The organism is Streptomyces olivochromogenes (assembly GCF_021538895.1).
Taxonomy (GTDB): Bacteria; Actinomycetota; Actinomycetes; order Streptomycetales; family Streptomycetaceae; genus Streptomyces; species Streptomyces olivochromogenes_A.
Map to the genome: position 1 here is coordinate 1 of NZ_JADDRL010000070.1, position 52,557 is coordinate 52,557.

Here is a 52,557-nt window from a genome sequence, read left to right on the forward strand (position 1 = left end):
GGTCAGCTCTACCTCGTACCGTTCCGTGCCGTGAACGCTGGCGGTGATCCATCCGTCACCGACCTCGACTCCGGACACCGCGTCCAGGTATCCGAGCGCGCGCTCGAAAGAACGGGCACCAGCCCACTTCTTGAGGTTGGCCTCGGTGAGACTGCCCATGGTTTCCGCCTACTCCACGTTACGCACTTGACAACCCGCCAGCCTAGGGCTGCCGGGATGTGCAGACCCACAAGTTCGGCCGCTCGACCGTCAATGCCGCCACCCCGCGAGACCCGGGTTCATTGCCGAGGCCCCCCGCGCGAGCCTCTTTCACGAGGTGTCGATGGACCGAGGCCTCTGATTCGCCGACGACGGGATCACGGCGTATCTGCGACCCGTAGGGGTCTGGTGTCGGGAACCGACTCAGGGCTCGAATACGTGATCGCCCTCTGGAATGAGCGGCGGCGGTCGTGCACCGTGAATCGGCTGCACGGTCCGCTTCACCTGATGGAGCAGGGAGGCACAGCGGGCACGGTCCTCGTGCTCCTTCTGGAGTGACGCTGAACGATTGACGCCCGGGACTGGACCGAGACCCGGTGGACTGGTTCGCCTCAGACAGCTCGGAAGCCGAGCTGTTCCGGGGTGACTCGCTTCTCTACACGGACATCAACCCGCACAACCTGCCCGTAGCGGGACGGCGCGCGTGGGCCGTGGATTGGGCATGGCCCACCAGAGGGGCCGGCTTCATCGATCCTGCACTTCTGGTCGTCCAACTCATCGCCGCCGGTCACACCCCGGCCGGCGCGGAGAAGTGGGCATCCCAGCTGCCCGCATGGCACAAGGCCACGCCGGGGGCGATCAACGCCTTCACCGCCGCCAACATGCGCATGTACAGCACGTTCGCCCAGCGGAAAAGGACGCGGACTGGCTGAAGGCCATGGTTGAGGCGTGCCAGTCATGGACCGGCCACAGAGGCATCGCCGCAGCGTAGACGCCGGATGCACAACAACGCCCCTTGTACGGCTATAGGTGGCCGTACAAGGGGCGTTCTTCACGCGCGGACGGCGTACTGCCACACAGCAAGTACGAGGCCGATCACGCCGACCAGGACGGCGACCGACGGCAAAGGCCATCGGGCCCGTTCGAGGGCGTCGAGGCGCACGCTCGCTGGACCGGCGTGACCATTCCCGGCGACGTGCCCTTCAACATGCTCCTGCTGTGGCTGGCGAACAATGTCGGTGACGGGTTCGCCCGCCTCGCCGTCGACGCCGACCTCGACACCGCCCTCCCCCACCACTCCGGCGGCTGGAACACCGCTGCCCTGACCCGCGACGACTCCCTCGCCCACCTCCTCACCCGCACGCTCTCCGCCAATGGCTCGGGCCCCCGCCTCTCGGAGTTCGGCATCCATGCCTACGGCCCGCACGCCGAGGCCCTCACCGACGCGATGGCCGACGTGGTCACCGCATGGGACCTCGACGCCCGCAACAGCAGCCCCCGCCTGCAGGTGCACCCCGCGGAGAGCCCCACCCAGGAGCTGCCTCACGGCCACACCCTGGACAAGCCGCACAGCCGACTCGTCTTCACATGGTCGTCCAGGACGCGCTGACCCGGACCGCGGTGCGGCAGGCACGTTCCTCACCAGCCGCCCGGCGATCGCCGGGCGGCAGAAGTGGCGCATCGGACCTACGGTGAATCTGAGAGGGGGCAAGCCGAACCGCGTACTACGAAGGAAGCCGCAATGCAGGAGCACTACGTCTGGGTGACGACGCGCCGCCTTCAGCAGGGCACGCTGGAGGAGTTCGAGCGGGCCTGGCGCCCGGCCCCCGTCCCGGAGGGGCTTCTCCGCGCTTTCGCGTACTGGTCCGCGGACGGACAAGAGATCACCGGGGTGTCGTTCTGGGAGTCCCAGGAGGCATGCGATTCATGGCGGACCTCGGATTCGGAGGCCCAGCGACGGGCAGCCATGGCCCCCTACGTCGTCGAGGAGAACGAGGGCTTCTACCGCGGCCGTGAACTCACCCTCCCCGGCGCCGGACGCGGGTGAACGCGCTGCGCAGCGGCTCAGCCGCGAAGCGTCTGGCGTGAACACATGAGCGAAATCGTCGTCGTGTACGAGCTCGACAAGCCGGTGCCGGCGCATACGTCCGCGGTCGGCTCGGCTGATGCGGAACGGCTCCCCCGCCGAGTGCACGCCGCGCCGGCCGCCCCTGGCAGGCCCGATACCGCCGGACCGCGGACACTCTGCGGCAAGGACACCTTCGCCATGGAGAAGGCCCGTGGGAAGCCGTCCGAGCAGCCTGGGGCTCCCTGGTACCCCACCGAGTCCGCGTCCATCGTCTGCCCCGACTGCGATGCCGTCATGGAGATCTGAACATTCGTGTGTCGTCAGCGCGTCGTGCGGTCCGCGTACGCCCGGTATTCATAGCCGGACCCGCTGCCCTCCGCGGCCACCGCCTTCTCCACGAGGTCGTGGTCCGGGGATAGGCCGCATGCCGGGTCGGTGCGGGTGGCCGCGCCGGTGAGTGCGAAAGCCTGGCAGCGGCAGCCGCCGAAGTCCTCGTCACGGCGCGGGCAGCTGCGGCGCGGTTCATGCATCCAGTCCGTGCCGCGGTACTGGTTGAAGGCACTGGAGTGCTCCCAGATCCACGCGAGCGGCCGGTCCGCGACATTGGGCGGATCGAGGCAGGGCAGGGTCGCCGCGGCCGGACAGGGCAGCACGGTGCCGTCCGGAGTGACCGTGAGCGACACCGCTCCCCAGCCGCCCATGCACGGTTTCGCGACTCCGTCGACGTAGTTCGGCACCACCCAGACGAGTTCGGCGCGACCGGCCAGCCGCTCCCGCCACCGTTCCACCGTCTCCGACGCACGGCGCAGCTGCTCGCGGCTCGGCATGAGTGCGTTCCGGTTGCGCAAGGCCCAGCCGTAGATTCATCAGCCGCCGGGCTCTGACCTCGCCTCGCCGGTCCCCTTCGGGTCGGCCGCTAGGGCCTCCCAGAACGCGACGTAGCTCTGCTCGTGTGCGATGCCGAGCGTGAGCAGCCGGGTTCGAGCCGCAGTGTCCGGGGCCTGCGGATCGAGCCGGGTGCGAAGGTCCTGATATGTGTCGCGCCACCGCCGGTGCTGCGCCGCTTGGGTTGCGGCCAGCTCGGCGACCTGTCCGGGGGCGCCCAGGTCCGCGAACGTCAGCTTGAGCAGGGCCGGGTTCCGGGTTTCCGGCTCCAGTGTCGTGGGGTCGGCGAGCCAGTCCCTCAGGGCCTTGTGTCCGGCTCCGGTTAGGTGGAAGACCCGGCGTCGGCGGCCGTGTTCCTCGGCTTCCTCGCGCAGCAGGCCCAGTTCGGCCAGGCGCGGCGGGTCGCGGTAGAGCTGGGCGTGCGGGATCGGCCAGTAGCGGCCGACGGAGGCCTCGACCTTGGCCTTGAGGTCATAGGGCGTCATTGGACCGTGCCGGGCGATGAGGCCGAGGACCACCAGTTGGGGCGGCGTCAGATCCTTCGCCATGGTCCCGTTCCCCTTCCTCTCACATAATTTCTTTGACACCGTATCACTAGGACCGTTAGCGTCTCCCGCGCTACCACGGTATCACTGAGACTATGGAGTCGGCGATGCACCTGCACCCCGAGATAGCCCACGCCCTGGACCGCATCCCGCCGTTCGACCCGCTGGCCGACCCAGCAGCGACCCGGGCATACGTACGCTGCCTGCTGGCCGCCGCCTCCCCGGCCGACGACCCGCAGATCGCCGTCAGCCTCACCACGATCCCCGGGCCGGCCGGTGATCTCACCGTCCGGATCTACCGGCCGACCCGCCAGGACTCCACCCCGCGCCCGGGCGTGCTGTACTTCCATGGCGGCGCCTTCGTCTCCGGCGACCTCGACACCGGCGACGGCAACTGCCGCGACATCTGCCTGGCCGCCGGGGCGGTGATCATCTCCGTCGACTACCGGCTCGCCCCCGAGCACCCGTATCCGGCCGCCTTCGACGACTGCTACGCCGCCCTGCGCTGGACCGCCGAGAACGCCGACGCCCTCAACGTGGACCCCACCCGCCTGGCCGTCGCCGGACGCTCGGCCGGTGGCGCGCTCGCCGCAGCCGTCGCCCTGGCGGCCCGGGACCGCAGCGGACCCGACCTCGTGTTCCAGCTTCTGCTCGTCCCTGCCCTCGACGACCGCTGCAAGCTGCCCTCGATCGGCGAGTGCATCGACGACCGGATCGTCGACGGCCGGGTCGCTCGCGGCATGTGGAAGCTGTACCTGGGCTCCGCCGGCGCAGACCAGTACGCCGCCCCGGCACGCGCGCAGGACCTTGCCGGCCTGCCCCCGGCATACCTCGAGATCTGCCAGGCCGACGCCCTGCGCGACGAGGCACTGGAGTACGGGCGGCGGCTCATGACCGCCGGCGTCCATACCGAGCTGCACGTGGTACCAGGAGCGTTCCACCTGTTCGAGGGCTACGCCCCCGACAGCCAACTGGCACGCCGCGCCACCGCGAGCTGGACGTCGGCCATCACCTCAGCCCTGGTCTGAGCCGACCAGCACCGATCCCAGTCCAGGCGAACCGTCAGCTAACTCTATGATCCACCTGATGAGTTGATCTCTACAGGGGGAGACGGACCGTGGCAGGAACAAACCAGACGTCACGACGGCTCACGTTGTCGGCGGCCGTCTTGACCGGCTTGCTGTGCGCCACAGTTACAGCGTGTAGTGGCGGGGATACCGACGATTCTGGGCAAGGCGGCGGGCACGCCGGTGCGACCGGCAGCCCAGCGCCGGAGCGGTCGTCCGCCGTACCAGACTCCAGCACGGTGTTGAGTCAGAAGGCCCAGGTCAAGAACGCGCTTCCGGACCTTGGAGCGATGGGTGGCCTTGAGGGCGTGAGTGGTGACGTCGGCACCGCGGACGGGCATCTCAACTGTCCGAGTCTGCAGGAGTGCAAGGGCAAGTGGTTTGGCCACGACAAGTTCGCTCTGTCCGGCGGCACGCACTACGTCAATTTCGAAATCACCACCTACACCAGCAAGCAGGACGCCAAGGACGGCCTGAAGTTCGAGGTTGGTAGGAATCCCCCTCTTTCAAAGCCTACCTTCGGGAACGAGAGCCAGGCCTACACCAAGGAAGGCGGAGGGCTGACGGGCGAGTACATCACCATGCGCGTCGGTACGGTGGTCGCCACTACCTGCGTAGAGGGCGGTGTGAGCGAGCCGATGCTGACACAGGGTGCAACGATGTTCGCGGAGCGGATCGCACAGATCCAGGCAGGCAAGAGGGCCACGGCAACGCTGCCTCAGTTCTGAACCGATCTGGCGATTCTGAGCGCACGTACTGCTGCAGTACGGCAGTGAGTTACCGGGACTCTTGCAGAAAGCCCCGGCGTTCACGCCGGGGATGAATGCGTCTCAAGGCTGCTCTGACGTGCGCCTTGGGGCGGACGTTGTTGCTGTTCGATGTGCTGGTGGACGATCGCCGACGGTGCTCCGCCGCACGATGCGGAGAAATACGAGGGGACCAAAGGTGCCCGGGCGTGATGGCGTGGTTGATCCGCCCGGTGAACTCCTGCCGTATCCGGCGAGCGGAGTCGCCCTTGAGGCTGTTGACCAGCTTCGAGACGGCCATCTTGGGCGGGTGGTGGCCTGTAGTCGTTCTGCTAATCCATGAGACCAATTTTAGTTAGGATCTCGGGTGTGCAGCTGCGCTACAACTTCCGGGCCTATCCGGACGCTGCCCAGTGCCGTGAGCTGGCGAGTGCGTTCGGGTGTGCCCGGGGGGTGTGGAACGACTGCCTGCGCGACCGCAAGGAGGCGCACGCGGCCGGGCTGCCGTATGTGAAGTCGGCCGAGCTGTCCCGGCTGCGCATTACCCAGGCCAAGCACACCGAGGAACGCGCCTGGCTCGCCGACGTGTCGGCGGTCGTCCTGCAACAGTCCCTGTGGGACCTGGACACCGCCTACAAGAACTTCTTCGACAGCCTCCAGGGCACGCGGCAGGGCCGGAAGGTCGGCCCTCCCCGCTACAAGTCGAAGAAGGACACCCGGCAGTCGATCCGCCTCAACACCAACGCCTTCTCCCTGAAGGACGACGGCAGGGTGTAATTGGCCAAGGTCGGCGGCCTCAAGGTCAAGTGGTCGCGCCGGCTTCCGGCAGCGCCCACGTATGACCGTCACCAAGGACAGCTGCGGCCGGTACTTCCTCAGCTTCGTCGTGGGCACCGAGCCGGACATCCTCCCGCAGGTGGCAGCGGAGTCCGGCATCGACCTGGGCCTGTCCGCGTTCGCGGTCCTGTCCGACGGGACGAAGATCAGTGCCCCGCGCTTTCTGCGCCGGGCGGAGAAGAAACTCAGGCGCCTTCAGCGGGAGCTGTCCCGCAAGGCCAAGGGCAGCAAGAACCGGGCCAAGACCCGCATCGAGGTCGCACGCCAGCACGCCAAGGTGGCCAACCGGCGCCGGGACTTCCACCACAAGGCATCCACGCAGATCATTCGCGACAACCAAGCGGTGTACGTGGAAGACCTCGCGGTGTCCGGTCTCGGCCGCACCCGGCTCGCCAAGTCCGTGTATGACGCGGGATGGGCCGCGTTCGTCAACGGTTGTTCATACAGTCTTGGCTTCCTGTGGTCAGAAAGGCACACCAGCTCGCTTGGCCAGGCGGGTCAGCCGCGGGTTGCTGCGCCGGTGCAGTGAGGTCAGCACTCGCATCAGTTCTTGGCTTGTCGGGTGGACCCGGGCCATCTCGGGAGCGACGTTCCAGGCTTCTTCGAGGGCTTCGAGGGCGGAGTCCCGGTCTCCCAGGGCCAGATGAGACCGGCCCAGATTCATGTGCAGCGGTCCGATGCGGGTGGCAGGCAGTGATGTGCCTTCCCGGATCAGATCATCGGCGGTGTCCAGTGCTCGGCGGTGCTGGTCCATGTCGGTGTACGTCGAGATGACGTGCGTGGCGGTCTGGTCCGGCCCGAAGTGGATGCCGTGCTCGTCGGCGTCCGCGCCGTACTCCTCGGCCGTACGCCATGCCGCCCGGATGTGCTTGTGCGGAGACCGCCACACCGCACCCCTGCTCAATGCTCCCGACATGAACCAGGTCCACCCCCACATCACCCGCCGGCACCACCCCGAGAGCGGCACCGTCCCCCTCCCCCAGCCCGCCCTCGTCCGCCAACTGCGCCACCTCACCTCCGCACTGTAAAGGCCGCCCGGCCGACACCCCTTGGGGGCGCCATCTGGCCTGTACGCCAACCGGAGCAGATAAGTTGTCACTCCAAGGCTGGGAACACACCGCATCCGAGGGACGGTGCCGCGGATGAGCGCGTGGGGCCGTGTGAGCACGGAATCCGCGTTTGCTGCGGCATCTCGTGGCACTCTTTCCGCCCCTGCTCAATGCAGCCAGCAGAGTGGACCTGCCTGCAGAGAAACGATCCACTACCGCGGTTTCAAGCGTCATCGGCTAAGACCTTCCACGTGGTCAGGAACTGCCCAGCGCGCATGGACCCTCGCACTCAAGGCTGCACCGCTGCCGTACGCCCCACTCCGGGATCCGGCCTATGCCGGAAATGAGATTGCTGCGCGAGTTCCAGGTAATCGGGCGCGACAGGGAGAGGAGGCGTCGTGGCACCTCTGACTCGGATTCCGCTGGAGGGTGGCGGCTGGGTTCTGGTCGAGGCAGCGGCTGCCGTGGAAGGGCCGGTGAAGGCCGGGCGCATCGGCGATGCGATTCGCGACGTACCGGGGACTTTGCAGGAGGCTCTGGAACCGGTGACGGAGGCGGCCCGTGCGGCACTGGACCAGCTGCGCAAGGCCCGGCCTGACGAGGTCATGGTCGAGTTCGGGGTCGACCTCGCCTTCGAGGCCGGGGCCGTGATCACCAGGAGCCAGGCCGGCTGCCACTTGAAGGTGACCGTGTCCTGGCAGAGCCCGGGCTGATCCGATGAGCGGCGCGGAGGAGAGTTCGTACGACGGCATGGCGCCGGATCTGCTCGCCGCCGTGGCAAAGATCCTCGGGCGGGACGGGCGAGCGGCCGGTGCCGGTTTCCTGGTGGCCGAGGGCGTGGTGGTCACCTGTGCGCACGTCGTCCAGGCGGCAGGGGCTGGGCCCGGCCAGCGGATGCGGCTGGCGTTCCCCCATGTGGAGGGTGCCGACGGGCTGGAGGGGCTCGTCGTGGAGAGGCTGTGGTGCGCCCCGGAGAACGAGGACGTCGCGTTCATCCGGCTGAGCCGGACGACGGCGGGCATGCGGACGCTGCCGCTGGGCACGGCGGAGGGGTGCCGGGGTCATCAGGTGCGCTCGTTCGGGTTTCCCGCCCAGGCCCCGACGGAGGGGCACTACGGCTTCGGCGTGGCAGGTGAGCTGCTGCCGGCCTCCGCGGGCAGGGGTGCGCATTTGCAGCTGACGGCCGCCAACGATCTCACGACCGGGTTCAGCGGCGGGCCGGTGCTGGATGAGGTGACCGCTCTGGTTATCGGCATGCTGACCGAGATCACCGCACCCGACGCGTTCGAGCGCGGGCAGGGCGTCGCCTACGTCACGCCGACGCAGGCCCTGCGGCAGATCATGCCGGAGCTCACCGAGCGGGAGCTGTGTCCCTACCGGGGGTTGGAGCCGTTCACCGCGGAACACGCCCGGTGGTTCCAGAGCCGGACGGACGCGGTTCGGCAGATCGTGGCGAACCTGGCCCAGCAGCGGCGGTTGACGCTGCTGCTCGGGCCGTCCGGGTCGGGCAAGTCGTCCCTGATCCAGGCCGGTGTGCTGCGTGCATTGGCAGAGGGGGAGCTGCCCGGCAGTGACCAGTGGCTGCTCGTCCTCGCCAGGCCGAGGCAGGATCTGCTGGCGGAGATCGAGCGCGCTGGCCTGGCCGGGGCGGTCAGTGAAGGGATCGCGGCGGCGGTCGACCGCAGGCTCGCGGCCGAGCCCCACTATCAGCGTGTCCTGCTGGTCGTCGACCAGTTCGAAGAGCTCTTCTCCCAGACCGCCAACGGCCAAGAGCACCACCGCACAGCCGTTGCAGACCAGATCGCCACAACAGCCGACTCACACGCCGCCCTCAGCCTGATCCTGGTCATGCGCGACGACTTCTACCCCCACCTGGCTTCACAGGCGCCCCATTTGCTGGAAGCCGCAATGCCGGGGCTCCTAAACGTGCCAGGCACCTTGAGCCAGCAGGACCTGCACGACATCATCGTCCTACCCGCCCAGGACGTTGGACTGCGGTTCCAGCCGGGGCTGCCGGCGCAGATCATCGCGGACGTCCTGGCCACTACTCCTGAGGAAGCGACGGCCCGGAGGGCACCCGCGACCGTGCTGCCCCTACTGGAAATGACGCTCAGCCAGCTATGGCTCCGGCGGGAAGACGGCTACCTCACCCACGAGGCCTACCGGCGCATCGGAGCGGTCAGCGGAAGCCTGACCACCTGGTGCAACAGCGCCCTCAATGACCTTTCCCCCGAGCAACAGCTCATCGCCCGCCGGGTCCTGACGTCCCTGGTGCACCCCGCTGAACCCGGTCGAAACATTGCCGCCGTGCGTGCGCAGGTCCCACTCTGCGAACTACGTGACCTGGCCGCTGACCCCGGTGACGGACCAGACAGCGGCCGAGCCATCGACGAGGTCATCGCCACTCTCACGGGCCACCGCATCATCACCACTCAGACGCACCGCCCCTCTCAAGGTTGTGCCGACGCTCCTCCGGGGGACCCAGTGGCCGAACTCGTTCACGACGCCCTCATCCGTGACTGGGGCGCACTGCACGAGTGGGTCCGCCAGGACCATCGTTTCCAGGGCTGGCTGGACAACACCCGTGAACGGCGGGCCCGCTGGGCTGCGACATCCGATCCGGGCGACCTACTCGGCGGAACTGCACTCGCGGAGGGCTTGGAATGGTCACGGCAGCGTCGGCTGCCGGGCGACATGGCAACCTTTCTCATTGCCAGCAAGCAGCGCCAACAGGCTGCTATCCGGCGTAGTAGGCGCCTCAACACTGTCCTTGCTTCCCTGCTGGTAGTCGCGCTCGTCGCCGCAGGAGGCGCCCTGTGGCAATGGCGGACGGCCGAAGCCGAACGACGAGCCGGCCTGTCCCGGCAGCTCGCCGCAGAATCAAACGCGCTCTTTGACAAAAACCCGGACCTGGCATCGCTGCTGGCTATCCACGCATACCGCACAAGTCATACTCCGGAAGCCGTTGCGAGTCTGCAAGACGCCGCAGCTCTTCCGACGCACCGGCGTCTGGTCGGTCACGTGCGTCAGGTGTATTCGGTGGCCTTCAGCCCTGACGGCCGCACGCTCGCCACTGGCAGCACTGACCACACAGCCCGGCTGTGGGACGTAGCCACCGGCAAAACCCGCACCACACTCAAGGGCCATGGAGCTGTGTGGTCAGTGGCGTTCAGCCCGGACGGACGCACGCTGGCCACCGCCAGCGAAGACAGAACGGTGCGACTGTGGGATGTGGCCACCGGCAAACCCCGCACCGTCCTCACCGGCCACACCGACTGGGTGAGCTGGGTAACGTTCAGCCCCGACGGACACACCCTCGCCACCGCCAGCAAGGACCACACGGCCCGATTGTGGGACGTAGCCACCGGCAAAACCCGCACCGTCCTCACCGGCCACACAGATGCGGTCTGGGCCGTAAAGTTCAGCCCTGACGGACGCACCCTCGCCACCGGCAGCTCTGATCAGACAGCCCGGCTGTGGAACCTGGCCACCGGCAAGACCATCACACTCACGGGCCACACGGGGCAAGCCTTGGCGGTGGCGTTCAGCCCAGACGGCCACACCCTCGCCACCGCCAGCGACGACGAGACCGTCCGAATGTGGGACGTAGCCACCGGCAAAACCCGCACCACACTCACAGGCCACACGGGCGCCGTAGAAGCGGTGGTGTTCAGTCCGGACGGACGCAGCCTCGCCACCGCCAGCGACGACAGAACCGTGCGGCTGTGGGACCTGACCACAGTCAACTCTAGGACCCCAACCACCCTAGCTGGCCACACAGATCGGGTCGAGTCGGTGGCGTTCAGCCCGGACGGACGCACCCTCGCCACCGCCAGCGACGACAGAACCGCCCGATTGTGGGACATAGCCGCAGGCAAGACCCGCACCACACTCACAGGCCACACAGATGGGGTCTGGGCCGTAAGGTTCAGCCCAGACGGACGCACCCTCGCCACTGGCAGCGCCGACCGCACGGTGCGGCTGTGGGGCGTGGCCACCGGCAAGACCCGCGCCATCCTCAAAGGCCACACAGACGCAGTGACATCCTTGGCATTCAGCCCCGACGGGCACACCCTCGCCACGAGTGGCAATGACGAGACGGTACGGCTATGGGACGTCGCCACCGGTCGCCTCCGCACCACCCTCGGTGTCAACCAAGAGGCGGGCTTCTCGGCGACCTCGGTGGCGTTCAGCCCCGACGGGCGCACCCTCGCCATCGGCATGATCGACAACACTGTCCAACTGTGGGACGTGATCACAAGCAAGACCCGCACCACACTCACAGGCCACACAGACGCAGTGAACTCCGTGGCGTTCAGCCCCGACGGACACACCCTCGCCACCGGCAGCACTGACCAGACGGCCCGGCTGTGGGACGTAGCCACCGGCAAAACCCGCACTACCCTCACAACCAATTCAGTGCAGTCGGTGGCGTTCAGCCCGGACGGAAACGCCGTGGCCACCGGAAGCTCCGACGGCACCGCACAACTATGGGACGTAGCCACAGGCAAGACCCTCACCACCTTCACCGGCCACACCGACTGGGTCCTGTCGGTCGCGTTCAGCCCCAACGGACGCATCCTCGCCACCGGAAGTTCCGACAAGACCGTACGGCTATGGGACTCGGCCCTGCCCAAGCCCGACGCAGCAATCCGCACCATCTGTCGAAACGTGAACCGGAATCTCACTTCGGACGAACGGGCCGCTTTCCTGCCAGACCAATCCGTAGGTCCCGCATGCCACGCAACCTGACCTGAATGCCGCCCTCGCCCTGCCGACCCGGTCGACGGGGCCTGTCAAATGAACGGATCTGGCGCAATGCCAGTGGTCGCTGAGCGTGATCTCATCCGAGGAGGATGCGGTGTCGCAGCGACAGGTCGTCGAACTCGGCCGCCTATCGGTGCCGCCTGGCCGAGTGCGGTAATCGCGACCGACCAGGCCGGGGCCGTCGAGCGGTACAACCCGCCGCACCTCGGGACACCGCTCCACACTCGATCGTCGCCGCCGGACGGGTGGAGACGCCAAACGCCTGTGGAGTGCCGGTAAGACGGGCACACGTGCCCGCACAGCGCGTTGAAGCAGGAAGCCACCGGAAGGGCCAGACGATCGGGGCCGGAATCCCTGGACTTCAGGCCAGGGAGCACGTCAAGATCCGAGCCTCACGTCAGAACACGCGGCGACCGCTGTGCGGTGAGGTCGCCGGGAAGTGGTCGGCTTGCTGTCGCAGGAGTCGTCCGCCTGAGTCCAGCCCGTCCACGGGGTGTGGTCGGCGTGGTCGGTGGTGGTGAGGGTGAACGGGCCGCTGACAGTGGATGCGTTCACGGTGTCACCGGAGGCGGTGTAGATGCCGATTCGCCGAGCGTCGTCCGACCGGACTGGTACGTTTGCACGAATCGGTGCTATCGACGGCTGGAGCCTGGGGGAACGTGTGACAAAAACCGGGCTGCCGCAGCACGTTCCGGCAATCCGCGAGCTGGCCGAGCGCTGGCAGACTCAGGTTGCCGGTGACCCGGTGGTGGGGGCCGGGGACGGGGATTTCGTGTGCTCACCGGCAGGGTTGTGGCTCGCCCTGTCAGCTGCTGCGGCGGGCGCCCGTGCGGGGACGGCCAAGGAGCTGCGGTCGTTGCTGGGGATGGCCGGGCCGGACGCCGGCGCGACGGCCACCTCCGTGACAAGTGAGCTGGCGGGGACAGGCGGCCTGACGGTCGCCACCGGGATGTGGGCTCGGACTCCCCTGTACCGGGACTACCGCGAATCGCTGCCTCACATCAGCTTCGGGCACCTGGACCCGAACAGCCTGGATGCCCTGGCGGCTGTGGACGCCTGGGTACGCAAGGCGACGCGCGGGCTGATCGGCACGCTGCCGCTCGCGGTGAACCAGGAAGTACTGCTCGTCCTGGTCAACGCGCTTTCCCTGAAGGCGGACTGGGTGTCCCCCTTCCGGCCGCAGGACACAACGGACCTGCCCTTCACCGACGGGCGCGGGATTGAGCACCAGGTGCCGACCATGTTCCAGACGCTGCCCCGGGCGACCCACGCGTGGACAGCTCCCGCAAGGTCCGGGAGCCCGGTGGATGTGGTGGCGCTGCGCTGTCAGGCGAGGCAGGGCCAGGAGCCCGTGCAGGTGCGCTTCGTTCTCGGTGAGCCCGGCCTGCCCGCTGCCGACGTATTGCCCGCCGCTTGGGCGCCGCACGAGCTGCGGCGGCCCGTGGAGGCGGACGCGGTCACTCTCGCACTCCCACGGCTGCGCCTGCGTACGGGACTTGATGTGACACGACACCTTGCGGAGCTCGGGGTGAGGCAGGCCGTCTCGGAACTCGCGGACTTCTCCGGCATGTCGCCCGAATCTCTGATGATCAGCCAGATAGCGCAGGAGTGCTTGCTGAAGGTGAACGAGCGGGGGTTGGAAGCGGCAGCGGCGACGGGCTACAGCCACGTGCTCAGCGTCTCCGACCGTCCTCCCGTGATCCGGCACATCGCCTTTGACCGACCGTTCGGCGTCGTGGTCTTCGACGGCGGCGGGATACCCCTGTTCACCGCATGGCAATCGACCGCGCCCAGGGGCGCCGATCGGGGAGGCGCGTGATGCTGGTTCTGGAACTGCTGGGCCTGCTCGGCATGCCGGTGGTCTCCTATTTCGCTGTGACGCAGCAGTGGCGGGGGCGGGTCCTGTTGCCCGTGCTGTTCGTCCTCCTGGGTGTCCTGCTCTACGCCGGCGGCGACATGCACGGCTGGCGACTGGTGTGGTACGTGGCCGACTGGCTCCTGGTCCTGTCGATTCTGCAGGCTGCGCACAGCCCCGCGCTCGCCCCGTATTACGAGGCCAAGCTCTGGGACCGGATACCACGCGTCGAAGCCGACCCAAACGGGATCGGGCAGGACCTGCTCGGGTGGCTGCGCGATCCCCGCCTGAGCCATCCGGGGATGACCCTGAAGCTCGATCTGAGCGGTGACCTGCTGGTCGCGGTGAAACTGAACGGCCGATGGGGTCGGCGCCGCTACGCAGCGCTGCAGGCATGCCCGCACTGCGCGCTGGAATCGTTGGTCAGCGGACTGGTCTCAGAGGAGCCAGTCAAGTTGTTCGAGGAGTACCGCACCGGGATCTCCAAGGGCGAAGGCTGTGCCATGGACATCTACTACAGCCCCTCCCCGAGCGGCGTCCACATGCAAGTCCTCGACGCCAACCGCCCGCCGCCGCCCGCTGGAACAGGATGCACGGTCCACGCACGGTGAGACCGATCCGCAACACAGCAGGCTTCCGCGGCGTTGAGAGAGGCGTTCGAAATCTCAATCTACCGGCAGGGGAACCTCGTCGGTTCCCTATCCGGCTGCACTCAGGGGGCCCAGACCGGCCAAGCACTTGCCTACCTCGTCTCCTCGCTCCTGTTCGGGATGGCCTGGCAGGCATGGGGTCCAGGGACCGCCAGCAGGGTGGCGGCCGCAGGCGTCGTCGCGGCGATCACCGCTACCGCCCGCCCTCTCCATCGGCTACATCCGGCTGGCCGCCGACCGGGCGGCAACGGCCGACGCCCTAGCTGATCGGGGCACCACCACCGCGGGCCGCGCGATGCTTGCTCCCGGTCGACGCCTGCTGGTGGTCAACGACCGCCATCTCGTCACCGTCTCCCGTGATGACCCGAAGGGCCCGCGGAAGACCGCCCCGCTGGAGTGCGTCCGCGTCTACGCCACGGCAGGCACCGGCGTCTGCATCCATCCCGACTCCCCGTGGTCCTACCACCTCCTTGTCCTCGACCAGAACCTCCGTCAGAAGCGTGCGTTCTCGGTCCCCGGTCTACCCAACCGGGCACGGGTGTCCGCCAGTGGCCGCATGGTGGCATGGACGACCTTCATCGGCGGCGACTCCTACAACACCAGCGGCTTCTCCACCCGCGCCGGCATCCTCGACACGCGCACCGGCGCCCTCGTCAGCACACTGGAGATGTTCGCGGTGACCAGACAGGGCCGGCCCTACCAGGCCGCCGACCTCAACTTCTGGGGCGTCACCTTCGCCGCCGACGACAACCGGTTCTACGCGACCATGTCCACGGCCGGCCGCCGATACCTCGTCAAGGGCGACTTCGCCGCCAGAACAGTCCGCACGTTCAAGGAGAACGTGGAATGCCCGTCGTTGTCACCGGACTGCACCCGCATCGCGATCAAGGAGGCCATCGGCGCCGATCCCACCCGCGGCTGGCGCCTGTCCGTGCTCGAACTGGGCTCCATGCGGCTGACGCCGCTGGCAGAGACCCGCAGCATCGACGACCAGGCTGCCTGGATCGACAACGCCACGCTCGCCTACACGGTGCGAGACAGCAGCGGCGACCCTGATGTCTGGTCCGTGCCCGCTGACGGGTCCGGCGCACCTCGCCTACTGGTCCCCAAATCCGAGTCCCCGGCCGCATTGGGCTGAGAAGCCATCCACATTCGTCTTCCCAGCGGATCCGCAGGCGGCGGAAGCTGTGCGGCACGGCGATCGTGCACTCGACCACAGAGCGGAAGATGCCCAGACCGCTGCCGTTTTCCTGTCCTCGTTCGGCGATGACAGGGCGGATCCCGCGGGCCCATCGCAGGCGGCGGTACGTGTCGTGGTCGTAGCCGTGGTCGGCGAGGAGCGCGCCGAGGCGGTGTCCGGGCCGGCCCACGACCCCGACCAGCGCACAGACTGAAAGAAGACCTCGCCGAGATGCCGCCCGGCTGCCCGGGGCAGCGCCCCAGACGACCGTCGGTCAGGGCCGGCCCAACCGGCGGGGCATCGTACACAGGACGTCGGCTGGCGCTGCCGTCCGACGGCACCGAGGAGGACATCGACGACGGGACCGGCCATGTGCACCTGGTCGTCGGAATGCATCGTCTCGACGGCAAGAGCGCCTTGGCGCTGGCCCGCGCCCTCCGCGCGGTCGCACGAACGGGAGACTGGCCGTCCATTTGACGACCGTGTACCCGGGGAACGGGGGATCCTGGGCCTATACTCCCCTGCGTGTCATCGAGGGGGGAGTTATCAACGGGCGGCAGCCGGCTGCGGTTCGCTGTGCTCGGTCCGCTCCGGGCCTGGCGCGGCAACGTGGAGCTGGAGCTCGGTCCGGTTCGCCAGCAGGCTCTGCTGACGGCGCTGCTGCTGCGGCCGGGCACGACCGTCAGCCGACAGCAGCTGCTCGACGGAGTATGGGGTCCGGAGCCGCCGGGCACAGGTGCCAAGGTGATCCCGGTCTATGTGCACCAGCTGCGCAGACGTCTGGGCACTGAGGGAGCACGCACCTCCGGCTCCGTGATCGTCACTGACCGGGGCGGCTACCGGTTCGACCCGCAGAACGTCTTGATGGACGTGGCTCGGCTCAAGGAGATCGTCGCCGAGGCGCACGCCGCGCGGGACTCCGGTGACCTGGACGCCGCGGTGGGCGCGTGGTCCACCGCGCTGGAGCTGTTCCTGGGCGATCCCCTGGCCGAGATCCCCGGGCCGTTCGCCCAGGGAGAGCGCTTCCGGCTGACGGAACACAGGCTCGCGTTGGTGCAGGACAAGGTGGAGTGCCAGCTGCGGCTGGGCCGCCACGCCGAGGTCGTGGGCGAGCTGTTCGCTCTGACCGAGACGCATCCGCACAACGAGTCCCTGGCCGCCCTGTTGATGCGTGCCCTCTACGCCGGCAACCGGCAGGCCGATGCGCTGGCTGTCTTCGCCACAGTGCGCCGTCGTCTGGTGAGGGAACAGGGGACGGAGCCGGGCGGTGAACTACGGCGGGTGCACGAGGCGGTGCTGCGCGCTGATGAAACGTTCCTCATCGGCGCGTCGCCACGGCCGGGCCGGTCGACGGACGACGCATCGCCACGGCCGCGCCGATCGACGGACCGACGGCCCGCAGCCGCTCGCCCACTCCGACGCGTGCGTAATGAACTGCCGGTCGATGTCGGCGGCTTCACAGGGCGGGACCGTGAACTCGACATACTCCGCGCACCGGCCGATGAGCAGGTGGTGACGGTCCGCGCGGTGGACGGCATGGCCGGGGTCGGCAAGACCGCGCTGGTGGTGCGCGCCGCGCGTGCGATGCGGGAGCGCTATCCGGACGGCTGCTTGTTCGTGGACCTCCACGGTCACCGCGAGGGGCGGGAGGCGGCGGTTCCACACCGCGTGCTGCGCCGATTGCTGCGGGCAGTCGGCGACGCCGGCGAAGGTGACGACGAGTCATCGGAGGACCTCGACGGGCTGGCCGCGTCATGGAGGGCCGCGACCGCCGCCCTCCGGCTGATCGTGGTGGTCGATGACGCATCCGCTGCAGAACAGGTGCGCCCCCTGCTGCCCGCCGGTCCCGGCAGCCTCGTGCTGGTGACCAGCCGACAGCGGCTGACCGGGCTGGACGCCGACCGCAGGGTTTCGCTGGCGCCGCTTCACATCGACGAGGCAGTGGCCCTGCTGACCCGCATCGTGGGCGGTCCGGGCTCCGACCACGAGCGTGCGGCGGTGCGCGAGCTGGCCCGCCTCTGCGACCGGCTGCCGCTGGCCCTGCGCGTCGTCGGGGCTCGCATACAGAGCCGCCCGTCGTGGGCGCTGGAGCGCATGGCGGCCCGGCTGGCTGACGACGAGCACCGGCTCGGCGAGCTCGCCGTGGAGGACCGCAGCGTGGAGGCGGCCTTCCGGGTCTCCTACGAGCAGCTTCCGGAGGCCGAACGCCGCGCGTTCCGCGCGTTGGGCCTGTCGCCGACCGTAGAGTTCGACCGGCTGACGCTGGCCGCCATGCTCGACCTCACACCACCGGACGCCGAGCGTGCCCTGGAGAGCCTGGTCGAGGCAAGTCTCGTGCAGCAGGCGGGCACGGGCCGCTACCGCCTGCACGACCTGGTCGCCGTCTACGCCCGGCGCGTCGTCGGCGCGTATCCCGGGGAAGTCGTCGCGGCCCGGACCGGGGTGTTCCGGCTCTACGTGCTCGCCGCCCGTCGCGCGAGCGACTGGGGCCCCTCTGCCTTCCCGACCGGCCCGCGGCCGGACACCGCGCCCTTCGCGGACTGGGAGGAGGCGTCGGCCTGGTTGGACGCGGTGGGCGGCGAACTGGTCGACGTGGTCGGTCACGCGGCGGCCATGGGGCACGTGGACGACACCTGCTGGCTCGCCGAGGGACTGTGCGACTACCTCACCCGGCAAGGCCGGTACCACGAGTGCCGTGCCGCGGTCGAGATCGCGCTGCCGCTCACGGAGCAGGCCACCGACCGGCGGATGGTATCCGAACTGCGCACCTGTATGGGCATAGCGCACGGCCTGCAGGGCAACTACGAGCAGGCGCGCCGCTGGCTGAGGGACGCCCTGGAGATAAGCCGCCGGACCGGCGACCTGATCGAGCAGGCCCGGGCCATGGGTTCGCTCGGGATCTTCGCCAACGCGGCGGGGGAACCGGCCGAGGCCGCCGCGCTCCTGGCCGAATCCGCGGGCCTTGCCCAGGCGACGGAGGACGACTGGCTCACCGTCATGTACCTGGCCAACGTCGGCGCTGTCCACCATCAGGTGGGGCAGCATGAAACGGCGCACGACTGCTACGCGGAATCGGTCATCGTCGCCGAGAAGATCGGCAGCCCCAGGATCCTGAGCAAGACTCTGTTCCGCATGGGGACGCTCCAGCTCGACCGTGGACGGTGCGCGGCGGCTGCGGACGCGCTCCGCAGGGCCGCCGGACTCGCCGAGCGCGTGGGGGACATCCCGTTGTACGCCGCGGTCCTCGGCAGACTGGCCACCGCCGAGGAGCGCCTCGGCAACCTGACCGAGGCGACGGAACTCCACGACCGGGCACTCGCGGCGGTCGGCGAACGGTCCGGTACCAGGCTGGAGGCCGAGATCCGCAACCGGCTGGGCTGGCACCACGCAGCGACGGAAGACCTCACCCAGGCGCGCGACCGATTCGAGCGGGCCATCGCCCGCTCCCGCACCGACCCCGAGGAACTCGCCCGCACCGTTGACGCCCTGCACCGTCGCGGGCAGCCGGGCCCCCGGCGGTTCTAGCCTCCCGAAGACGCCGACCGTGTTCGACCGTGCCCGCCACCGCCTGTCCGACTACGTGGGGATTCCCCCCGAGAAGCCTGGGCGACGAGGCGGTCCGACATGCGGCGGCGGGTGCACGGCCTGCACGGCCAGGATGGTGCCACTCACCTCCAGCCGCTCTGGACGGTCAGGAGGCGAAGGCCCTCTCCAGCCTGGGGATCAGGTCCCGGAGGTCCTGTTCCCAGCAGCCGGCGTTGTGGTCGCCGTTGCAGTGGGTGCCCCAGGCGGAACCGTCGCCGTAGTCGACGTAGTAGTAGGGCATGCCCAGAGCGTCCATGCTGTCCTTGGCGTGCTTGGCAGCACCTTCGAGCCAGAACTCCAGTCCTACGTTGCCCACGTAGATGGAGACCCCGACTCCGGCGAGTCTGTCCATGTGCGCTGCCGGGTCGACCTCGTTCCACCGCCAGTCGGCGTTGAACACCGGGTAGGGAGAGCCGAACAGAGCATCGCTGTCCACGCCGGGCCTGTAGGGGGAGTTGTCGGGGTCACAGTATCCGGATGACGAACCGCAGATCGCGCCGAACGCGTCGGTGACGGAGGCGACGACGGCCAGCCGCAGATCCATGGACTTGGCCGACATGTCGGTGTCTCCCGACAGGGAGGCGGTCTGGCTGAACAGGTCGGGACGGTCCTGGGCGTAGTGGAAGGCACCGAACCCGCCCATGGAGACACCGGCGATAGCCCTGGCCTTCTTGGTGGGAATGGTCCGCAGGTTCTCGTCGATGAACGGGATCACCTGCTTGAGGTGGAAGTTCTCCCAGTTCTGGGCACCGAGCTGAGTCTTCTGGTTGAGCCAGTTGGCGTACCAGCCCCGAGCGCCGCCGTCCGGAATGACGGTGATCATCGACTCCGACATGGTAAGCGCCGGATAGGTCTGCTGAATCGGGTCGTCAGGCGAACCGTGCAGGAAGTACAGCACCGGGTAGCGTCTGTCCGGGTTGCCGTAGTAGCCGCTCGGCAGAATGATTTTGATGTGGTGCTTGCCCGTGACCTCGGGTGTGGTCACGGTGATGTAGAAATTGGTGGGACCTCCTACGGCCGTGTCGACCTGGGTCAGGCCGAATCCGTTCGCCATCGGTGGCGGCGCGGTGCGATCGGCGGCCTGTGCCGGACCGGCCGGCATGATCATGGCCACGGCGGCGACCATCCATGCCGCCACCAGTCGCCATCCATTCGATGTCCTTGCCACAGCGTGCCCCCTCGTGAGCTTTTTTGTCGTGCGGCGTGAGATGCATCGGGAAGCGGTGAAGCTCCGATGAACGAGCACGCCGGAGACCGCCATCGACGTTCCGGCATGCTCACATGTCGATCTCAGTTCAGGACCTTGACCTCCAATGCCGGTGAGGCCGCGATTTGCTCCTCGGTGAACCGCTCGGTCACCCACTGTCCCGCCGAGAACAGCTTGGTCTGATCGGCGTAGTGCGGCGAGTTCGGGTTGGCCGACTGTGAATAGGCCAGTACGGAGGAGGTCTGTGGCGGACCGTCTGCGGTGAACCGCACCTCCTGGATGAAACTGGACCCGAAGACCACGTCCAGTTTGCCGTCGACCTGACCGGGAGTGATCACGTTCAGCACGCCGAGTTCGCTGATCGAGCCGTGGATCGGGATCTGCTCACCGTTGCGGGTGATCTTCTGGATGTCCGAGAGCGGCGCGTTCAGCGCAATGCCCGCGTTGCGCAGCGCGAGAACCGCACGGCCCAACGCATCGCGGACGGCCGAGCTGCCCGAGTCCAGCGAGTTGGGCGTGTGCACCGGGTCCTTGGGGTCGAAAGGAACCCGCCACGGCAGTTTCTCGATGCCCTGCCCACCGAGCAGGAAGGACCAGTAGTACGCGAACAGCCAGGACCCCCGGCTGTCCGCCGTGTAATCGTGATTCTTCCAGGCGGCCAGGATCGGACATGCCTCGCTCACGTTGACCAGGTTGCCGTCCACCAGGATGGTCCCGAAGGGTATGTTCTGACACATCGTCACCGTGGAGTTGAGGGCCAGGTCGGCCGCCCTGCTCTTGTCGGCGAACAGCAACTGCCGCATGTTCTCCGGTGTGAAGCCCTTGCCGGCCAAGCCGTCGGTGCCGTTGATCCGGTTCTGCGCGGTCAGGATGAGTTCCTGGGTACGCAGCGACCGGGGCGCCGCCGTGTCGCCCATCACCCTGGGGAAGGACAGCGGCTGCTCGGGGTTGGCCAGCCAGGCGCTGTCGTTGGCGTTGCCCACGAAGTCGGACCGGATGAGGCGTGGCTGCCTGTGCGGGTCCAGCAGCCCTGGCGCGACCGCGTTCGGATCGTTGGGCCAGTCGCACTCGCTGCGCTTGCCGTCGAGGATGGAGACCGGCGGCACGTTCGGCAGGCGTAGCGGCTGATTGAACAGCAGTTTGCCGGTCTCGGTGAGGCACGACTGCGCGTGCGCGTCGGTGATGTTCGGGGTGGCCTGGATGTCCGCGTACAGCGCGTTGCCCTTGCGGTCGGAGGCGAGGGTGTTGAAGAAGGGGACGCCCTGCGTGGTCTCCAGCGTGTTGACCACGTCGTTGACGTCCTTGGCCTGGTCGAGATGGAACCAGGTGTTCAACGCCCGCAGGTTGTCCATGTTCACGTCACGCACCGCGTGGGCGCTGACCACCCAGGGCAACGGGACGCCCTGGATCGATGTGGTGATCGGGCCGTAACGGGTGGACCACAACGTCCTGGTGACCTTGCCGATGGAGCCGTCCGCGTTCAGCACGTCGACACCGACCTGCTGCGAGGTCATCTTCTGCCAGGTGCCGTCGACCAGGTAGTTGGTCGGGTTCAGCGGATCCACCTGCACGTCGAACAGCCCGAACGGCGCTACGGTGGCGATCGTGTGGCTCCAGGCGACGTCGTTGTTGTGCCCGATGGTCACAGCGGGCAATCCCAGCAGGCTGGCCCCTGAGACATTGATCTTTCCGGGGATTGTCAGCTGGCTCTGCCACATCCGGTTCTTGCCCTGCCACGGAAAGTGCGGGTTGGCCAGCATCATGCTGGTGCCGCCGGACACGCCCTGCGAACCGACCGCCAACGCGTTGCTGCCCATGCTCTGTTGACGGCTCTTCGCCATAGCGTCGCGGATCTTCTTCGCGGTCTGTGCGGCGGAGAACGCCGGCGGGGAGGCGGCCGACGCCCCCGGGGGTGCGGCGTTCACCTCACCGTCCAGCAGCGCATCGGCACTGCCCATGATGATCTCGGCGTGGGCGTGCCGGTAGACGTCCATCTCCGTGATCGGCTGCACCCAGGCCGCACCGCGGCAGGCCGGGTCGGAGATGTTGTTCACGCCCGTCTCGGCCAAGTACCTGTTGTATCCCCGCACATAGCCACGAATCGCCTCTTTGACCTCCGGCTCCGGCCCGTTGGGTGCGGGCTGCTCGACCAGCCGCTCCACCACCCGGTTGTCCTTGATCCGCTGGAAGTACAGGTCACTGTTGAGATTGGTGGTGGTGTTCTGGTGCTCGCCGGGGCTCGTCTTGCCATCGGGCCCCAGATAGCGTGACCTCTGGGCGTTGACCATCAGATACGTGTCGGCCAAGGTGCAGATGTTGTCCTTGGCCGCGGCATATCCGTAGCCCGTTCCCAGACCCTCCCAGGTGGAGGCGATGATGTGCGGGATTCCGTACTCGGTGTAACGGATCGTCGGCTTGTCCGGCCCCTGTTCGGCGGCCGGTGACCCGGTAGCCGCCATTGTGCTCATCATGGTGACCGCGGCCATGACCGCCATCGATGACCTCGATCTGAATCTTCTCCGCGCCATCGCGCCGTCCTTCCCCTGCGGTAACGGCCTTTGTCCGAACGCGGCCAGGCTAGGGAGAACCGATGAAATCTCGATGATGCCGCCGCGCCCCGGGGGGCCAACGCCGCCCGATGATCTACACGACCTCGAGTGACCAGTAAGTACGCAGGCGCTGTCACGTTGACTGGAGATGAGCCTGCATTGTCCGAGGCGCCACCCCAGCATGACCGCAGGCGTCGGCGAATGCCCGTCTTGTGCGCTGGGCGCCGTGGTCGGTGTGCACGACAGCGCCGCCGACTGGAGACACATGATGTCGCCGACGTACTTCGTGTTCACCACCGAGGCAGTGAAGTTGCGGCCGATCAGGTCGGCTGCCTTCGCGGCGGCCAGGTCCGCATACCTGCTCCCACGGTGGCCCCTTCTTCTCACCCCACCGCCGCCTCCAGGCGGTGAACCGGTATTTCATCGTCTTTTCAGCGCCCCTCGCCAGGATGAACGTGCCGCCGCGGACCGCCCGGACCGGTCCCGGAGCCGTGACATAGCGAGCGTCCCGTGATGCCCCGGCGCCGGCAAAAGCATGCGGAGGCACGGAACACCCAGCACAGCGCTCGCGGACCACATCCCCGACTTGACACCGCGTTCGCCGCGATGAGCCGACCTTGGAGGGCCGACCATGTCCAACCCCGCACGCCCCGACCGCCTCCCAGTCACCCGCAGATCGCTGCTGAGGGCCGGCGCGGGTGTCGCCCTGAGCGCCGGCGCGCTGGGCAGCTCGATTGCCGCCGCTCCCCGCGCCGCCGCGGCCCAGCGCGGCACACCCCTGTGTGAACAGCCGGGCGACTCGGCGAGCTCGCAGGGGCTGGGATCGGGGGATCTCGCCATCCCCTACTACCGGGAGCACGACAACACCTGGGGCTACGTCTTCGGCGACTCCTTCACCGAACCAGGGTTGCGAGGCGACTACCTCGGTTCTCCGGTCATGCTGAACCAGGCCGCCTTCGATGCCTCCGGCGCGACCCCGATCTCGTTCACCTGGGCCATGCCCACGGGAGGCGCCGCCCGGCAGCTCTTCGACTACCAGCACAACGCCGACAACGGGCACGGCTTCGAGGTGAGCCGCATCCCGAACGACTGCATCGAGTTCGGCGGCCGTACGTACATCCAATTCACCTCCGTGGAGGTCTGGCAGCCGCCCACGGGCTACGACGGCTCACGGATGTCCGGCGTCGCCTACTCCGATGACCACGGCGTGACCTGGCACGACTACCCCTACCACTGGGCGGGTGACACCCAGGGGGTGAACGAGTCTCCGTACGGGATGTGGTCGTTCGCGGGCATCGACCCCGACGGCTGGCTGTACATCTTCTCCAAACGCTGGAACGGCAGCCACCGCAACACCGGCGACGGCGGGGCGATCCAGCTCTTCCGCATCTGGCCGGAAGAGTTCCGCGCAGGCAACTTCGGAGCCCAGGAGAACTGGGCCTACCTCGACGGCCGCTGGCAGTGGACCGGGGCAGTCCAGCCTTCGATCATCCTGTCCGGGAACAACATCGGCGAGTTCTCGGTGAAGCGCATCGGCAGCACGTACTGCATGAGCTACTTCGACGTCACCGACTACTCGATCTGCACCCGCACCGCTCCCCGGCCCGATGCCATGTGGAGCGCGCCGAAGCCGCAGATCGTCGGCAACGCCGCCTGGCCGCCGAGCCACTGGGGCAAGCCCCAACTCCCTTTCCTCTACGGCGGATACATCCATCCGGGCAGCGCCGGCCCCAGCTCCCTGACCTTGATCGTGTCGCAGTGGAACGGGCAGCCCGACCAGTCGCCCTACCGAGTACTGCAGTACGACGGCGTCAACCCGTAGTCCGCATTCCGCAATCCCCCTTCGGCACACATCCCCGGCACAGAGGAACAGATGAGCGGCATCGGCTTACGACGCGCAAGAGCGGTCAGCATAGCCCTGCTCGCCCTCACGGTCCTGACCGCACTGAGCGGCAGCCCGGCGAGCGCCCGGAGTACAAAGCCCCTGAAGTACATCCCCCGCCCCCTGAACCACGCCGCCCCCGCCACGCTGTACTGCTCCGTCCCTCCGGAGCGGGACATCGCGGTCACCCGCAAGGTCTACGAGGTCGGCCAGCGCATGAACGTGTCCGAGAAGGTCATGCTCGCCGGCTTCGAGACAGGCTGGGTCGAGTCCCGGATGAACAACCTGTCGTGCGGGGACCGGGACTCGCTCGGCGTTTTCCAGCAGCGCCCCTCACAGGGCTGGGGCACCCCCGAACAGGTCATGGACGTCGACTACGCGGCGGGAAAGTTCTTCGAGGTGGCTCTGCAGATGGAGCCCGGCATGGAGGGCGGCACCGCAGGGCAGCTCGCCCAGGCCGTCCAACGCTCCGCATACCCGGAGCGGTACGACCAGGCGGAGGACACCGCCCGGGCGCTGCAGGACGAGGCGTTCCAGCCCTACGGCACGATCGGGGCGAAATACGACAGCATGGGCGGCCCGGGCAGCGTCCTCGGCCGGCCGGTCCGGGCGGAGGATGCGGCCTCGCTGGGCGGGCGCTTCCAGCAGTTCGAGCACGGGATCATCCTGTGGCATCCGGATGCGGCCTACGCGGTCTACGGCGACATCCTGAGCACGTTCTGGGCGACGGACGCGGAGCGGCGCTGGGGTTTCCCGACCATGGACGAGGCCGATGCCTCGCGGGCGCCGGACGGGACCCGGGGGCGCTACCAGTTCTTCGAGCGGGGGCTGTTCCTGTGGTCCCCGTCCACCGGCACGCATGTCGTGCATGACGCGATCTACGACGCCTTCCACGCGGCGGGGCACGAGAGCGTCCTGGGTTACCCGACCACCGACGAGATGGACGAGGCGGGCGGCGGCAAAGCGCAGCGCTTCCAGAAAGCCACCATCCACTGGAACCGGGACAAGGGCACCTGGATCACCAACAACTGAGCAGGAGAGCTTCCTTGAAGTTCCTTCACCGCACGGTGCGTCGCATTACGGCTTTGACGCTGGCGACCCTCGCGGCCACCTTCTGCGCAACACCGACCGCGAGCGCGTCAACCCCCGACGAGCCGATCGGGCGGGGCGAAGTGCTGGACCGCGCATGGTCGTGGATCGACGAACAGGTGCCGTACAGTCAGACCGGCTGCCACAACAATCAATTCGGATGCTACCGCCCGGACTGCTCGGGCTATGTGTCCATGGCCTGGCATCTGAGCAGCTCCCTCACCACCTGGAACCTGTGGAACGTCACGTTCGACATCCCGGCCGACGACCTGCAACCCGGTGACGCCCTGCTGCGGGACTCAGGCGGCACCGACCACGTGGCACTGTTCGTCCGCTGGGCGGACGCGGCCCACACCCAACCGGTGGTCCGCGAGGAGTACGACTTCGGACACGTGGCCGAGGAACAGGTGTGGACCGACGGGCTCCGCGGATTCGCACCCCGCCGCTACAACAAACTGGACGACCTCGTACCGTACGGCACCATCGCGGTCAAGTACGACAGCCTGGGCGGTCCGAGCAGCGAACTGGGACGGCCGATCCGGGGCGAACGCGATGCCTCGCTGGGCGGGCGCTTCCAGCAGTTCGAGCACGGGATCATCCTGTGGCACCCGGACGTGGCCTATGCGGTCTATGGCGACATCCTGAGTACGTTCTGGGCGACGGACGCGGAGCGGCGCTGGGGTTTCCCGACCATGGACGAGGCCGATGCCTCGCGGGCGCCGGACGGGACCCGGGGGCGCTACCAGTTCTTCGAGCGGGGGCTGTTCCTGTGGTCCCCGTCCACCGGCACGCATGTCGTGCATGACGCGATCTACGACGCCTTCCACGCGGCGGGGCACGAGAGCGTCCTGGGTTACCCGACCACCGACGAGATGGACGAGGCGGGCGGCGGCAAAGCGCAGCGCTTCCAGAAAGCCACCATCCACTGGAACCGGGACAAGGGCACCTGGATCACCAACAACTGACGAAAACCATCAGCACATTCCTCCTGACCAGCAGCGACATCACCCACAATCGTGCCTCGGGCAAGCCCTAGCGCGGTCTGCCGACTGCAGGTTCTCCGCCTTCGTGCGGGCGCTGTCACGTTGTTGTGTGTGGGTGTCTGACGGCGCTTCGGGGCATGGTGGGCTTGCGGTCCGGATTCGTGTTCAGGCCGTGGTGGGTCGGCCGGCAGTGTGACGTTCCAGGAGGTCAACGAGCCAACGGACGCGGTGAAGCGCGGCGGACCTCACGTCGCCGAGCAAGTCGTTCGCGCGGAGTTCGGCCACCAGGGCGTCGTGGGGCCCTGGACACCGCGACCTACGACGCCGGTCTCCTGGAGAGCAGTGCCAGCTTCGGAGCAGGTGCGGACGTCGGCGATGACCTGGAACTGGGGGCGGGCTCGATGGTGCCGGGACAGCGCCGGAGCCGAGGATGACGGCCTCATTCGGCTCGATGTGCTGGTCGAGGTCGCCAGGGTCTGATCACGGCCCACGGAGCCATCCGGTCCGTATGTGGTGGTCCCCGGTAGACGGTGAAACCAGGGGCGTATGGGAACCGTTTTCCGGTTGAGTAGCTCAGATCCATTCTGGACTTTCCGAGGAGGTGGGCCGGTGCCGGGCCTTGCGCGGATGCCGCTGGAGGGTGGCGGGGCGGTGCTGCTGGAAGAGATGGAAGACACACCGGCGTTCGACGGGCCGGTGAAGGCGGGCCGGGTCGGGGACGCCGTACGTGAGCTGCCTCGGACCTTGCAGGAATCGCTGGTTCCGGTGCGGGAGATGGCGCGGGCGGTGTTGGACCAGTTGCGCCAGGCGGGGCCGCGGGAGCTGGAGGTGGAGTTCGGGGTGAACCTGTCGGCGAAGGCCGGCGCGGTCATCACCTCCGGCGAGACGGCCGTCCATCTGAAGGTCCGCGTGGTGTGGGAGCGCGGCGACGCTGGGCCGGATGCCCCGTGACGAGCGTGACGGCGACGGCAGGTCGCCCGGACGACGAGAGCAGTCTCGCCGGGGCGGGTGAGCCGTCGATGTCCGTGTCGGTCTTCCAGGTGCTCGCGTCGGACGGCACGGTGGCCGGCGCGGGGTTCCTGACGGGGGCGGACACCGGCTTCACCTGTGCGCATGTCGTGCGCGACGCCGACCGGTCACCGGGCGGCAGGGTGGAGGTACGCTTCCCCCATCTGCCGTACGCGCCACGGGTGTTGGCCGAGATAGTGGCCGAGGAGTGGCGGGCGGCGGAGGCCGACGACGTCGCCGGACTCCGCCTCGATTCGGTTCCGGCGGGAGCCCGCGGCATGGCCGTGGGGACGAGCGCGGGGTGCCGGGGCCATGGGGTCTTCTCGTTCGGGTTCCCCGCCCAGGCGCCGCGGAACGGGCATTTCGGGTACGGCGAAGTCGGCGGCCTACTGCCCGAGGCCGACGGCGTGGGGCGGCTGCTCCAACTGACGAAGGCCAACGATCTGACCACCGGTTTCAGCGGCGGGCCGGTGGTGGACGAGATGACTGGCCTGGTGATCGGCATGGTCACCGCCATCGCCTCCCCCGACGCCCACTTGAAGGGGCTGGGAATCGCCTACGCCACTCCGGCCGAAGTACTGCGAGAGGTCCGTCCCCGGCTGGCCGAGTACCAGGCGTGCCCGTATCTGGGACTGGAGCCATTCACCGCGCGGCACGCGGAGTGGTTCCACGGCCGTGAGGCCGCCGTGGAACGGGTGCTCGCCGCGCTGGGCGGCGACCGGCGGATGCTGATGCTGCTGGGCCCCTCCGGAGCGGGGAAGTCGTCGCTGATGAACGCGGGTGTCCTGCCCGCCCTGGCCGAGGGAGAGATACCGGGCAGCGACCGTTGGCTGCCGCTGTGCGTCCGTCCCGGCCAGGACCTGCTCGTGGAGCTGGAGGGCGCGGGTCTGCCCGGTGCGGCCACAGACGGTCTGCCGGCCGCGGCAGAGGCCCGCCTGGCCGCCGCGCCCGACCACGACCGTCTGCTGCTGGTCGTCGACCAGTTCGAGGAACTCCTCACCCAGCCCGCCCCCGACTCGGACCGACGTGCCGACGACGTGCGGCTTCGGGCTGTGGACCAGCTCATGGAACTGGGCGCATCCCATGCCGCGGTCACCGTGCTCCTGGTCATGCGCAACGACTTCTACGCCCCGCTCGACGCCCTCGCCCCCGACCTGATGAACGCCGTCCTCCCCGGACTGTGCAACGTCCCCACGACCCTGAGCCGCCAGGACCTGCAAGCGATCATCACCCGGCCCGCCGCGGCCGTTGGCCTGCCTCTGGAGGCCGGTCTGGCGGACCGGATCGTCGACGACGTCCTGGACATCGACCCGGTGGCCCGGCAGGCGCCGGTCACCCTGCTGCCGCCGCTGGAGCTGGCCCTGCGTCAGTTGTGGGTACGTCGTCGCCGTGAGGACGGCCACCTCACCCACGCGGCCTACGAAAAGCTCGGCAAGGTGACCGGCAGCCTGACAGCCTGGTGCAACCGTGCCCTCGGTCAACTTCCCGCCAGGCAGCGTCCCGTCGCGCAACGGATCCTCACCGCGCTGGTCCAGACGGCCGACGAGGCCAACGGCATCCCCGCCACCCGCCGGCCCGTCGCCCTCACCCGGCTGCGCGCCCTGGCGACCGACCACGGGGCCACCGACCCCGACGCCGGCGCCGCCTTCGACGCTGTACTGGCGGCCCTGACCCGCTACCGCATCGTCGTGACCGACACGACCGCAGCTCCCGGGGCGCCTCCTGATGAACCGGCGGTGGAGCTCATCCACGACTCCCTCATCCGCGGCTGGGCCGACCTGCGTGACTGGGTCGCCCAGGACCACCAGTTCCAGGTCTGGCTGCGCCGCGCCACAGAACAGCAGGACCGCCACGCGCACAGCGGTCTGCCGGGTGACCTGCTGGACGGCTCGCTGCTCGCGGAAGGGGAGGAATGGGCGGGCCGGCGTTCCCTGCCCACCGAGATCAGCTCGCTGGTGGAAGCCAGCCGGCAGCATCAGCACTCGGCCCTGCGCCGCACCCGGCGCATCAACGCCAGCCTCGTCATCATGCTCGTCCTCGCCCTGCTCGCCACCGGCGTCGCCTACGGCCAGCGGCAGACCGTCATCGGCCAACGCGACCGCGCCGCGTCCGCCCAGGTGGCCGGCGCGGCGCAGTCGGTCCGCCGCACGGACCCCGAACTCGGCCGACGGCTGGCGGTCGCTTCGGCGCGGCTGGCCGGGACGCCCGAGTCGTGGTCGGCGCTGCTGGCCCTGCATGACCAACAGGAGGACGACGCGCTGAAGTTGCCGGGGTCCGTGGCGACGGAGTTCGATCTGGACGCTACAGGGGAGACCCTGGTGGCCGCCGGGGGTACTCGTGTGGAGTTCTGGAACGTCAGGACCCGGAAGAAGACCGGTATCTTTGTGGCCCCGGCCAGAGTCCATCGGGTGGACCTTTCCGATGACGGCAGGACGGCCGCCGTGAGTACCGAGGACGGGTACACGCGGCTGATCGACGTCGCGGCTGCGCGGGTCCGTGGCGCCCACGCCGTGTACCACACCGCCCGGGAGGACAGCGGGTACTGGCCGGGCATCGCGGTCAGCCCCCGGGGCACGTACCTGATGATCGAGACGACCGACCTGGACATGAAGTCCACGCTGGTGGTCCGGGACACCCGTACCGCCCGGAAGATCGTTACCGCGAGCACCCGTTCACCCGTCTTCCTCCTGGCCGACTCCTCGTTCTCTCCGGACGAACGCGTACTCTCCGTGCCCGCCGGCGGGGGGAAGGCGTTCACCTGGCTCGACCTGCGCACCAAGAAGAAGCTGCACATCCCCATTCCGTACTACGGGCTCAAGGCGGGAGACATCGAGGGTCCCGTGGTGTTCAGCCCGGACGGCAAGTTCGCGGCCGTGCGGGCCAAGGGCGGCAGAATCAGCATGTTCGAGCGGACCAAGGGATTTCCCAGCGTCGAACTCAAGGGCGCTGAGGACCCCACGGACTACAACTCCCTGTACTTCAGCCACGACGGCCGGTACATCGTGCACAACGCCGTCGTCTGGGACACGGCGTCGGCGAGTTCGGGTCAGGTCATGCGTTACTCGACCACGCAGAGCGAGTGCCATCCGGCGACGGCCCTGCGTTTCACGGCCGACGACTCGACGCTCCGGTGCGTCGGGGGAGACGGCGTGGTTCGTACAATCGACGTGAGAGACGCCACCAAACCCCCCAAGGAGAACGGCGGTTACTACGACGAGGGTGTGGTCAGCGGCGACCGGCGCACCCTCGCGCTGCACATCGGCGGCGACATCGAGATCTGGTCCCCGCTGTCGCGGACCAAGCGTTCCACCGTGGCCTCGCCGGCGGTGGCGAACTCGGCGGAGACAGGGATCCAGCTCAGCCGCGATGGGCGTCTGCTCGCCGTCCGCGCCGATACCGGAATCGAGATCTGGGACACGGCCAAGAAGCACGGATCGATGCTCGGCAGCCTGCCCATCGTCAAGAAGGACCGGCAGGATAGGCCGTATTCGCAGCGCTATACGCCCTACGTGACCTTCGCGTTCTCACCCGACGACAAGTCGCTCGCCGTCGAGGTCTTCACGGACGACGACGTCAACACGCTCACGTTCTGGGACCTGACCACCATGCGCCGGATCCGTGAGGTGCGTGCCAGGCTCGGCTACCCCGACAACGGAGCGGCCGTCTTCTTCCAACCCGACGGCAACAGTGTGATCGCCGCCCCGAACCTCGGCCGGGTCGCCTTCCCGTCCGGCAGGATCCTCGCCAAGGGCTCCCCGAGCCTGGACGTGGACTCCGCGAGTGAGGACGGCTCGACGCTCTACACCTACCCCCGCGGATTCCGGCCATTCCTCCGGTTCTGGGACGCGCGCACACTCCTGCCCGACGGAGAGGACCTGCGCACCGGTGCCGTGTCGCCTCCCCTGCTCACACCGGAAAGAGCCACCGCCGCCTCGGCTGACGGCCGGCTGTTCGCCACCGTGCACCAAGCCGCGCTCGGCTACCAGATCAAGGTATGGGACAGGCGCACCAACTCAGAGCTCGGCGTCCCCCTCACCGGCCCCCTCGACGACATCATCGCCCTGGCCTTCTCCCCCGACGGCTCGACGCTGACCGGCGTGGACCGGCACGGCAGGTTCTTCACCGACACCATCGCCCCCGCGCGCCTGATCCGAGACCTCTGCACCAGGTCCGGCCCTCTCACCAAACAGGAATGGAAGGCGCACATCCCTGACATCCCCTACCGCAAGACCTGCTGACCTGGTGGGCCGACGTCGAGGACTTAGAAGCCGTATCTCAACCGAACGCCACTCTTTTGGTCAGCCGCGTTGCCGTACACGGGCGCGAGGCAATCGCATGATACGGCTGGCGAGTTGAAGTCAACGGGCTCGGGCGCGTACGACAACGACAACAGGGCCTCCGGGAACTGCTCGGAATAGGGGCGCACCCCCGAGCCGTCAGGAGGTCCTGCCTTCATGCGCGTACCAGCGGAAGATCACTCGACCGGGAACCTGCCCTACTTGCACGATCCAAAATCAGTTGAGAGACGGCTTCTGAGCCAAGAGGCGCCTCGTGAAGCCGATCGGTGCCAGACCTGAGCCTGCTAGCTGCGCATAACAGCGTGGCCCTGTCAGACTTCGGCGTGGAGATCAACAGGCATCATCCGGATCGGATGCCTGGGTGTCTGCTGGAGAGAAGGAGCCACGATGCACGGGGGAAGGGAACCACGATGGAACCGGTGATCATCATCCTGATCATGCTGGTGGTGCTGGTCTTCACAACAGTGATCAAGAACATCCTCGTGATCCCACAGGCCAGCGCCGCGATCGTCGAGCGCTTCGGCCGCTACACACGGATACTGGGCCCCGGTCTGAACTTCGTGGTCCCGTTCATCGACTCGGTCAAGCATCGGATCGATCTCCGTGAACAGGTCGTGGCGCTCCCGCCGCAATCGGTAACCACCCGGGACAGGATGGCCGTCAAGATCGACACGATCATCCACTACCAGGTGGTCGACCCTCGCGCGGCCGTGTACGAAGTCAACGACTACATCACGGCGATCGAGGAGCTCACCCACACCAGACTCCGCCACCTCATCGGCGACATAGACCTGGCCCGAACCCCGGCTCTGCGAGCGGAGATCAACGCGGCGCTGCTTGGTTTCCTCGATGAGGCCGCCAGAAAGTGGGGCATCCGTGTCAACCGCATCGAGCTGAATTCCATAAAGCGGGCCGGGGAGGAGACGGCGCCAACCGCCCCGCCACGCCCCCCTCAGCGGGATGTCCGGAAAGAAGCAAAGTCGGGACGCGTGATCGGTGGTCGGTACCGTCTCATCAGCCGACTCGGATCTGGCGGGTTCGGGCAAGTGTGGAAGGCCCGCGATGAGTCTTTACACGTTGACGTGGCAGTCAAGGAAGTCCGACTGCCCAGCTCGGCTTCCGACACACAGCAGGTTGACCTGTTGGCCCGTGCTGTACGTGAAGCCCGCAACGCCGCGCAGCTTCGTGATCACCCCAGCATCGTGACCGTCCACGACATCGTCAGCGAGAGCGGAGCCCCCTGGATGATCATGCAATTGGTCGACGGGTACTCGCTTCAGGAACAGCTCGACGCGCAAGGTGCGCTAACGGTGGGCCGCACAACAGAAATCGCCGTGGCTCTGTTGAGAGCCCTGGACGCAGCGCACACGGCCGACATCGTGCACAGGGACATCAAGCCGGCCAACGTCATGCTCACCAGTAATGGTGACGTAATGCTCACCGACTTCGGTATTGCTGTACACAGCACCGACACCCGATTGACCGCCACCGGATTGTTCGTCGGCTCGCCGGGCTACGTCGCCCCGGAGCGCGTACGCGGTGGCGACGATGGGGGTGCCGGCGACCTGTTCTCTCTCGGGGTGACGCTCTATCAGGCAGTTGAGGGCCGCCTGCCGTTCTGGCCTGACAACCCGACGGCCGTCGTGTTCGACGAAGCCCCCCGTCCAGAGCGTGCAGGCCGACTCACAAAGCTCATCGAGCAACTCTTGGAGAAGGACCCAAGCAAACGCCCGACAGCCGCCCAGGCGCTGGCCCTTATCGAGAGGCTGTCTCGTAACTGATCTTGGATCGTGCAAGTCGAGCAGGCTCCTGGTCGAGTGACCTTCCGCCGGAACGCGCATGAAGGCAGGTCCTCCTGGTAGCCCGGGGGTGCGCCCCTATTCCGAGCAGTTCCCGGAGGCCCAAGACGGCCGCCAACGCGGCACTGAGGGAGCTGTCCGGCAAGGCACTGCCCGCCGACGTCATCGACCCGGCCTGGAAGTCCGTCACCTTCCTCGACGACCCGCTGGCCTCGACCCTCCACACCGTGGCGGAGCACACGAAGAAGGCCGACCTGCTGGACAAGCCAGACCTGAAGGGCATCTACGACCTCACGCCGCTCAACAAGGTCCTCAAGGCCGAGACCGGCAAGGAGGTCGACGACGCCGGTCTCGGCGCCGAGTAGCGACAGCCGGACCGATGGGTTCCCAGGAGGTGACGACCATGGCCACCATGTCAGCCGAGGCTACCGAGTCCGCCACTGCGGTGACGCATGCCGCCCGCGTCGAGCACGTCTCGAAGTCCTTCCCGGCGCCGGGTACGCCCGGCGGACAGCAGCTCGTGATGAACGACATCACGCGCGATGTCGCACCCGGCGAGTTCGTCACCCTCCTGGGAGCCTCCGGCTGCGGCAAATCCACCCTTTACGCACAACGTGCGGGAGGCGGTGAAGCTGGGACAGCGGGTGGTACTGCCGTCCTCCCGGCTACGGCGAATCGCCCGGGAGTGGACCGTCGGCATTCCGCAGCCACGCCGCATCGAGGACAGGGCGGTCGCCGAGCTGTCCGTCGAGATCTGCAGGACGCGGCCGCTCTGACGGGACTTGAGACCGGGCTCGACGCCCTGGACTCCGTCTAGGCCGACGGTACGCCGCTGCACGAGACCCTGATGCGCAAAGTGCTGCCCCCGGTCGTCGCCGTCGCGCTGGTGCTGCTCGTAAGGGCTCACCGGACCGCTCAGGAGGAGCGAGCGCTGCGTACCAGGGTGTCGAAGAGGTTCTGTTGGGAGGAATCTGTGGACGCGGTGTCCTCCGGATGCCACTGCACTGCGGTGAACCAGCTTTCCGCTCTGGGGAGTTCGAGGGCCTCTACGGTGCCGTCCTCGGCGATGGCGGCTACGGTCAGGCCGTTGCCCAGGCGGTCCACCCGCTGGTGGTGGTAGCAGGATACTTCAGCCTTTTCGGCACCCACGGCCTGAGCCGTCCGCGTTCCTGGTCGGATGGTCACCGGGTGCAGCAGATGGCGGTGCTCCAGGTCGGGGCCGCCCATGTCCTGGTGAAGGCTGCCGCCGAGGGCGACATTGACGATCTGCAGGCCGCGGCAGATCGCCAGCAGCGGGAGCCTCGACTCCAGTGCTCGCCGGGCGACTTCGAGGTCGAAGGCGTCTTGGAGGTCGTCGACGTCGTAGACGCTGTCGTGCTTGTCGGTGGCGCCGTAGCAGTACGGGGCGATGTCACCGCCGCCGGGCAGCAGGACGCCGTCGAAGCGGACGAGCCGGGCGGCGACATCGGTTTCGGCGGGGTCCGACGGGTGAATGCTCACTGGTTCTCCGCCGGCCCGCCAGACGGCCTCGACGAGCATGCGGGCGTTGGCTTCAGCGGCGTACCGCAGCGCGGAGGCGGTGGCGGAGAAGCGTGCCGGAATGGCTATCAACGGGCGCGTCACAGCTGGATCCAGGTGGTCTTGAGCTCGGTGTACTTCTCCAGGGCGTGCACGGATTTGTCGCGGCCGCTGCCCGACTGCTTCATTCCGCCGAAGGGGACGGTCAGGTCACCCTCCTCATAGCAGTTGACCCAGACCGTCCCGGCCTTCAGCGCGCGGGAGACCCGGTGGGCGGTGGACAGATCGGAGGTCCACAGACCGGCGGCGAGGCCGTACTCGGTGGCGTTCGCCAGTCGTACGGCCTCGTCCAGGTCGTCGAAGGTGAGGACGGACAGCACGGGACCGAAGATCTCCTCGCGCGCCAGCCGCATGCCCGGGTCGACGCGGTCGAAGACGGTGGGCTGCAGGAAGCTGCCGCCGGTGGCGGTCAGGACGCGTTCTCCGCCGTTGAGCAGGCGGGCGCCCTCGGCCCGGCCGCCGGCTATGTGCCCGAGGACGCGATCCAGGTGGCCCCGTGAGGCCAGAGCGCCCATCTCGATGGCCGGGTCGAGGGGATCGCCGACCTTGAGTTCCCGCGCCCGCCGGACCACTGCGTCGGTGACCTGCTCGGCGATCGAGGAGTGCACCAGGAGCCGTGAGGGGGCGGTGCACATCTCACCCTGGTTGAAGAAGATGCCCCAGGCGGCGGTGGCCGCGGCCTTCTCCAGGTCGGGCGCGTCGGGGAGGACGATGTTGGGCGACTTGCCACCCAGCTCCAGCCAGACCCGCTTGAGGTTGGAGTCGGCCGCGTAGCGCAGGAAGTGGCGGCCGACGGCGGTGGAGCCGGTGAAGGCCAGAACGTCGACGTCCGGGTGCAGGCCGATCGCCCGTCCGGCGGTCGGGCCGTCACCGGTGACGACGTTGAGGACGCCCGGGGGTAGGCCGGCATCGGTGCCGATCCTGCCGAGCAGCAGGGCCGACAGGGGGGACGACTCGGACGGCTTCAGGACGACGGTGCACCCTGCGGCGAGGGCGGGGGCGACTTTCCAGCTCGCCAGGGTGAGCGGGAAGTTCCAAGGTACGACCGCGCCGACCACGCCGGCTGGCTCCCGGGTGACGAGGGCGAGGGTGTCGGGGGCGGTGTGCGGGGACTCGTCGGTGAGCTTGTCGGCCAGTTGCCCGTACCAGCGGAAGGTGGTGATGGCGGCGCGCAGTTCGATGTCGTACGCGTCGGTGATCGGCTTGCCCATCTCCAGGCTGATGGTGAGGGCGAGCTGCTCGCGTCGCTCCTCGAGGAGTTCGGCGATCCGCAACAGGATCCGGCCGCGGTCGGCGGGGGCCAGGCGTGGCCAGGGGCCGGAGTCGAAGGCGCGGCGGGCGGCCGCGACCGCGAGATCGACCTCGGCCTCGCCCGCGTCGGGGACATGGGTGAGGACCTGTCCGTCGCGGGGCGCGACGACGGCGAAGGCCGCGCCGCCGCCGCTTTCGGATCGGCCGTCGATGTGGTGCTGGGTGGGCAGGCCGAGTTCCCTGGCCCGAATCAGCAGTTCTTCGTGGGTGACGTTGCGCATGGGTGTCTCCGTACGGCCCGTCACTCGGCGCCGGAGGTGCCGGTCTCGAGGAGCCGCCCGCCGTCCCACACGACGCCGACCTGCCGGTAGTACGCGCCGATCGGCTCACGGATCTCCAGACGGGCCAGCTCCTCGGTGGGCGACTCGAACAGTTCCAGCTCGGCGTCGCCGACCCAGGGTCGACCGCCCTCGAAGGAGGCCGCTCCGGACTCGATCAGCTCGTCCAGCGCGAGCCCCTCGCCTTTCTCGATGGACGGCAGCCAGCGGTGGTGGACCATCGGACGGGCGTTGACGAAGCCATTCGCCTCTGACGGCTCGCGCAGCGTCACCACGGCCTGCGCGAGGCGCCGGTCGGCGGCGGCGAGGGTCGCGCCGAACCGTGCCCCGGCCTCGATACGGGGCGCCGGCCCGTAGGGGTGCGGGTGAGTCTGGTGGATGGAGCCGAGCTTCTTCGGATAGCCCTGGTGCAGTCCGCGGGCGATCGCGAAGTCCTTGTCGACCCAGATGTACACGCAGCGTGTGTAGGTCTGGCCCTTGTACTTGCAGCGGACAACAGCGAACGCCTCCTTGTACTGGGAGCGCACCGGGTCCAGCAGTTCCTCCCCCGACGCCGAGCAGGACTGCCAGTCGGCCCAGATCAGCGCCACCGCGCCGGGGTCCTCGTCGGCGAGCTCCAGCGGCTCGGGCAGCAGTTCGCGCACCCGGGCAGGGTCGGTGCGGTACTCCACGGTCAGCAGGTCGCCGGAGTACCGCCAGGGCGGGGAGGGGATGAGCGACGAGGCGCCCGTCGCCGTCTTGGGGTGGAAGTAGCCACGGACACGGGCCATGTCGTCATGCTCCAGAAGGGTTCGGCAGAGGCGGCGACGCCACCTGCGGCGGATGGGGAAGAGAGGATCAGCCGACGCGTGAGGTCATGGGCCGGGTGCCCGGGGTTCCGGCTCTCCGCGGCAGGGCGGCCGTGGGCCGGTGGCACCCGGGACGGTCATGAACGGGCGAGCCGCTCCAGCCGTTCGTGCAGGTGCTCGACGTAGGTCTCGGACTCGGGCTTCATCAGCACGCTGCGCAGGATCCGCGCGCCGGCGGCGTCCGCGGTGATCTTCGGATGGCGTGCGGTGAAGCGCTCGGCGCCCACGCGGAGGGTGCTGAGGAAAACCGGGTCCTCGCTGTCGGTCATCCCCTCTTGCAGGATGCGGTTGCTGGCCGCATCGATCTCGGAGAGGGTGTGGCCGGCCGTCAGCGGGAAGTAGCTGACGATGTCCAGCTGCGGGGGCTGGTAGAGCTCCAGGTACTCGGATCCCTCGATCAGTTCTGACCAGTGCAGTGCCGCACGCCGGCCGGCCGCCAGCACTTGGCCCAGTCCCTGGCGGGTGGGCGGCAGCAGCTGGAAGGTGAGCCACAGTGCGGCGGCCGCCGCACCGGCGCGGGAACACTCCAGGCTGATCTCGCCCAGGTGCAGTTCCTCAGAGGTGAAGTAGGTGTACGGCGAGTCGTGCAGGTAGAACCGGCCGACGGAGGGGTCGCGGAAGAGGACGGCGCCGCAGCCGTAGGGCTGCAGACCGTGCTTGTGCGGGTCCACCACGATCGAGTCGGCCCGGGCGACGGCCTGCCAGGGCTCGGCCGGCAGGCCCTCGGGGCCGTCCGCGCCGGCCAGCAGCGTGAAGAAGCCGCCGTAGGCGGCGTCGACGTGGATCCGCACGCCGTAGCGCTCCCGCAGTGCCAGCGCGTCGTGGACCGGCTCGATGGCGCCAAGCCCGGTGGTGCCGGCGGTGAGTACGACGGTGCCGACCCGCCCGCCGCGCAGCAGCTCCTCCAGCGCATCGAGGTCCATGCGGCCAAGGCTGTCGGTGGGGACGGGGAAGCCTTCCACGCCGAGAACGCCGCACATCCGGCCGTGCGTGTAGTGGGCCTCGGTGCTGTACGCGATGCCCTTGCCGGGGTGCAGTTCGCGGGCGACGAAGAGGGCTTCGAGGTTGGCGATGGTGCCGCTGGTGGTCAGGTGGCCCAGGTGGGTGTCGTAACCGAACATGGTGGCCAGTTGCTGGACCACCTCACGTTCCATCGCGGCGGTGGCCGGCCCGCCGTCCAGGGCGTGGTTGTTCGGGTTGATCAGCATCGCGGTCAGTTGGCCCACGACGGCCGCTGGATGCGGTGGCTTGAGCATCTGGCCCGCGTAGCGGGGATGGAAGAAGGGGTAGTTGTCCTTCAGACGCTCGGTGAAGACCTCGAACGCGGCCGCAAACCGACTGTCGTCGACGGCCAGCGCCGGGTGCGGGTCGAAGGGGCCGAAGGTCTTCGCCCACTCGGCGTTCGACGCGACCGCCGCGGTCAGCCACTTGTTCAGATCCATCTCGTCACACTTCCTTCATCTCGCCTGTTCATGTGGTGCGGGCTCAGCGCCGGGGCGGGCGGATGCCGCGGAACTCCCAGTCGCCGCCGAGCGCGGTGGACAGCACTTCCTCGGACTCGGTGGGCTGGGCGCCGACGTCGCTACGGATGGCGGTCGGGCCGGTGACGATGTGGTTGGTGAGCCTGCCCAGGCCCTCCGCCTCGACCTCGACGACGTCGCCCGGCTGGACGGGCCGCGAGTTGGCCGGGGTGCCGGAGAGGAGGACGTCTCCGGGGTAGAGGGTGATGGTGCGGGCGATGTCGGCGACGAGGTAGTGCATGTCCCACTTCATCTCGTCGGTCGAGCCGTCCTGGACGACCTCGCCGTTGACGTACGTCCGCAGACTCTTGCCGTGGAAGTCCCAGTCGGTGACCAGGCCGGGGCCGAGCGGGCAGAGGGTGTCGGAACCTTTGACGCGGAGCATGGAGCCCGCGTCGGTGTCGCGGAAGTCGTGCAGGCCGTAGTCGTTGGCGACGGTGTAGCCCGCGATGTACTCCCCCGCCTCGGCCGGGGAGACGTTCCGTGCCGTCCTCCCGATGACGATGGCGACCTCGCCCTCGTAGTTGAGCCACTTGCAGCCCTCGGGGCGGACGATCGCCCCCTTGTGGGAGTTCAGGGACGAAGTCGGCTTGTGGAAGTACGTGGGGGCGTCGGGCAGACCGATCCGGAACTCCTCCACCCGGCTGCGGTGGTTGAGGTGGACGGCGATCACCTTCGAGGGCACCACCGGGGGCAGGTGCTGCGCATCCTCTGTCTTCACGCGGCGGCCGTCCGCGGCGACCAGTTCGTCCCCGTCGACGGTGACCTGGACGGCGGCACCATCCAGCAGGATGCGGCGGTATTCGGGCATGGCGGGCTCCTAGATACGGCTGTGGGGGGAGCGTGCGGACGGGGAGGCGGGCAGGCCGGTGCCGGTCCAGCCCCCGGCCGGGCGGTCGAACCACAGGTGGACCTGGCCGGTGCCGACGGAGTTCTCGTACTCGCCGTACTGGCGGGCCTTCGCCACGCACGCCCGCTCACCGAGCGCGCCGGCCATCATCAGGTAGTGGAAGAACTTCGCCTCCGGCTTGAACTTCCAGAAGTCGTCCATGGTGTCGATGACCTTGTCGTGCCGGCCCTCCTTGAACCAGGCGATCCGCTCCTCGTCGGCCGCGCGTGCCTCGGGGGTGAAGATGTGCACCGGGTCGCTGGCCTCGTGGTCGCGGATCTCGCGCAGCGGCCAGAAGGTGTGGGACAGGGCGCCGGAGGCGATCAGCAGCACCCGGCGGCCCGACGTGGCGGCTATGCCGTCCGCGAGGGCGCGGCCGAGGCGCAGGTGGTCCTCCATGTCGCCGGTCTGGCAGACGCCGATGGTCACCCAGCGCTTGTCGGACAGTCCCTCGCCGAGGAACTTCCAGAGGTTGACGGTCGCGTAGTAGACCGGCAGATACGCGTCGTCGATCGCCGTGATGAACGTGCCGTGCTTGTCGGTAAACTTCGCGATATTTTGGGCGAGTTCGGGGTCGCCGGGGAAGTCGTACGGCATGCGGCACATGCCGCGGGGCAGCTCCTCGGAGGTGAACAGGCCCGCCCGCCGGTCCTGCGCCGTCACCACGAACTCGACGGTGGTGGCCCAGTGGGAGTCCAGGACGACGACGGTGTCGTAGCCGTCGTACTCGAAGACATCCCTGCGGAGCTGTTCCAGGCCGGTGACGAGGGTGATCTCCTTGCCTTCGTTCAGCGCCAGGCGCTCCGGCCTCGGGAGCACGATGGTGGGGACGTGGGAGAGCAGGCCCGCGCCGACGATCTCACCCATGGTTCGTCCATCCCTTCGGGGCGGTGACGGTGTTCTTCACGTCGCAGTAGAAGTCGAAGCTCCAGGCGCCGCCCTCGCGGCCGACCCCGGAGAGGCGGGAGCCGCCGAACGGGGCCTTCAGGTCGCGGACGAAGAAGCAGTTGACCCACACGGTGCCCGCCACCAGCCGGGCACTGACGCGTTCGGCGCGCTCCAAGTCGCCAGTGGCGAGGGTGGCGGCGAGCCCGAAGCGGGTACCGTTGGCGAGGCGGACGGCTTCCTCCTCGTCTGCGAAGGTCTGCAGGGTCAGGACCGGGCCGAAGACCTCCTCCTGCACGATCTCCGAGTCCTGCGTGACGTCGGTGAGGAGCGTGGGCGCGTAGTACAGGCCCTCCTTGCGGTGGCCACCGATCACCGCTTTGGCCCCTGCCGCGAGCGCACGCTGCACGAAGCCGTCGATCTTCTCCAGCTGACGAGGGTGGATGTTCGGCCCGATGTCGGTGGTCCCATCGCGCGGGTCACCCTGCTTCAGAGCGGACGCCTTCTCGACGAACCGGCGGGTGAACTCCTCCACGATGGGCTCCTCGACCAGCAACCGGGTGCCTGCCAGGCACACCTGGCCGGCGTTGTCGTACTGGTCCACCGCCAGGTCCACGGCCAGGTCCAGGTCCGCGTCGGCGAACACCAGCAACGGCGACTTGCCGCCCAGTTCCAGACTGAGCGGGGTGAGGTTGGCGACGGCCGACTCTGCGATCCGCCGGGCCGTCGGCACGGAGCCGGTGAAGCTGATCCGCCGCACGTCCGGATGCGAGGTCAGCGCGCTGCCGATCTCCGAGCCGTAGCCCTGGACGAGGTTGAGGACACCGGCCGGGAGCCTGGCCTCCGCGGCGATGTCCGCGAGCAGCGAGGCGGTCAGCGGCGACCACTCGGCCGGCTTGAGGACCACCGTGTTGCCCGCCGCGAGGGCCGGGGCGACCTTCCAGGTGGCCAGCATGAGCGGGGCGTTCCACGGGGTGATCAGCGCGCAGGGGCCGGCCGGGTCCCAACTGACGTGGTTGGTGTGGCCACGGGTCTGGAAGTCCTCGTGGCCCAGCCTCAGCAGCCAGTCCGCGAAGAAGCGGAAGTTGTGCGCGACGCGGGGCATCACGCCGTGCCGATGGGAGCGGAGCAGAGCGCCGTTGTCGGTGGTCTCGACGATCGCCAGGTCCTCGAGCCGCTTTTCCACACCGTCGGCGATCGCGTGCAGGATCCGGGCGCGTTCGGAGCGCGGGGTGCGGGACCAGCCGGGGAAGGCGGCCTTCGCGGCGGCCACCGCGGCCGCCGCCTCCGTCGCGGTGCCCCGGGCGATCTCACCCAGAACGCTGCCGTCGATCGGTGAGACGTCGGTGAACGTCTGGCTGGAGGCGACGCGCTCGCCTCCGATCCAGTGCCGGGTGTCTACCGATACCCCGGCGACGACAGCTTTTTGGGGCTCGCGGGTCATGTCCCGACCTCCGTTTCGTTTGACCCCAAATAAATACGCGGGGACGTTTGTGTGTCAAGGGATTCCCGACGTTTATTTGATTCCAAACGTTACGGCGAGGAGGCGCCCCCCGCCCCCGAAGCAGCAGCCCCACCGGGACCATGAGTGAGTACCGCCACCTCGGGAGATGAGCGCGGACCCTGGGGTGAACCAGGGCCCCGACAGCCCGGCCCGACCTACGGGCGCGGGCGGCGGCCCGAGCGACGCGGGGCGAGGTTCTCGCCGTCGAGCAGCTCGCGCCTGCGCTGCTCGCCGTGTTCCTCGAGCCGGCTGACGATGGCGCGCAGGCTCTCGGCGAGCCGGAGGCACTCCTCAGGACCGAGCGGGGCGGCGACGAACGCCTCTTCCTCGTTGAATGCCGGGAACAGCTCCTCCATGAGCTTCTCCCCCTGGGGGCTCAGCGAGAGCAGGACGCGGCGGCGATCCTCGGGATGGGCGGAGCGAACCACGAGGCCGCGCGATTCGAGGGTACGAGAGATCCCGGTCAGCGTGCCCTTGGAAATGCCGGCCTCCTCGGCCACCGACCAGGTCTCCGCCTCACCCCAGATCCACAGCACCCACAGCACGACGAAGCCGGTCCAGGTCAGCTCGTGCGGACGCAACACCGAGTTCTCCAGATGCTGGCGCACCGCCGCGGCCGCCCGGTGAATGTTGCCCACGGCCGCCATGGCCTCGCGCTGCAGGGTCAGGCCGCCCAGTCGCCGCTGTATGGCCTGTTCGGTCTCGGTGATGGATCGGCGGGGCCCGGGCACAGGCTCCTCCTCGACCTCGGGGCGGCATGAGGCCGCCGACATGTTCGTTTGCGATCAAATGTATCCCGTGAAGCCGCCGGGGCAGTGACCTTGAGTCTTGGGTGGCGGCCGGGAGATTCCGCTCGCCCCTCTTGTGGGCGGCGCCCCCAGCTCATATCGTTTGACATCAAACGACTACCCCTGGCGTCACCGGCCGGTCATCAAGCCGCACAAATTCCGCGCGAGCACATCAGACAGAATGCAACTCTTCGTCGCCACCTCTGGAGTATCCCTTGAGCGCCCATACCGACCCCCAGGTCCGACAGACGGTGGAGGCGCTCGACGCCCAGGGGATCGATGTCCTCCGCGTCGCCTACCCGGACCTGATGGGCTCCGACCGCAGTCGGGACGTCCTGCTGCACCATCTACCGCACGCGACCGGCCACGGCCTCGCCTTCAGCCGCGCCGTCTATCACACGGGAGCCCGGGGCGATCACTCGGACATCCCCGGCGGCCTGGAGGCGGGCATGCCGGACGTCCTGGTACGTCCGGACCTGGACACTGTCGTCCCGCTGCCGTGGGAGCCGAACGTGGCCTGGTGCATCGGCGACGTCCGGGACCCGGCCACCGGCCAGAGCGTGCCCGAATCACCCAGAGACCTGCTGCGCCGGGTCCTCTCCCGTCTGGCAGACGCGGGCCTGACCGCGCTCGTCGGCCCGGAACTGGAATACGTCCTGCTCGAGCCAGACGCGGACGCACCCACTGGTTGGCGGCGCTATGCCCCCGCCCCGGGCAACGTCTACACCACCGGGCGCCGGGCCGACCCGGACGGACACCTCCTGCGCACGGTGCGCGCCCTGCATGCCCTCGGCCTGGACGCCAGCGGCGGCAACCGCGAGTTCGACGGTGGGCAGTTCGAGATCAACCTCAACCACTCCGAAGCGCTCAACGCTGCGGACCGCGCCTTCCGGTTCAAGGCCGCGATCAAGGAACTGGCCCGCGCCGAGGGTCGGCTGGCGACGTTCATGGCCAAGCCGTTCAACGACGGCGGCGGATCAGGGTTCCACCTGCACCTCTCCCTCGTCGACGGGGACGGGGCCAACGTCTTCGACGCCCCACGCGAGGCCCACGGCCTGTCGGCCACCGCCCGCCACGCCCTGGCCGGCGTCCTCAACCATGCGCCTGCCCTGTCCGCACTGCTTAACCCCACCGTCAACTCCTACAAGCGCTTCGGCCCGGACACCACCGCGCCCTGGCTGATCAACTGGGGCCTGGACAACCGCAACGCGATGGTGCGCATCCCGCCGGAGCGCGGTGCCGCCTCCCGGCTGGAGGTCCGTCTCGGCGACGCCACGGCCAACCCCTACCTCGCCGTCGCCGGCCTGCTGGCCGCCGTCCACCTCGGCATCACCACCGCCGCCGAGCCCTGCGCCCCGGCGACCGGCCGCGCCGCCGACACCAACGCCGCGACCAAGCTGCCCACCGACCTCGGCCAGGCGCTGGACGCGCTCCAGTCCGACGACCAGCTCATCGACGTCCTCGGCAAGGCGTTCGTCGACGCCTTCCTCACCTTCAAGCGGGACGAAGTCACCCGGTTCCACAAGTACGTCACCGACTGGGAGTTCCGCGAGTACGCCCAGATCAACTGAGACCGCCCACTCCCCGACCGGCCACCCGGTCCCACCACCGGCTCGGCGGCCTGGTCGGCGTGCTCAGTGTCGTGCTGGACCAGGAGGGAGAGCAGATCCGCTACCGTCAGGGCCGCCTCGGCCGGGTGGCGCAGGGGGTTTCCCGGCTGGATGCGGTAGGCGTTGGACCGCCCTTCACGCCGGTGGGTGAGGTAACCGGCCGTCTCCAGGTCAGAAATGATCTTCTGGACCGCGCGTTCGGTCAGCCGGCAGTGCGCGGCTATCTCGCGGACGCGGGTCCGGCGATTGCTCTCGATCGCGGCCAGCACTCGGGCGTGGTTGGTGAGAAACGTCCACCCCGTGTGCGACTCGGGCACTTCTCCCATACAGCCAGGGTACGACCGAGTCATTCACGTATCCAAAAGACCGAAATAGGTTTCCGGTATTTCTTGACAGGCAACGGCTGGCGGGCGCAGCCTGGGTGCGGAAGGAAGTGGACGCCAACAGAAGAGGCGTCCATGCGGGAGCTGAAGCTTCCCCGGCAACGAGCCAGGGAGGTCGAGATCGTGAGCACACCACCGGCCGACCACTCCGCCGCTGCGCAAGCGGCACCGCGAAATCTTCTGATCGACGCCTCCCCCCGCGGCGGGCGCTTGCTCGTGGCGATTCGCGGCGATCTCGACATCAGCGCGGAAAAAGCAGTCCAGGCCGCGCTGCGCGATGCCGTCGGGCAGAGCAGGCACGGTGTCGATCTCGACCTGAGCCGCACAGGGTTCTGTGACGCTTGCGGCCTGAACTGTTTCCTCACCGCCCGGCGCCGCGCCCTGGAAGCGGGCAAGACAGTGACCATCCGCGCCGCCAGCCCCCTGGTGCAGCGTCTGCTGAGCGTAACGGGCACGTGGCCCCTGTTCACGCTTCAGCGCTGTCCGGCAGGCCTGTCCAGCTGCGGCCCCGAAGCGAGCGCAGAACGTCAGGAGGATGCCCTGGACGAGGACGAGAAACTGCGCACCGAGGTCGTCCAACTGCACCGGGCGATGCAGACGCGCCCTGTTATCGATCAGGCCACAGGGATCCTGATGGCCACGTTCAGCCTCACCGCCGAGGACGCCTGGCAGGTACTGGTCACAATCTCCCAGAACACGAACACCAAACTCGTCCACGTCGCGGAGAAACTGCTCACCACGGTTCAGGGCCAACCGCTCCCCGAGGAGGACCAGCAGTACGTGGCCGCGGCCGTCGCCGCCCGCCGCGCCGCAGACAAGACATCCGGTCCCCCGCAACCAGAACACCCCGTCCCCGAGGAAGAGGCCGGCGGCCGCGGGACGCCGTAATGAACCGGCCCAACCCCTGCAGCGGCGGACGACCAGCTGATCGCCGGGGCCGTGCCGGGCCCAGGGTCTCGTCAGAGCCGCTCGGCCCTTGGCGGGCCGGAAGAAACCAGGCCACGTGCCCAGCTGACCAGCGGTCAGAGTCACGTGAACAGGTGGCAGACCCCCCGCAGCCACCCCTCCTGTCGGGTGCAGTGCTCCGGGAAGCACGGGCCGCAAGGAGCAAGGCATGATCCATTCAGCCGATATCCGCGAGTGGCGCAACCAGGACGTGATCGACCCCAAAGGACACAAGATCAGAGCCCTGGAAGCGGTCTACGTCGACACCACCACCGACACGCCGACCATGGCCACCGTCCGTACCGGACTTCCGACCCGGCACCGACTCGTCTTCGTACCCGTCGACGAGGCAACCCTGGGCCCCGGATACGTGAAGGTGGCGCACTCGAAAGGGCTGGTCAAGAAGGCGCCGTCCATGGGCATGGACGACGTCCTGCCCGCCGAGCGAGAAGAAGAGGTCTTCAAACACTACGACCAGCCTTACGAGCCAGGCGCTGGGCACGGGCGCCGCCTCGCACGCCAGTGACCGGCCTCCATCACCAGAGTGTCGAAGCCTGACCAATCGCTGGTCATTGCGCCGGCTCACCGCGCGCAGCACAGGCCCAAGGGCGTGCTCACCATGGCGCTTTGCCTGTTCCTGATCATCGTGGCCATCGTCCTGGGACTCATCGGCGCGGTGGCGCAGGGGCTCACCTACCTCCTGATCATCGGCATCGTGGTCTTCGTGGCGGACCTGGCCCTGGTCAGCAGGCGCTGGTCCCGGCGCTCTCATCGACACCTCCTCCGCTGATGCCACCGCACAGCATCCGGGCGGCACGGCCCGCCGCCGCGCTGCGCGCGAGAAGAGCCGAAGGCGCGGTGACACCGCCCCTTCGGCCTTTGTCTTCTTCGGGCTCAGCTCTTCCGAGCGCGTCACGTATTCGGCCTGGCCGAGCTGATGTCGCCGAGCGCCGATTTCCGATCGCGCTCGATCGCCAGGTCGCCGAGCGAGATGACGCCGACCGGCTCGTCGCCCTCGACGACCGGGAGACGGCGAATGGAGTGCTCCCGCATCAACTCCACGGCGCGGTCGAGATCGTCGTCCGGGATGACGGTGACCAGTTCCTCGCTGCACACATCGGCCACGGTCATGTGCTGGGGATCCGTGCCCTCCGCGAGAGCGCGCACCACCAGGTCCCGGTCGCTCACCAGTCCGTGCAGGTGTTCCTGCCTCGTGACCAGGACGATGCCGATGTCCTCGTCACGCATCAGCCGCGCCACATCGGTGACCAAGGCACCGGTCTCCACGGACACCGGCGTGCCGGAACACGTCCCACACGCCGCCGGTACAACGACACCCCGCGCAGCCTGCGCGTGGAGCGGGCGAAAAGGCGGCCGGAGGAGAATCTCGCCGCTGGCGCATTCTCCTCCGGCCGTACGGGTGGGGCACCGTTCGCCGATGCCGGTGATGATGATCGCTTTACCAGGATGCGGCTCCCCTCACTCGCCCTCGGATGACTTCTCACCCTCAGCCGTGGCAGCCTCGGCTTCTCCGGCGCTGGCTTCGTTTGGGGATGCTTCGCCCTCAGTCGCAACCGCCTCGGGTTCCGCGCTCTCGCCAGTCGCAGGAGCCTCCGTCTCCGCGCCCTCCGCAGGCTCTTCGCTCACAGGTGGAGTCGGCTCGGGTTCCTGGGGCGCCTGTTCGGTGTCGCTCATGCGTTCACCTCCTCCCCGTGGTGCACAGTCAGGGAGTCCTGACGTAGGTCGCTGGGAGCCACCGACCCAAAAGCGCGGCGATTCGCGCCTTTTTCTCCTTTTGTCCTAATCCTCAAGAGTGGAGATGTCAACGGCCCCTGAGGCGAAAGGCACACACACGACAGAGCAGTTCGCAGCGATCGAGACGTCCGCCACAGGGAAGTCAGAAGCTGCGTCCGAGCAGGTCCCAATCCTCCAGGATTCGAACCGGCCTGCCCCTCCAACGAATCCGGGACGGTTCACCGTGCCGGCTGGGATACCAGGACTCGAACCTGAACTAACGGAACCAGAAACCGTCGGGCTGCCAATTACCCCATATCCCATCCGCCTCGAAGACCGCGAGAGCCAAGGCCAGTCGGGGCGAGTCCTGCCGCGTGTCACAACGCGGCGACCGTGCCTAATATACCCAAACCCTGCGTCACGCTCGGTGATGCACCCCGGGCGTGTCGGTCGGTTCCGGGGGTAGCCCTGCGGGCCAACTGGGCGCAGTGTTTGCGGTGGACCAGCGGCCGGTGGCGAGGCCGCCGCACCACCCGACGGCTCACCGCTCGCCGAATCCGATCGGGGGGCTCTTCCCTCTTGAGCGGCTCGCCCGATTGCGGTCATGGCGCCGCCACCCTAGCCTCAGCACGTCGGAATCAGCCCGAAAAGCCCACATAGTCCTATATGTCGGCTTTCCCCTGGTGTTGAATGGAGCTTTCATGTCGGTGATGACCGGTGCCCAGCCGCTGCAGCAGTTCGGGCAGCAGATCGGCGGCCCGCAGCAGCAGCTCGCGCAGGTGGTCCAGCAGGCGATCCAGCAGGCCTGCCAGCAGGCGAGCCAGCAGATCGCGCAGCGTATGCAGCAGACGCTGCAGCAGATCCAGCAGGTCCAGCAGCAGCTGCAGCAGCAGGGCCTGGCCCACCAGGCGCACCCGTACCTGGCTGTCGCGCTGCACACGACGCTGCTCCAGGGCGTGCGCAGCGCTGTGGAGCAGTCGGTGCAGCAGGCGCTGCCGACCGCGATCCTGACCCTGGTGCAGCAGAGCCAGCAGGGCCAGCAGGGCCAGCAGGGCCAGCAGCAGTGGGGCGGCGGCTTTGGCCAGCAGTCGTTCGGCCAGCCGTACCCGCAGCAGTACCAGCAGCCCGGCTTCGGGTTCGGCCAGATGGGCCAGCCTTTCGGTATCGGCTGACGCTCTGGCGGCGCGCGATGCGGTGTGCCCGGGAGTCGTTTCCGGGCACACCGCATCACCATCCGTAACTCCCCTGCGGTTCCTATCGTTTATCCCGTCTCATGTGCTTGATTTTGATCCAGTCGCGGGTGCGGCGGCCGGGCAGGTAGGGGCTGGACAGGCGTTTGGCGACCACGCCGTCGTAGCCCTCGGCGAGGCTGTGCTGGAGGGCCTGGGCGGCGAGTGCGGGCCAGGCGGCTGGCACGCTGATGCCGGGGCCGGCGAGGGCGAGATCGTCGAGTAGGTCGCGGCGGGCGGTGTAGGGCAGCTGTATGACCGGCTCGCCGAGGTAGAGGATGTCGTAGAGCACCAGCTGGACGGGCAGGTCCTCGCGAGCGTGGGTGACCGCGTCTGGCTGGTGCAGGCTCATCCGCTGCTGCAGCCGCTCCACCGCGGGCCGCCCGTTCTCGTCGAGCGTGACGATCTCCCCGTCGAGTACCGCTTGCCCTCCCGGCAGCAGCGAAGCGAGGCTGTGCAGTTCTGGGTACTGGGCGGTGACGTCCATCCCTGTCTGGGACAGCAGCCGCAGGCCGCCGTCGCCGGGCAGGTGGGCGATGACCCGTGCCCCGTTCCACAGCGTCTCGTACGCGTACTCCGCCTCGGCCTCGGGCCCGGGCGGCGGGCCGATAACCGCCAGCATCGGAGCCAGCAACGGCAGCACACCCTCAGCGCCGGCAGGGGGATCCACGCTCATGCCTTCCAGCCTGCGCCCCGCGACCCTGCCCGGGCCACCCGCCCCGTCTCCGCAGGACCGGTGGCCGCCTGTGACCAGGGCTGACGCCGCCATCTTGGGGGAACCGTCAGCCTGCCCCAGGGATAGCTCCGTCGCTTGGCGGTATGTCCCGGAATGTGTTCTTGGCCGGTTGGTGGTTTGCTGCTCAGTGGCGGTGGGCCGGGCCCTTCCGGTCGCCGTTGCGTCTGCGCCCCCGGCAAGACTCAAGGAGAAGTCCCGCATGTCCGTCTACACCCCCCAGCAGGTCGGCCACCCCCACATGCAGCAGCCCTACGGGCAGCAGCAGCCGTACGGACAGCCCCCGCTCACGCAGTCGCCGTACGGGCAGCAGCAGCCGTGGGGTCGGCAGGGCCTGAGCCAGTTCAACCAGCGGTTGGCTCAGCAGGGACAGCTGCCGCTGCTGGTGGCGGAAGTGTCGCTGCGGTGCGCAGCGACGGCCGTCACGGCGGTGGTGGAGCAGTTGCGGATGGACCCGCAGATCCTGGTGGCCGTCCAGGCGCAGGGGCAGATCCCGCCGTCGTATGCCTGGAGCAACGTGCTGACCGAGTGTGCGCGTCGTATCGCCCCCGTCGTGCACAACGGGCTCGCGCAGATCACCGCCCAGGGCCAGGTGAGCTCCTACGGACAGCAGTACGGGCAGATTCCCGGCCTGCAGCAGGACCAGCACGGCCAGCACAGCCAGTTCCAGGGCCAGGGGGTCTTCGGGCAGCAGTCGCAGTTCGGGCCGCTGTCACCGTTGGGCGTGTGAGCGGCGGCCGGGCAGCGCTGGCTCCCCTTTCTCCTGTGGGCGGGCAGGGTGCTGCCCGAGCCGACTGCCGCCGCGCCGGGACGGCGAAGCGACGGCGCGGCGGCACGCCGGTCGGGGGAGCGCAAGCACGCCCGCTCCCCCGGCCCGGCGGCCTTTTTTGACGACCCGGACGTGCGACAACTTCTTCGTGTGAGACGGCGGTTGGATGATGACTGAGCAAGACGGCAACAACGTGACGCCGGGTGACGGCGGCAAGGGCGCGAAGGGCGCGCGTGCGCAAGCCGGGGCGGGCGAGACCGGGCAGCAGCCGTCGGCGGCGCGCGCCGCGGCGGGTCAGGGCGAGCAGCGGCAGGAGCCGGACCGGCAGGCACAGCCGCAACCGGGCGGGCGCGGTGTGCGGTCGGGGTGGGGCCGGTACCTGGTCGCGCCGCGGCCTTTGGGGCTGCTTGCGGGCGGCGTGCCACCGATCGAGGCCTCGGCACTGTTTGCGCTGCTGGAAGAAGACCCCGAGGTGGAGCCGGTGGCGCAGGTGCGGCCACCGCGTTCGCGGGGCCTGGGGGCGATCGCCGAGCCGCAACCAGCCTGCCCGCCGGTGGCGGTAGTGGCCATGCCCGAGGAGCGGGCGCGTGCCCTGGCGGCGAACCCTCAGGTGGTCGTGGAGATCGACCAGCCCCTGTCCTACCTCCCTACCCCGCTGGTGGGCCTGGGTCCGGTGCCGATGATCGACCCCATGCTGGCCGTCACCCTGGAAGAGCCCCAGCAGTTCACGCTGCGCGTGGTGGGCAGCGACGGGGATGAGGTGGCCGACGCGCACGTGTGGGCGATCGGCAGCAGCGGGCCCGTGCACGGCGTCACCGGCCCCGACGGCCGGGTGACCCTGACGCTCGCCGCGGACACCCCTGAGACGCTGCAGGCCCTCTACGTCCGCCCGCTGTCCGGCTACTGGCCCACGCGCACCGCCATCCCCCAACCCTCCGCAGGCGGAGAAGCCGTGGTTCAGGTGCAGGCTCTGTCGGACACGTTCGAGGGATTCCCGGGCCGGGCGCTCACGGGCTGGGGCACCCAGGCGATGCGGCTCAACCAAATCCCACCCACGTACCGCGGACACGGCATCAGAATCGCGCTGCTGGACTCCGGAGTGAACACCGGCCACCCGGATCTCAAGGACACCGTCCAGCACGGGCACGACTTCACCGGCACCGGGCACGGCACCTGGGGCGTGGACGCCACGGGTCACGGCACGTGGTGCGCCGGCATCATGGCGGCGGCGGACAACCGCACCGGCATCGCCGGGATCGCGGCCGAGGCCGAACTCCACGCGCTGAAACTCTTCCCGGGCGGGCACCTGAGCAACCTGCTCGAAGCAGTCGACTACTGCGTCACCCACGACATCGACATCGCCCAGCTCAATCTCGCCTACACCACCCCCTCCCAGCTGGCCGCCTGGAAACTCGCCGACGCACACGCCGCCGGGATCACCGTCATCGCCCCGGCCGGCGACACCGCAGGACCCCTCACCCACCCGGCTACCCTGCCCGGGATCCTGGCAGTGGGAGCACTCGCC

Annotated in this window: 40 protein-coding genes, 1 tRNA gene and 6 pseudogenes; 28 read left to right on the top strand and 19 right to left on the bottom strand. The window is 68.6% G+C overall.

Features of this window, described 5'->3' with window-relative positions; all coding sequences use genetic code 11:
* On the bottom strand, window positions 1-159 hold a 159-nt coding region (locus tag IPZ69_RS47930), incomplete at its 3' end, for an SWIM zinc finger family protein (protein ID WP_374294302.1).
* 416 nt (window positions 160-575) lie between these two features.
* On the opposite strand from IPZ69_RS47930, the gene IPZ69_RS29905 reads away from it, so the two are divergent.
* The 4 genes from IPZ69_RS29905 to IPZ69_RS29920 all read left to right on the top strand — a co-directional run bounded on the left by IPZ69_RS29905 (window position 576) and on the right by IPZ69_RS29920 (window position 2,353).
* Window positions 576-911, top strand: a complete 336-nt coding sequence (locus IPZ69_RS29905; protein WP_235457749.1) for a hypothetical protein — start codon at window positions 576-578, stop codon at window positions 909-911.
* Between the two features lie 245 nt (window positions 912-1,156).
* Window positions 1,157-1,588, top strand: a complete 432-nt coding sequence (locus IPZ69_RS29910; protein WP_235457750.1) for a hypothetical protein — start codon at window positions 1,157-1,159, stop codon at window positions 1,586-1,588.
* 132 nt (window positions 1,589-1,720) lie between these two features.
* Complete coding sequence (locus IPZ69_RS29915) at window positions 1,721-2,026, top strand: hypothetical protein (protein WP_235457751.1); 306 nt, start codon at window positions 1,721-1,723, stop codon at window positions 2,024-2,026.
* Window positions 2,027-2,071: 45 nt separating this feature from the next.
* The gene (locus IPZ69_RS29920; protein ID WP_235457752.1) at window positions 2,072-2,353 is read left to right on the top strand and encodes a hypothetical protein; all 282 of its coding nucleotides are present in this window, start codon (window positions 2,072-2,074) and stop codon (window positions 2,351-2,353) included.
* Between the two features lie 14 nt (window positions 2,354-2,367).
* Here the strand turns inward: IPZ69_RS29920 and IPZ69_RS29925 are convergent.
* Window positions 2,368-2,907: pseudogene (locus tag IPZ69_RS29925) on the bottom strand (SPASM domain-containing protein); the annotation flags it as partial.
* Between the two features lie 6 nt (window positions 2,908-2,913).
* Complete coding sequence (locus IPZ69_RS29930; protein WP_235457753.1) at window positions 2,914-3,480, bottom strand: PadR family transcriptional regulator; 567 nt, start codon at window positions 3,478-3,480, stop codon at window positions 2,914-2,916.
* A 104-nt stretch (window positions 3,481-3,584) separates the two neighbouring features.
* Here IPZ69_RS29930 and IPZ69_RS29935 point away from each other — a divergent pair, with 104 nt between their 5' ends.
* Together IPZ69_RS29935 and IPZ69_RS29940 are read left to right on the top strand one after the other, a co-directional pair.
* Window positions 3,585-4,505 carry an alpha/beta hydrolase gene (locus tag IPZ69_RS29935; protein WP_235457755.1) on the top strand — a complete coding sequence of 307 codons (921 nt, stop codon included), beginning with the start codon at window positions 3,585-3,587 and terminating at the stop codon, window positions 4,503-4,505.
* A gap of 278 nt (window positions 4,506-4,783) precedes the next feature.
* Window positions 4,784-5,272, top strand: coding sequence for a hypothetical protein (locus tag IPZ69_RS29940; RefSeq protein ID WP_235457757.1), 489 nt, complete (start codon window positions 4,784-4,786; stop codon window positions 5,270-5,272).
* 80 nt (window positions 5,273-5,352) lie between these two features.
* Here the strand turns inward: IPZ69_RS29940 and IPZ69_RS29945 are convergent.
* Window positions 5,353-5,603, bottom strand: a pseudogene (locus tag IPZ69_RS29945) (IS200/IS605 family transposase); the annotation flags it as partial.
* 56 nt (window positions 5,604-5,659) lie between these two features.
* On the opposite strand from IPZ69_RS29945, the pseudogene IPZ69_RS29950 reads away from it, so the two are divergent.
* Window positions 5,660-6,572, top strand: a pseudogene (locus IPZ69_RS29950) (RNA-guided endonuclease InsQ/TnpB family protein); the annotation flags it as partial.
* Between the two features lie 18 nt (window positions 6,573-6,590).
* Here the strand turns inward: IPZ69_RS29950 and IPZ69_RS29955 are convergent.
* Window positions 6,591-7,043: a tetratricopeptide repeat protein gene (locus IPZ69_RS29955; protein WP_235457758.1), complete on the bottom strand. Its 453-nt coding sequence runs from the start codon at window positions 7,041-7,043 to the stop codon at window positions 6,591-6,593.
* A 531-nt stretch (window positions 7,044-7,574) separates the two neighbouring features.
* Here IPZ69_RS29955 and IPZ69_RS29960 point away from each other — a divergent pair.
* The 6 genes from IPZ69_RS29960 (at window position 7,575) to IPZ69_RS29995 (ending at window position 19,153) form a co-directional block, all read left to right on the top strand.
* Complete coding sequence (locus IPZ69_RS29960; RefSeq protein WP_235457759.1) at window positions 7,575-7,889, top strand: CU044_2847 family protein; 315 nt, start codon at window positions 7,575-7,577, stop codon at window positions 7,887-7,889.
* 4 nt (window positions 7,890-7,893) lie between these two features.
* Window positions 7,894-11,928: an nSTAND1 domain-containing NTPase gene (locus tag IPZ69_RS29965; protein ID WP_235457760.1), complete on the top strand. Its 4,035-nt coding sequence runs from the start codon at window positions 7,894-7,896 to the stop codon at window positions 11,926-11,928.
* 676 nt (window positions 11,929-12,604) lie between these two features.
* Window positions 12,605-13,762 carry a serpin family protein gene (locus IPZ69_RS29970; RefSeq protein ID WP_235457761.1) on the top strand — a complete coding sequence of 386 codons (1,158 nt, stop codon included), beginning with the start codon at window positions 12,605-12,607 and terminating at the stop codon, window positions 13,760-13,762.
* Complete coding sequence (locus IPZ69_RS29975; protein WP_235457762.1) at window positions 13,762-14,409, top strand: hypothetical protein; 648 nt, start codon at window positions 13,762-13,764, stop codon at window positions 14,407-14,409. Before IPZ69_RS29970 ends, IPZ69_RS29975 begins: the two co-directional genes overlap by 1 nt.
* Window positions 14,410-14,743: 334 nt before the next feature.
* Window positions 14,744-15,586, top strand: coding sequence for a hypothetical protein (locus tag IPZ69_RS29980; protein ID WP_235457763.1), 843 nt, complete (start codon window positions 14,744-14,746; stop codon window positions 15,584-15,586).
* Between the two features lie 618 nt (window positions 15,587-16,204).
* Window positions 16,205-19,153, top strand: a complete 2,949-nt coding sequence (locus tag IPZ69_RS29995; protein ID WP_235457764.1) for an AfsR/SARP family transcriptional regulator — start codon at window positions 16,205-16,207, stop codon at window positions 19,151-19,153.
* A gap of 166 nt (window positions 19,154-19,319) precedes the next feature.
* On the opposite strand, the gene IPZ69_RS30000 is transcribed toward IPZ69_RS29995, so the two are convergent.
* Together IPZ69_RS30000 and IPZ69_RS30005 are read right to left on the bottom strand one after the other, a co-directional pair.
* The gene (locus IPZ69_RS30000; protein WP_235457791.1) at window positions 19,320-20,339 is read right to left on the bottom strand and encodes an alpha/beta hydrolase; all 1,020 of its coding nucleotides are present in this window, start codon (window positions 20,337-20,339) and stop codon (window positions 19,320-19,322) included.
* 164 nt (window positions 20,340-20,503) lie between these two features.
* Window positions 20,504-23,266 carry a penicillin acylase family protein gene (locus IPZ69_RS30005; protein WP_445330181.1) on the bottom strand — a complete coding sequence of 921 codons (2,763 nt, stop codon included), beginning with the start codon at window positions 23,264-23,266 and terminating at the stop codon, window positions 20,504-20,506.
* A gap of 334 nt (window positions 23,267-23,600) precedes the next feature.
* Between IPZ69_RS30005 and IPZ69_RS30010 the strand changes: the two genes are divergently transcribed.
* The 8 genes and pseudogenes from IPZ69_RS30010 (at window position 23,601) to IPZ69_RS30045 (ending at window position 34,804) form a co-directional block, all read left to right on the top strand.
* Window positions 23,601-24,791, top strand: coding sequence for a DUF4185 domain-containing protein (locus tag IPZ69_RS30010; protein ID WP_235457765.1), 1,191 nt, complete (start codon window positions 23,601-23,603; stop codon window positions 24,789-24,791).
* A 51-nt stretch (window positions 24,792-24,842) separates the two neighbouring features.
* Window positions 24,843-25,883 (top strand): LGFP repeat-containing protein, encoded by a 1,041-nt coding sequence (locus IPZ69_RS30015; RefSeq protein WP_235457766.1) that lies wholly within the window; start codon window positions 24,843-24,845, stop codon window positions 25,881-25,883.
* 14 nt (window positions 25,884-25,897) lie between these two features.
* A complete protein-coding gene (locus tag IPZ69_RS30020) occupies window positions 25,898-26,905 on the top strand; it encodes a hypothetical protein (protein WP_308407560.1) in 1,008 nt (335 codons plus the stop codon).
* 627 nt (window positions 26,906-27,532) lie between these two features.
* Window positions 27,533-27,874 carry a CU044_2847 family protein gene (locus tag IPZ69_RS30025; protein ID WP_235457768.1) on the top strand — a complete coding sequence of 114 codons (342 nt, stop codon included), beginning with the start codon at window positions 27,533-27,535 and terminating at the stop codon, window positions 27,872-27,874.
* Entirely contained in the window at window positions 27,871-32,169 is a 4,299-nt protein-coding gene (locus IPZ69_RS30030) for an nSTAND1 domain-containing NTPase (protein ID WP_235457770.1), read from the top strand. The genes IPZ69_RS30025 and IPZ69_RS30030 overlap by 4 nt, the downstream gene beginning before the upstream one ends.
* A gap of 479 nt (window positions 32,170-32,648) precedes the next feature.
* Window positions 32,649-34,010, top strand: a complete 1,362-nt coding sequence (locus IPZ69_RS30035) for a protein kinase domain-containing protein (RefSeq protein ID WP_235457771.1) — start codon at window positions 32,649-32,651, stop codon at window positions 34,008-34,010.
* A gap of 122 nt (window positions 34,011-34,132) precedes the next feature.
* Window positions 34,133-34,393, top strand: a pseudogene (locus IPZ69_RS30040) (sulfate ABC transporter substrate-binding protein); the annotation flags it as partial.
* Between the two features lie 38 nt (window positions 34,394-34,431).
* A pseudogene (locus IPZ69_RS30045) lies at window positions 34,432-34,804 on the top strand (ATP-binding cassette domain-containing protein).
* A 139-nt stretch (window positions 34,805-34,943) separates the two neighbouring features.
* Here IPZ69_RS30045 and IPZ69_RS30055 read toward each other — a convergent pair.
* The 8 genes from IPZ69_RS30055 to IPZ69_RS30090 form a co-directional block, all read right to left on the bottom strand.
* Window positions 34,944-35,651, bottom strand: coding sequence for a gamma-glutamyl-gamma-aminobutyrate hydrolase family protein (locus tag IPZ69_RS30055; RefSeq protein ID WP_235457772.1), 708 nt, complete (start codon window positions 35,649-35,651; stop codon window positions 34,944-34,946).
* A complete protein-coding gene (locus IPZ69_RS30060) occupies window positions 35,648-37,138 on the bottom strand; it encodes an aldehyde dehydrogenase (RefSeq protein WP_235457773.1) in 1,491 nt (496 codons plus the stop codon). Before IPZ69_RS30060 ends, IPZ69_RS30055 begins: the two co-directional genes overlap by 4 nt.
* A gap of 20 nt (window positions 37,139-37,158) precedes the next feature.
* Window positions 37,159-37,965: an acetoacetate decarboxylase family protein gene (locus IPZ69_RS30065; RefSeq protein WP_235457774.1), complete on the bottom strand. Its 807-nt coding sequence runs from the start codon at window positions 37,963-37,965 to the stop codon at window positions 37,159-37,161.
* Between the two features lie 155 nt (window positions 37,966-38,120).
* Window positions 38,121-39,485 carry a pyridoxal phosphate-dependent decarboxylase family protein gene (locus IPZ69_RS30070; protein ID WP_235457775.1) on the bottom strand — a complete coding sequence of 455 codons (1,365 nt, stop codon included), beginning with the start codon at window positions 39,483-39,485 and terminating at the stop codon, window positions 38,121-38,123.
* A 43-nt stretch (window positions 39,486-39,528) separates the two neighbouring features.
* Window positions 39,529-40,374 (bottom strand): fumarylacetoacetate hydrolase family protein, encoded by an 846-nt coding sequence (locus IPZ69_RS30075; protein WP_235457776.1) that lies wholly within the window; start codon window positions 40,372-40,374, stop codon window positions 39,529-39,531.
* 9 nt (window positions 40,375-40,383) lie between these two features.
* Entirely contained in the window at window positions 40,384-41,319 is a 936-nt protein-coding gene (locus IPZ69_RS30080; protein ID WP_235457777.1) for a 3,4-dihydroxyphenylacetate 2,3-dioxygenase, read from the bottom strand.
* Window positions 41,312-42,781 (bottom strand): aldehyde dehydrogenase, encoded by a 1,470-nt coding sequence (locus tag IPZ69_RS30085; RefSeq protein ID WP_235457779.1) that lies wholly within the window; start codon window positions 42,779-42,781, stop codon window positions 41,312-41,314. The genes IPZ69_RS30080 and IPZ69_RS30085 overlap by 8 nt, the downstream gene beginning before the upstream one ends.
* Window positions 42,782-42,996: 215 nt before the next feature.
* Window positions 42,997-43,572 (bottom strand): MarR family winged helix-turn-helix transcriptional regulator, encoded by a 576-nt coding sequence (locus tag IPZ69_RS30090; protein WP_235457781.1) that lies wholly within the window; start codon window positions 43,570-43,572, stop codon window positions 42,997-42,999.
* 272 nt (window positions 43,573-43,844) lie between these two features.
* Between IPZ69_RS30090 and IPZ69_RS30095 the strand changes: the two genes are divergently transcribed.
* Entirely contained in the window at window positions 43,845-45,200 is a 1,356-nt protein-coding gene (locus tag IPZ69_RS30095) for a glutamine synthetase family protein (RefSeq protein WP_235457782.1), read from the top strand.
* 50 nt (window positions 45,201-45,250) lie between these two features.
* Here the strand turns inward: IPZ69_RS30095 and IPZ69_RS30100 are convergent.
* A pseudogene (locus IPZ69_RS30100) lies at window positions 45,251-45,565 on the bottom strand (helix-turn-helix transcriptional regulator); the annotation flags it as partial.
* Window positions 45,566-45,697: 132 nt separating this feature from the next.
* On the opposite strand from IPZ69_RS30100, the gene IPZ69_RS30105 reads away from it, so the two are divergent.
* From IPZ69_RS30105 to IPZ69_RS30115, 3 genes are all read left to right on the top strand, one after another.
* A complete protein-coding gene (locus IPZ69_RS30105; protein WP_235457783.1) occupies window positions 45,698-46,510 on the top strand; it encodes an ANTAR domain-containing protein in 813 nt (270 codons plus the stop codon).
* 226 nt (window positions 46,511-46,736) lie between these two features.
* Window positions 46,737-47,093, top strand: a complete 357-nt coding sequence (locus IPZ69_RS30110) for a PRC-barrel domain-containing protein (RefSeq protein WP_235457784.1) — start codon at window positions 46,737-46,739, stop codon at window positions 47,091-47,093.
* A gap of 93 nt (window positions 47,094-47,186) precedes the next feature.
* Window positions 47,187-47,357: a hypothetical protein gene (locus tag IPZ69_RS30115; RefSeq protein ID WP_235457785.1), complete on the top strand. Its 171-nt coding sequence runs from the start codon at window positions 47,187-47,189 to the stop codon at window positions 47,355-47,357.
* Between the two features lie 122 nt (window positions 47,358-47,479).
* Here IPZ69_RS30115 and IPZ69_RS30120 read toward each other — a convergent pair whose 3' ends face one another.
* Together IPZ69_RS30120 and IPZ69_RS30125 are read right to left on the bottom strand one after the other, a co-directional pair.
* The gene (locus IPZ69_RS30120) at window positions 47,480-47,860 is read right to left on the bottom strand and encodes a CBS domain-containing protein (protein ID WP_308407561.1); all 381 of its coding nucleotides are present in this window, start codon (window positions 47,858-47,860) and stop codon (window positions 47,480-47,482) included.
* A gap of 692 nt (window positions 47,861-48,552) precedes the next feature.
* A tRNA-Gln gene (locus IPZ69_RS30125) sits at window positions 48,553-48,624 on the bottom strand.
* Window positions 48,625-49,002: 378 nt separating this feature from the next.
* Between IPZ69_RS30125 and IPZ69_RS30130 the strand changes: the two genes are divergently transcribed.
* A complete protein-coding gene (locus IPZ69_RS30130; protein ID WP_235457786.1) occupies window positions 49,003-49,473 on the top strand; it encodes a hypothetical protein in 471 nt (156 codons plus the stop codon).
* An 82-nt stretch (window positions 49,474-49,555) separates the two neighbouring features.
* On the opposite strand, the gene IPZ69_RS30135 is transcribed toward IPZ69_RS30130, so the two are convergent.
* On the bottom strand, window positions 49,556-50,206 hold the full coding sequence (locus IPZ69_RS30135) for an ATP-dependent DNA ligase (RefSeq protein WP_235457787.1): 651 nt from the start codon (window positions 50,204-50,206) through the stop codon (window positions 49,556-49,558).
* 259 nt (window positions 50,207-50,465) lie between these two features.
* Between IPZ69_RS30135 and IPZ69_RS30140 the strand changes: the two genes are divergently transcribed.
* On the top strand, window positions 50,466-50,993 hold the full coding sequence (locus tag IPZ69_RS30140; protein ID WP_235457788.1) for a hypothetical protein: 528 nt from the start codon (window positions 50,466-50,468) through the stop codon (window positions 50,991-50,993).
* Window positions 50,994-51,201: 208 nt separating this feature from the next.
* On the top strand, window positions 51,202-52,557 hold a 1,356-nt coding region (locus tag IPZ69_RS30145), incomplete at its 3' end, for a S8 family serine peptidase (RefSeq protein WP_235457790.1).

What these genes read in the sequence shown, in the direction of transcription:
- IPZ69_RS30065 (WP_235457774.1), bottom strand. Translation starts at nt 37,965, where the DNA reads ATGGCCCGTGTCCGTGGCTACTTCCACCCCAAGACGGCGACGGGCGCC.
- IPZ69_RS29965 (WP_235457760.1), top strand. Translation starts at nt 7,894, where the DNA reads ATGAGCGGCGCGGAGGAGAGTTCGTACGACGGCATGGCGCCGGATCTG.
- IPZ69_RS30080 (WP_235457777.1), bottom strand. Translation starts at nt 41,319, where the DNA reads ATGGGTGAGATCGTCGGCGCGGGCCTGCTCTCCCACGTCCCCACCATC.
- IPZ69_RS29980 (WP_235457763.1), top strand. Translation starts at nt 14,744, where the DNA reads ATGCTTGCTCCCGGTCGACGCCTGCTGGTGGTCAACGACCGCCATCTC.
- IPZ69_RS30085 (WP_235457779.1), bottom strand. Translation starts at nt 42,781, where the DNA reads ATGACCCGCGAGCCCCAAAAAGCTGTCGTCGCCGGGGTATCGGTAGAC.
- IPZ69_RS30000 (WP_235457791.1), bottom strand. Translation starts at nt 20,339, where the DNA reads ATGGTCGCCGCCGTGGCCATGATCATGCCGGCCGGTCCGGCACAGGCC.
- IPZ69_RS30010 (WP_235457765.1), top strand. Translation starts at nt 23,601, where the DNA reads ATGTCCAACCCCGCACGCCCCGACCGCCTCCCAGTCACCCGCAGATCG.
- IPZ69_RS30070 (WP_235457775.1), bottom strand. Translation starts at nt 39,485, where the DNA reads ATGGATCTGAACAAGTGGCTGACCGCGGCGGTCGCGTCGAACGCCGAG.
- IPZ69_RS29930 (WP_235457753.1), bottom strand. Translation starts at nt 3,480, where the DNA reads ATGGCGAAGGATCTGACGCCGCCCCAACTGGTGGTCCTCGGCCTCATC.
- IPZ69_RS29975 (WP_235457762.1), top strand. Translation starts at nt 13,762, where the DNA reads ATGCTGGTTCTGGAACTGCTGGGCCTGCTCGGCATGCCGGTGGTCTCC.
- IPZ69_RS30015 (WP_235457766.1), top strand. Translation starts at nt 24,843, where the DNA reads ATGAGCGGCATCGGCTTACGACGCGCAAGAGCGGTCAGCATAGCCCTG.
- IPZ69_RS30075 (WP_235457776.1), bottom strand. Translation starts at nt 40,374, where the DNA reads ATGCCCGAATACCGCCGCATCCTGCTGGATGGTGCCGCCGTCCAGGTC.
- IPZ69_RS30135 (WP_235457787.1), bottom strand. Translation starts at nt 50,206, where the DNA reads ATGAGCGTGGATCCCCCTGCCGGCGCTGAGGGTGTGCTGCCGTTGCTG.
- IPZ69_RS29935 (WP_235457755.1), top strand. Translation starts at nt 3,585, where the DNA reads ATGCACCTGCACCCCGAGATAGCCCACGCCCTGGACCGCATCCCGCCG.
- IPZ69_RS30140 (WP_235457788.1), top strand. Translation starts at nt 50,466, where the DNA reads ATGTCCGTCTACACCCCCCAGCAGGTCGGCCACCCCCACATGCAGCAG.
- IPZ69_RS29920 (WP_235457752.1), top strand. Translation starts at nt 2,072, where the DNA reads ATGAGCGAAATCGTCGTCGTGTACGAGCTCGACAAGCCGGTGCCGGCG.
- IPZ69_RS30060 (WP_235457773.1), bottom strand. Translation starts at nt 37,138, where the DNA reads ATGCGCAACGTCACCCACGAAGAACTGCTGATTCGGGCCAGGGAACTC.
- IPZ69_RS29915 (WP_235457751.1), top strand. Translation starts at nt 1,721, where the DNA reads ATGCAGGAGCACTACGTCTGGGTGACGACGCGCCGCCTTCAGCAGGGC.
- IPZ69_RS29955 (WP_235457758.1), bottom strand. Translation starts at nt 7,043, where the DNA reads ATGTCGGGAGCATTGAGCAGGGGTGCGGTGTGGCGGTCTCCGCACAAG.
- IPZ69_RS30110 (WP_235457784.1), top strand. Translation starts at nt 46,737, where the DNA reads ATGATCCATTCAGCCGATATCCGCGAGTGGCGCAACCAGGACGTGATC.
- IPZ69_RS30130 (WP_235457786.1), top strand. Translation starts at nt 49,003, where the DNA reads ATGTCGGTGATGACCGGTGCCCAGCCGCTGCAGCAGTTCGGGCAGCAG.
- IPZ69_RS30105 (WP_235457783.1), top strand. Translation starts at nt 45,698, where the DNA reads ATGCGGGAGCTGAAGCTTCCCCGGCAACGAGCCAGGGAGGTCGAGATC.
- IPZ69_RS30115 (WP_235457785.1), top strand. Translation starts at nt 47,187, where the DNA reads ATGGCGCTTTGCCTGTTCCTGATCATCGTGGCCATCGTCCTGGGACTC.